Below are 57,671 nucleotides of genomic sequence, written 5' to 3'. Positions count from 1 at the left end.
CAGCTCGTCGAGGTCGTTGGTCTTCGCCGCGGCCGCCGCGTTCACGATGTCGTCGGCGAGCTGCTGGAACTCACCGTTCTTCGCGACGAAGTCGGTCTCGGAGTTGATCTCGATGAGCGCGCCGCCCTTGGCCGCGACCAGGCCCTCGGCCGTGGAGCGCTCGGCGCGCTTGCCCACGTCCTTGGCGCCCTTGATACGCAGCTCTTCGACGGCCTTGTCGAAATCGCCGTCGTTGTTGGCCAGCGCGTTCTTGCAGTCGAGCATTCCAGAGCCGGTGAGCTCACGGAGACGCTTCACATCAGCTGCGGTGTAGTTCGCCATCGTCGGCGAGCCTCCTTAGAGAAAGTGTTGGGACCGGACTGCGAGCAGTCGGGACTACTGAGCAGCCGGGGCGTCGGTCGCGGCGGCGTCGCCGGCCGGTGCCGCAGCCTGGGTCAGCAGTTCCTGCTCCCACTCTGCCAGCGGTTCGCCACTGCCGGCCTCGGGCTTGGCGTCGCCACTGGCGGCGCCGGCACGGGCCTGGACGCCCTCGGCCACGGCCGAGGCCACGACGCGGGTGAGCAGTGCTGCGCTGCGGATGGCGTCGTCGTTGCCCGGGATCGGGTAGTCGACGAGGTCGGGATCGCAGTTGGTGTCCAGGATCGCGATGACCGGGATGTTCAGCTTGCGCGCCTCGCCGACGGCGATGTGCTCCTTGTTGGTGTCGACGACCCACACGGCCGACGGAACCTTGGCCATGTCGCGGATACCGCCGAGGGTGCGCTCGAGCTTGTTCTTCTCACGCGTGAGCATGAGGATTTCCTTCTTGGTGCGTCCCTCGAAACCGCCGGTCTGCTCCATGGTCTCGAGCTCCTTCAGGCGCTGCAGGCGCTTATGGACGGTCGAGAAGTTGGTGAGCATGCCACCGAGCCAGCGCTGGTTGACGTACGGCATGCCGACACGGGTCGCCTCCGCGGCGATCGATTCCTGTGCCTGCTTCTTGGTGCCGACGAAGAGGATGGTGCCGCCGTGGGCGACGGTCTCCTTGACGAACTCGTACGCCTTGTCGATGTAGGTCAGCGTCTGCTGCAAATCGATGATGTAGATGCCGTTGCGGTCGGTGAAGATGAATCGCTTCATCTTCGGGTTCCAACGGCGGGTCTGGTGCCCGAAGTGTGCGCCGCTGTCCAGCAGCTGCTTCATGGTCACGACAGCCATGATCGTCCTTTTCTCGCAGTTGTCGTCGGTACCGTCGGTACCGACCCTGGCGCCTGCGGCCGAGTGCCACCCGAGACGGCATGGGCCGTTCCGGGACTGCTCACTTGGCGTGTGTTTCTCGACTGTGCTGGTCAGGGCGTCGAAGCCCGGAGCGTCACAGACCTGAGTGCAGGCGCGCGAAGTCACCTCATCAACGAGCGATGAGGTGCGTGGGAGAGTTTACGCCGCGGCGGATGGAACACCAAAACGCCTTCGCCCACGTCGGAGACGGTTGTGGTGATGCCGTCGGCGGTCGAATCGGCATCGACCGCGCGCCCGGCGGATCCCATCCGGCTCCCGCCGCGTCCAATCAGCGTGCCATCCCGATTACCGCGTGTCCTCGCCGCGCTCCTGCCGACCGTCCTCAGCGTCGTCGGTCCGGTCCCGACCGCCGCGTCCGTCGGTGTGTACGCGGCGCCGTTGTCGCCCCGGCCCACCGTGGTGACCGCCTACGACGAGCCCGAGAAGCGATGGCAGCCCGGCCACCGGGGCGTCGACCTCGCGGCCGGGCCCGGCCAGACCGTCCGCGCGGCGGGCGCCGGTCGCGTGCGCTTTGCGGGAACGGTCGCCGGCCGGCCGGTGGTCTCGGTGTCCCATCCCGACGGCGTGACCACGACGTACGAGCCGGTGGAGGCGAGTGTCGACGCGGGTGATCACGTCTCACGAGGTGAGGTCATCGGGACCGTGATGACAGGTCATCCGGGATGCCCGGTGCCCGCCTGCCTGCACTGGGGCGCCCGACGCGGTAGCGGCCGTGCGGCGGACTACCTGGACCCGCTCGGCCTGCTCGGGGCCGTGCGCGTCCGACTCAAACCGGTCGACTGACGGCGGTCACGCTCGCGGGTGCGCCTGTCGATGGACGGCCCGCAGACGTTCGACGCTCACATGCGTGTAGATCTGCGTCGTGGCGAGCGACGAGTGTCCGAGCAGTTCCTGGACGACGCGCAGGTCGGCACCACCCTCGAGCAGATGAGTGGCGGCGCTGTGCCGGAGTCCGTGTGGCCCGGTCGCCGGGCCTCCGCTCGCCTCGACCGCGCGTGACACGACCGAGCGCGCCATCCGCTGGTCGAGCCGTCCCCCGCGGGCACCCAGCAGCAAGGCTGGTCCGGACGCGTCGGTCACCAGGGCCGGGCGTCCGGAACGCAGCCAGGCGTCGATCGCGCGGGCGGCGGGCTCTCCGTAGGGGACCGACCGTTCCTTGTCGCCTTTGCCGATCACCCGCACCACCCGTCGCCCGGCGTCGACGTCGCCGACGTCCAGCCCGCACAACTCCCCCACTCGAACTCCGCTGGCGTACAACAACTCCAGGATGACCCGATCCCGCAGGGCGATCGGGTCGTCGGGGGCACGATCCACTCCGGTGGCCGCGATCGCGGCTTCTGCCTGGGCGGGGGCCAGTACGGCGGGCAGGGTCCGGTGCGCCTTGGGAGCCTTCAACCGCTGTGACGGGTCGGCCGCCAGGTAGCCCTCGCGGACCGCCCACGCGCAGAACGTCTTCGCCGCGGAGACCTGCCGGGCCACGGTCGTGCGCGCGGCGCCGCGCCGGGTCAGTTCCGCGAGCCAGGCCCGCAGCAGCGGGAGATCGATGTCGGCCACCGCGATTCCGCGGGCACCGGCGAACGAGACGAGGGCGCGAGCCCCACCGACATAGGCGCGGATCGTGTGCTCGCTGCGCCCTTTCTCCAGGCGCAGGTGATCGGCGAAGTCGTCGAGCATGGTCACGACCTCACCGCGTCGGACACCCGAGTGCAACCGCACACGCGGCGTTGTGGCCGAATCGGTGCGGTGTCCGGTCGGTGGGCCTCAGCCCTGGGCGCCGACGGCCTCCTCCTCGGCCCGCAGGTCGGCTTTCCACTGTCGGAAGCCCTCCTCGGTCCGGCCGCGCCGCCAGTACCCGGAGATCGAGGCGTTGGCCGCACTCACGCCGCGTTCCTTGCGGATGTAGGCCCGCAGGTTGTGCATGACCGCTTGCGCCTCGCCGTGGATGAACACGTGCGGTTCGCCCTCGAGCCATTCCGTCGCGCGCACGGCCGCGATCAGCGGGGCGTTGTCACCGGCGAGCGAATCGTCGACGTCCGCCGCGGGTCCGCCGCGGTGCACCCACGAGACCTGTGCCCCGGCGGGTGCGTCCAGGTCGAGTTCGTCGTCGGGGCCGGCGACCTCGATGAAGACCTTGGCGACGGCGTCGGCGGGAAGGGCTTCGAGTGCGGCGGCCACCGCGGGGAGACCCGCCTCGTCGCACGCCATGAGATGCCAGGGGGCATCGGATCGCGGACGGTAGCCACTACCCGGCCCGATGAAACGGATCGTCTCGCCTGGCTCCACCGAGGCCGCCCAGGGGCCGGCGATGCCCTCGGTGCCGTGCACGACGAAGTCGACGACGAGCTCGCGGGCCTCCGCGTCGACCCGGCGCACCGTGTAGGTACGCAAGACGGGTTGCCGCTCGGGCGCCTCGTTCGTACGGATCTCCTGGAGATCGAACGGTTCGGGATAGCTGACACCCGGCGGTGCGAAGACGAACTTCACATACATGTCGGTGTCGGGTTCCCCGGACTTGCCCAGAGCCGGTCGGAAGTCGTCGAACCCCTCCCCGCCCAGGTAAAGGCGTACGAAATGCGGGCTGATCCGCTCTCTTCGTAGCACCGTCATCGTGTTCACGCGTTTCGCCATCGAACCTCCCTTTCGGGTCAACCCTACGCCTACGAGATTAGGCCACCCTTAGCTTTAGAGCGGCGAACCACCCATCCGCGGTTGTAAGGTTTTCTATCGATCAAGCGATGTGAATTTGAGACTTTGCCATTCCTAAAGTCAGACGTCGCGAGACCCGACCAGAGGTGACTCCATGCCGGATCAGCCCGTGGACCAGTCCACCCCGCGCCGCGGCTCGCGGCTCAGTGTGGAGGACTGGCTGGAGGCCGCGACCCAGATCCTGGTCGACGACGGGATCGACGCCCTCAAGATCTCGCGCCTCAGTGCGCGCCTCGGTGTGACCAAGGGCAGCTTCTACTGGCACTTCACCGACATCGGGGCGCTGAAGACCGCGCTCGCCGAACACTGCCGACGGGCACAGTCGGCGGCGGCCGACCGGATCGAGGCACTGGAAGCCCTACCACCGGTCGAACGGGTCGAGGGGATGGCGCGCCTGCTGTCGGACCCTCGCCGCTGGGCGATGGAGTCCGCCCTGCGCCGCTGGGCCCAGACGGACGAGTCGATCGCGAACTCCGTCGATGCACTCGACTGCCGGATCTTCTCGATCGCGATCTCGGCCATGCGCGAACTCGGGTTCTCGGAGGCCGAGGCGCACGCACGCGCGACGACGCTCCTGTACGCGGGAATCGGTTATGTCCACGCTCATGGCCGTCTGAACGAGGCGACGGTCGAGGATCTGCATGTCATCATCGACGTCCTCACCCGCCGCTGAGGTCACGCCAGCCGCCATCGTCCGTCCACGTTCTGCACGTACCCCTTGATGTCGAGGTGCGCGAGCGCCGCGCGGACGGTTCCGATGTCGAGGCCGGCGGCGAACGCGATCTCGTCGATCCCCACTCCACCCCGGCCGGGAATGGCGTCGTGGACCCGTAGTTGCTCGGCGTCGAGCGCGTCGGTCGGTTTCGCGCGGCCGCGGCCGATGTCGCCCCCACCGTCGGGTCGTACCAGGTTGATCACCGACGCGACGTCGGACACCAGTACGGCGAGCTCGTCGGCGATCATCCGGTGACATCCGACCGAGGTCGCCGAGGTGACGGGACCTGGAACGGCTCCCAGCGGCCGGCCGAGCTTGCGCGCCCAGGCGGCGGTGTTCGCCGCGCCGGACCGTCGCCCTGCCTCGACCACGACGGTCGCGCCGCTCATCGCGGCGACCAATCGGTTCCGGGTGAGGAACCGATGTTTCGCCGCTGTCGTCCCGGGCGGGTACTCGCTGATCACCGCGCCCGTGCGCGCGATCGCGGTCAGCAGCGACGAGTGTGACGCCGGGTAGTCGCGGTCGATGCCACACGCCATCACCGCCGCGGTCACCCCGCCCGCCGCGACGACCGCGCGGTGAGCGGCGCCGTCGATGCCGAACGCCCCGCCGGACAGCACTGCGAAACCCTGGGCCGACAACCCCGAAGCGAGCGTCTGCGTGACGTGTTCGCCATACGACGACGCGGCACGGGACCCGATCAACGCGATCGACGCTGCGGCGAGGTCGTCGAGCCGGGCCGGACCGCGCACCCACAGGGCCAGCGGTTCGCCTCCGCGCGCGGCCGTGTCCGCCTGCCCCAGCGCCAGCAACGACCAGGCCGGCCACTCCGGATCGGCACGGGTCACCAGGCGCGCACCGACCCGCTCGGCGGCGTCCAGATCGTCGACCGCACAGTCTGATTCGCTCCGAGCCGCGGTGGCGGCGAGCACCGTCTCGTGGCCGCCGGGCACGGTGCGCCGACGGATCGCCGCAGCCGCCTCGACCGGACCGATGTCGTCGACGAGCGCGATGACCGCGGCGCACGGCGGTTCGGCAACCCGCGCCAGATAGGCCCAGGCGATGGATTCCGGCGACCGGGGTTCCGACGGATGGGCGGGGATCACCAGGTCGCTCCTCGGTCTCGGTACAGAAGCGCTTGTGCGACATCGTCTTCGACGGGACGCCCGGACCCGCTCAGATCGCTTAGGGTCCATGCCAGCCGCAGAGCGCGATCGGCACCGCGGGCCGTCACGCGGCCGTCTCGGAGGAACAGTTCGATGGGCCGCAGCACGTCGGGCGGCAGCCGGAACCGCTGCCGCAGCGCGGACCCGGGAACCTCGGCATTGGTGCGCCACCCGAATTCCGACCAACGCTCGATCGCAGTGGCACGCGCCGCGGTGACGCGGGCCCGGACGTCGGCACTCGACTCCCCGACACCGCTCATCAGCGCGGTGTTGCCCGGTGGGTCCATCCGCACGCGGATGTCCACACGGTCCAGCAGCGGTCCGGACAACTTGCCCAGATAGCGCCGCCGCACGACGGCCGTGCAGACGCAGTCGACGTCGTGGGCGGGCGCGCACGGACACGGGTTCGCCGCGAGGATCAGCTGAAAGCGCGCGGGATAGACCGCCATGCCGTCACGCCGGGGCACCCGGACCTCGCCGTCCTCGAGGGGTTCCCGCAGGGATTCGAGCGACTTGACACTCATCTCGGCGCACTCGTCGAGGAACAGCACTCCTCGATGCGCCTTGGACGCCGCGCCCGGCCGGGCGAATCCGGTACCGCCACCGAGCAGGGCTGTGATCGATGAGCTGTGGTGCGGGGCGACGAACGGCGGTTCGGTGATCAGCGGACGTCCGGGCGACAGCTCCCCCACCAGCGAATGGATCGCCGTCACCTCCAACGAGTCCTCGAGACCCAGCGGCGGCAGAATGCCCGGCAACCGCCGCGCGAGCATCGTCTTGCCGATCCCCGGCGATCCGGTCATCAGGACGTGATGAGCTCCCGCGGCGGCGATCTCGAGCGCATGCCGGGCCTCGTGCTGCCCGACCACGTCGGCCATGTCGGGGACCGGCGGCGCCTGCGTCGTCGCCGCCGCATGCACCGTGTCGAGCACGTGGTCACCGGCCAGCCACTGCGTCACCTCTTTCAGACTGCTCGCTCCACCGACGTCCATCCCCTCGACGAGCGCCGCCTCGGCAACGGTCTCGATCGGCACCACCGCCCGTCGATACCCCTCCTGCCGCGCCGCGATCACCGCCGGCAACACCCCGCGGATCGGCCGCACGGTGCCGTCCAGACCGAGCTCGCCCAGAAAAACCGTCGACGACAACTTCTCCGCCGACACCTGTTGCGTGGCAGCCAGAATGGACACGGCCATCGACAGATCGAACCCCGGACCGATCTTCGGCATATCGGCCGGCGACAACGCCACCGTCACCTTCAACTCGGGAAAACTGAACCCGGAGTTCTTGATCGCAGCCCGCACCCGGTCCCGCGCCTCCCGAACCGACGAATCCGGATTACCCGTCACCGCGAACCCCGGCAGACCCGAACTCACACTCGCCTGCACGTCGACGACCTGCGCGACAAAGGCATTGAGCCCCACCGCCTGTGTTTGCCCCAACATGGGCACAGTCTCACCGGAAACACACGTGGCGGGTGGCGCCGAACCACTCACACAGTCGATCTGTGGATGACCTCGCGGTTGTGCACGTCCTATACGAGCGCAGGTCGGCTCGTAACGTCAGTCGCGCCAAGCTACGTATCGGCGACCTTCCGATCTCCCACGAACACTTTCAACGTCCTCCCGTCGTCCTGGTAGCTCAACTCCGCCGACACGTCGTACTTCACGTAGGCGCGACCCTCACCACCGGTGGTGTGATCGATGACCTCGAAACGGGTGACAGTGCTCGAAGAGAGCGCAGATCGCGAGTCCTTCGGCGTAGCCGAGAGCCATTCCCTGAACTGGTCGGCTTCCTCCCACGCCACGCAGACACCGCAACGCGATGACCTGTTTTCAGTCTCGAGCTCCGGGAAATCTTCCAGGTCGGTGGTTTCGCAGCGCTCGCCCCACATGTCGGTGACGTACTGCTCGAACAATGAAAGCGCGTGTGCGCTGTGTGCGTCCATCTGTCCCTCCGGACGACGAAGAGATTCAGAGTCCTCCCAGTGACAAGGGTTGTCCAGTGATTTGCCATCGCCCATTCCGGCCACGCGTCGATCGACTCAGACCCAACAGCCCCACACCCGTGAGCGCCGTCGCTACGTGCATGAGGGACCCACTCCGTCCATGGAGGGCCCCGGACTACGCTCGACGACCGATGGACGACGGAACTTTCGACGATGCGTTCGTCGGCGATCTCGACCGACTACTCCGATGGCGTCGCGACGTCCGTCGCTTCCGCCGCGAACCACTTGAACCCCACGTGCTACCCGAGATCCTCGACGCTGCCGAACTGGCTCCGTCCGTGGGCAACAGCCAGCCGTGGCGCTGGGTCGAGGTGCGTTCCGCCGCAGCCCGGCAAACGGTGCGCGACAGCTTCACTCGCTGCAATGCCGACGCGCTGGACGGTTATACGGGCGAACAAGCACGGCTGTATTCGTCGCTCAAGCTCGCCGGTCTCGACGACGCTCCCGTCCACCTCGCCGTGTTCTGCGAGCCCGGTGTCGAGCAGGGCCGGGGACTCGGCCGACAGACAGTGCCCGAGACGCTGGAGTATTCGGTCGTCACCGCGATCTCCACACTCTGGCTGGCTGCGCGGGCCCGAGGCGTCGGGGTGGGGTGGGTGTCCATCATCGAACCCGAGGAGGTTTCCGAGGCACTTGCCGTACCGCCGGCCTGGAAGCTGGTCGCCTACCTGTGTATCGGCTACCCCGCGCACGACTCGGAGACACCGGAACTCGAACGAGTCGGCTGGCAGTCACGGACGTCCGCCGGGGAACGCTTCTTCGTGCGCTGACACCAGATCGTGACCCCGCGGAGCGCGCGATCCGCATGCAACTCAAGTAACAATAGTCACGTCAATCACTTCTGTCACAAGAGTAACTGGAGGACGCGCGTGTCGAGCCGTCTCACCACGAGTGTCCGACTGGCCCTCGCCGGGGTCATCGCCTTCAGCGGCACCGCGGTCGCGCTGACGACCGGTGCCGGTGTCGCGCACGCCGCGCCGTGCGGCAACGCGAGCACGGGCTCGAGCTTCCTGGGCTTCGGGTCCAGCGGTTCCAGCGGCTCGAGTGGCTCCAGCGGGTCGGAGGGCTCGTCGGGCAGCTCGAGCATCCCGAACCCGGGACCGCAGCGGCCGTTGATCCCCTATGTCGGTTCCAAATCACGCACCGTCGGATGGGTGACGGGCCCGCTCAGCGCCAACCGCACATTCAGCCGGTTCGGTATCGGCGGCACCGATCTCGGCGTCTCCTGGGACAACGGCCGCGGCCAGACGCTGATGGCCTTCGGAGACACCTTCGGCAACTGCAACGCGCCGGGACAGCAATGGCGGCACAACGTGCTGCTCCGCACCGACGACGACAACCTCGCCAACGGACTCTCCGTCCCGGCCGGTCGCGAAGGCGACGTGACGTCGGGTTCGGTGATCGCGCCCGGCCAACCGAACTACGCGCAGGAACTGATCCCGTCGCTCGGCATCTCCAATGTCGAGGTCACCACGATCCCGACGGCGGCCATCTCTCTCCCGCACGGCGACGGCTTCCGCCAGTACGTCAACTACATGTCGGTGCGCTCGTGGGGTTCGCCGGGCAACTGGGTCACCAACTTCTCGGCGATCGCCCATTCCGACGACAACGGCCAGACCTGGGTCACCGACCAGGACACGATCCTCATCAATGCTCCGGTCTCACTCCGACTGCCCGGCGAGTTCCGTCCGATCGAGTTCAACAACGGCAAGTTCCAGCAGAACGCCTACGTCCGCGGCCGGCCCGGGACACCCGAAGCCGAGTACGTCTACCAGTTCGGCACCCCGAACGGACGATTCGGCGCCGCCTTCCTCGCGCGGTTCAAACCCACGGACATCCTCGACCTCGACGCGTACGAGTACTGGGCCGGGAAGAGTCGCGGCTGGGTGGACGACATCGCCGCGATCCCCGACGACGGCTCGGCGGTCGTCGTCCGACAACCGGTCACCGAACTATCGGTCGCCTGGAGCCCGTACCTCGAGAAGTACGTCATGCTCGATGGCGACAACGACATCACGCTGCGCACCGCCGATCATCCCGAAGGTCCGTGGAGTGCGCCGAAGACCATCGTGCCCCGAGGTACGCTCGTCGTCTACGGACCGATGATGCTCCCCAACTCCCCCGCGCTGCAGGGTGATTCGAAGGAGCTCTACTTCAACGCGTCGCGGTGGAGCGATTACAACGTGATGCTGATCCGGACCGATCTGAGCAAGCTGTGACATCCGGGCTCACACGTGCACACCCTGGTGATGCCGCACCTGCGCACGAGCCAGATCGTCGGGAGCGGCCTGGTCGAGGCGCACGCTGACGACGTCGAACCGGATCTGCGACCATCGCCGGTCCTGCGCCGCCAGCCACATACCGGCGAGTCGGCGCATCCGGGCGAGCTTCGTCGGCGTGACCGCCATGACCGGATCGTCGTACGTGCGGCTCGCGCGGGTCTTGACCTCGACGATCACCAGGACCGACCCATCCGCGGCCACCAGATCCAGTTCGCCATAGCGGGTACGCCAATTGCGCTCCAGGACAGTCCAGCCCAGCGATATAGCGTAATCCGCGGCCACGTCCTCACCGAGCCGGCCGATATGACCGCGGCGATCGGGGCGAGGATGGTCGCGCGCTTGTGCACTCATGCCGATCAGATTCGCGCAGAACCGATTTCGTCGACCGTCCGAAAGCGAGCAACGCCCTGATCTGTGAACGATCAGGGCGTTGTCAACAGATTGCGCGTGGTCAGGGCTCGTCGGGCAGGCGGAGTTCCGACTTCTCGAGTTCCTCGATGTTGACGTCCTTGAACGTGATCACGCGGACCTGCTTGACGAACCGCGCCGGGCGGTACATGTCCCACACCCAGGCATCGCTCATGCGGAGTTCGAAGTAGACCTCGCCGTCGGTGTTGCGCGGGATCATCTCGACCGCGTTGGCGAGGTAGAAGCGCCGCTCGGTCTCCACCACGTAGGTGAACTGCCCGACGATGTCCTTGTACTCGCGGTACAGAGAGAGTTCCATCTCGGTTTCGTACTTCTCGAGATCCTCAGCACTCATCCTGTCAGCCTATCCCTGTTGTCGTTTGCGCTGGTGACCACACGTGCCGCGACATTACGGTACGACATGCGGTGTTGTGGTGAGGGGCCGGCGGCGTCGATGCGCGACATGTGCAACGCCGTGCTGTAGCCCTTGTGGATGGCGAAGTCGTACCCGGGCAGGTCGTCGTCCATGGCGACCATGATGCGGTCTCGGGTGACCTTGGCGATGATGCTGGCGGCGGCGATGCACGCGGCCGCCCCGTCTCCCCCGATCACCGGCAGGGACGGCGCCGTCAGTCCCGGCACCGCGAAACCGTCGGACAGCACGTACCCCGGTTTCACGTCGAGGGCGGCCACCGCCCGGCGCATGCCCTCGATGTTCGCGACGTGGATGCCGATGCGATCGATCTCGGCGGCTTCGATGATCACCGCACTCCAGCTCTGCGCGTAGCGCGTCACCGAGCGGTACAGCTCCTCGCGGGTGCGCTCGGTCAGACGTTTCGAGTCGTCGAGGTCGGCGAGGGAGACGAGCTGCGTCGGCTTCAAGACGCAGGCCGCCACGACCAGCGGGCCAGCGCACGCTCCGCGGCCGGCTTCGTCGACCCCCGCCACGGGCCCCAGACCCTGCCGGTGCAAGGCGAATTCGAACGTCCGCAGGCCCGCGGCACGGCGGACGGGTGAGCGGGGTGGCCATCGAGTCGTCACGGCTGTCTCACCCCTGCTGCGGATTGAACGAACCGACACCACCGATCCGCGAGAAGGGGTAGATGATGAACCGGACCTTGCCGCGGATGTCGCTGACCGGGACGGTGCCCTGGTACTGGTCCTCGACGTGGTAGCGCGAGTCCTGCGAGTTCAGTCGATTGTCACCCATGACCCACACGTTGCCCTCGGGCACGGTGATCGGACCGAAGTCCGGCCCGAGACACGGAGGTACCTGGTCACCCGGCCCGGCGACACCGGGCCCGAACGACGCGACCGTCTCCTCTTGGAGCTTCATGTCGATGTAGGGCTCGCGCAGCGGGCGACCGTTGACCTTCACACCGACGCCCTCGTCGTTGCGACATTCCACCGTCTGACCGCCGGTCGCGATGACCCGCTTCACGAGGTTGTTCTCGTCCGGCGGCGCGAACCCGAACCACGACAGCGCATCCTGCGCCTTGTGCATCACCGGGTTCGTCGATCGGGGCGACACCCAGGCGCCGTTCCACGACTCCGACGGGCCCTTGAAGACGACGACGTCGCCGGGTTGCGGATCACCGAACCGGTACGTGAGCTTGTCGATCACGATGCGGTCGTTGGTGCAGCCGTCGCACCCGATGAGGGTGGACTCCATCGACTCCGACGGGATGACGTACTGCCGACCGATGAAGGTCTGCAGCACCCAGGTGAGGAGAAGGACGCACCCCACGATGATGACGACTTCGCGCAGGAGCGAACCCGAGCCGGACTTGCGCTTGCCGCGCTCGTCGGCATCGGATTCGGCCGGGTCGGTCTTCAACCTCCACGGACGCTTGGCGTCGTCGGCGCGGTCGTCGTCGGGGGCATCGTGGGGTCGCTGTGTGTCGGCCACCTCGTCAGGTTAGACGCGTCAGCGCTTTTCCTTGATCTTGGCTGCCTTGCCGCGCAGATCGCGCAGGTAGTAGAGCTTGGCGCGACGGACGTCACCGCGGGTGAGGACGTCGATCTTGGCGATGTTCGGGCTGTGCACCGGGAAGGTGCGCTCGACGCCGACGCCGAAGGACACCTTGCGGACGGTGAAGGTCTCGCGCACGCCGCCGCCCTGACGACGGATGACGACGCCCTTGAACACCTGCACGCGCTCCTTGCTGCCCTCGATGACCTTGACGTGGACGTCGAGGGTGTCACCGGGGCCGAAGTCCGGCACGTCGTCGCGGAGGGACTGCTTGTCGAGGAAGTCGAGCGTGTTCATGTGTCGTGGTCCTTGTCTGGCGGAGAACGTTGAGCAGAGGAACCTGGCGGCCCGTGGGCTCGACCGGTTCGTGCTCCGAGTCGTTGGCGTCGCAGCCGGCGGTCTCGGAGAGACAGCCCCGGACACGGGGCATCGTCGGCAGGCAACCCGACTATTGTGCCAGAGACACCCCGGGCCGACGAAATCGCGGAGCCGCTACATTCGTGGCGCCACGATCACGACGTCGTCGGCCTGCAATGCCGAGATGGTGGCGGGCTCCATCGGCGTCGCCGCGGCGATCGCTCTCGGCGTCACACCGGCATGCACCATGTGGTCGCGGATCGCGAGTTCGGGCGCCCGGCCGTTGGCGGTGAGTGCCTCGTCGTCGGCGAGTTCCACCCCCGCCCGCTGATAGGGCTGCGGGTCGTTGGTCCCGACGACGACCACCCGGGCTCCCCGCGGACCGGTCCCGACACCCACTGCGGTCCGGAACCAACCGGCGATCGATGCCGGGACCATGGTCTGGAGTCGCTCGGCTCGCCCCCGCAACCAGGTCAGGTCGTTCGCGCCGATCCCGTCGCGGTCGGCGCGAACCCGCGCGCCGGCCAGACCCCCGAGACCGGCGGTCATCGCACCCGCCGCACCCAGTGCCCCGAGCGGCATCATCGGCATCATCCCGCTCGTCGCCGCGGGTGCAGCGGCGCTCTGCCCGGCCTCACCCGACCGTTCGGTGTGATCGTCCCCCGCCGCGGTGAGGGCCATCCGGCCGGTGCTCGCGGCCTCGACCCGCCACGTGTCGTCACCGATCGCGGCGTTCACCTCGGCACGCCGGATATCGCGGTCGGCGATCAGTGCGACCACCGACATCTGCTGCTGCGTGTCGATCACCGTCCGGGCATACGCGTCCAGCGACGTCCCGAGCGCGCGCAGCCGTTCCGCCGCTCCGGGCAGATCGGCACCGGCGATCTGTCCGAGCCCGTCGACGACGGCATCGTGGAACCCGCCCGCGGTCGAGTCCCCCGTCGCGTACGAGTGGGTCACCGACGCCACCGCCTCGGCGAGGCCGGCCACCCTCTCGGCGAGTGCCCGCACGCGCTGGGCCGAGTCGCTCAGTGCCGCCGCGTCGGCGGTCGGCCACACCCCCGGGGCCAGTTCCTCGGCGATCCGCTCGGCCTCGCCACGCGCCGTCATGCGTCGGCCCGGCCGATACGCGCCGACGCCTCGGCATCTCGGTCGAGGAGGTCGTCGATGCCGGCGACGAGGGCGCGGCGGCGTTGTCCGAGACGGTTCTCGACGTCGTGCAGACGATCCGTCGACGCCGCTGCCGCCGGCGAGAACCCCGCCCGGAACGCACCCGCCGATTTCCCGGTGCCTACTGCCATGTCGACGTCGATGAGCAGGGCGGCGAGCTCGGTCTGTATCGCCGTGAGTTCCGCCGCCGCTGCCTGCAGTCGCGTCGCCACGACAGCGGCGGCACCGGGGTCGGCGGCGACCCGGGGACCGGCGTCGGCGGCCGGCGAGAGGTCAGGGTCGGTCATCGGCGACCACACTGTCGAGGCGGGCGTCGGCGTAGTCGATCGGCAGATCCGGTGCGCCGGAGAGGATGTCGGCGGATCTGGTGCGCAGCGCGGTGTCCGCCTCGGCGATCAGCGTGGTCAGCAGAGCGGACAGTCGCTCCGCGCGGTATCGACGCAATGCGGAGGGTTCGATCATGATGTCCACCGCACGGCCGCGCGCGTCGACCGTCACCGCGACGAGCCGGTCGTGACTGGTCGCCCGGGAGGTCAGCTGCGACAACGACTTCCGGACCCGTTCGAGTTCGGTGCGTTGCCGGTCGAGTTCCTCGACCATGGCCGAATACCCCTGCATCGTCTGCTGGACCCCCGTCCGAGTCGAACCTCTGCCGAATCCTAGTCGGTATCGCCCGGATGGTCCGCGGAGGAGTCCACAGGGTCCGGGAGGAGATCAGGCCGGCGCGCGCGCGTCCGCTCGAGGGCCTGTTCGGTACGCCAGCGTGCCACCTTCGCATGGTCGCCACTGAGGAGTACGGGCGGGACGTCCAGACCGCGCCAGGACACCGGCCGCGTGTAACTCGGACCTTCGAGCAGCCCGTCGGAGAACGAATCCTCCTGATGCGAGCGGGGATTGCCGAGTACGCCGTCGAGCAGCCGGACGGTCGCCTCGATCATGGCCATGACCGCGACCTCTCCCCCGATGAGGACGAAGTCGCCGAGGGAGACCTCTTCGACGCGCACCCGTCGGGCCGCGTCGTCGAAGACACGCTGGTCGATACCCTCATACCGGCCGCAGGCGAACACCAGATGCGGCTCGGTGCTCCAGCGACGCGCGGTCTCCTGGGTGAACGGCACACCGGCGGGGGTCGGCACGATCAGCAGCGCGTCGTCGGGGCACACCTCATCGAGGCACGGCCCCCAGACGTCGGGTTTCATCACCATGCCGGGCCCGCCGCCGTACGGCGAGTCGTCCACGCTGCGATGGACGTCGTGCGTCCAGTTGCGTAGGTCGTGGACCGCCACGCTGATCCGTCCGGCGTCGATCGCCTTGCCCAGCAAAGCAACTCGGAGCGGATCGAGGTACTCGGGGAAGATCGACACGACGTCGAGACGCATCACGGCGCCTCGTCGAGCGAATCCGGATCCAGCAGCCCCTCCGGGGGGTCGATCACGATCAGCTCGCGACCGACGCTCGGCACGATCTCGCGCACGAACGGCACCAGCACCTCACGGTCGTCGGTGGTGCGTACCGACAGCAACTCGCCGCCGGGCAGATGCAGGACCGATTCGACGACGCCGACCGCGGAGCCGTCGGTGAGTTGAACGGGCACGCCCTCGAGTTCGTGGTCGTAGAACTCGTCCGGGTCGTCGGAGGGCTCCACCTGCGAACTGTCGATGAGGAACAGGGTGCCGCGCAGGGCGTCTGCGGAATCCCGGTCCGCGACGCCGGCCAGGGACACCAACAGCCGCCCGGAATGATCCCGGGCGGCTGTGACGGTGAAATCCCGTTCCCCGGCACCGCGCGGCAGACGGCCACGCAGCACCGAGTTCGGAGCGAAACGGCTCTCGGGCTCGTCGGTGCGGACGTCCACGACGACCTCACCACGGATTCCGTGTGACTTGACCACACGGCCGACGACGAGATCCACGATGCGCTCGGTGTTCGGGTTCTCGGTCAGCGGTCGGTGTCGACGATGTCGACGCGCATCCCGCGGCCGCCGATCCCGGAGACCAGGGTACGCAGCGCGGTGGCGGTGCGACCGTTGCGACCGATCACCTTGCCGAGGTCGTCGGGGTTCACGTGAACCTCGACGAGCCGGCCGCGACGGCCGGTGACGAGGTCGACCCGGACGTCATCGGGGTTGGAGACGATTCCGCGGACCAGGTGCTCGACCGCGTCGGCGACGACTGCGCTCACGCGTCACCCTCGGCGGCGGGAGCCTCGGCGGCCTCGTCGTCCTTCTTGGCGGCCTTCTTCTTGGGGGTGGTCGCGGCGGCGACCGGCTCGTTGTCGGCGGCGGCGAGCGCGGCGTTGAACAGGTCGAGCTTCGACGGCTTGGGCTCGGCGGTCTTCAGGGTGCCCTCGGCGCCCGGCAGGCCCTTGAACTTCTGCCAGTCACCGGTCACCTTGAGGATCGCGGCCACGGGCTCGGTCGGCTGCGCACCGACTCCCAGCCAGTACTGCGCGCGCTCGGAGTCGACCTCGATCAGCGAGGGCTCTTCCTTCGGGTGGTACTTGCCGATGGTCTCGATGACCCGGCCGTTGCGGCGGGTACGGGCGTCGGCGACGACGATGCGGTACTGCGGGTTGCGGATCTTGCCGAGCCGCGTGAGCTTGATCTTGACAGCCATCTCTACTTCTCTTTCGTGTGGTCACTGCGCAATTCAGCAATCCGCTCGGAGTGGCGGACCCGGTTTTGCGTCTGTAGTGGTGTGACCGTCGGGCGGCCGTGACCGGATCCGACGAACCAGCGAATCATTGTGCCAGACCGGGCGGTGAGTACCGAATCCGGTGATCGGCCTGCAGAAGGAACAGCCGATGGACCGGCATGTGGTCACCCACCCCGCGAGGACGACCACATGCCGAACGTCACTTCCGTCACTCTGTCGGTGTCGGCTCATCCGCGTCCAGATGCGCGACACCGCCGGAGCCTCCCTCGACCCCCGGCTCCGACGGGCCCGCGCTCTCGGATCCGGGCCGCGGATCCGAGGTGGACTGATCCGGTTCGTCCTGGCCGAACCGTTGCAACGCCGTTGCTACGTTACGCGGCGGTAAGAAAGGCAACCAGCCACTAACGTGCGGCTTTGCTCACACGAGGTGGCGACCAGACGACACCACTGCTACCGGGTGTCGCAACGTGCCCAGGTCGTCGCACGGGTTGTCCGCGTACACGACGAAGTCGGCGCGGTGACCGTCCTCCAGGAGGTCGGCGCCCAGCCAGGCGCGCGCATTCGTCGACGCCGCCGCAATCGCACCCGCCGGGCCCAGGCCCACGTCCGAGAGCGCCTCGATCTCGTCGACGATGCGTCCGTGCTCGACGAATCCGCCCGCGTCGGTCCCGGCGAAGATCGCGACGCCGGCCTCACGCGCGGCGGCGAACACCGCCGGGGCGCCCGCATGCAGGGCGCGCATGTGGGCGGCGTAGGTCGGGAAGCGTTCGGCGCCGTCGGCGATCCCGGGAAAGTTCTCGACCTGGATCATGGTGGGCACCAACGCGATCGAGCGGTCGACGAGCTGGTCGACGAGATCGGGAGTCAGCCCGGTGCCGTGCTCGATGCAATCGACTCCGGCCCCGATCAGGTCGACGAGAGCATCGGTTCCGAAGACGTGCGCGGTGATCCGGGCGCCGTGCTCGTGCGCCACCGCCACCGCCGCCTCTATCTGTGCACGGGTCCACAACGGGGCCAGGTCGCCGACCTCGCGGTCGATCCAGTCGCCCACGATCTTCACCCAGCCGTCGCCGGCCTGCGCCTGCCGGGCCACCTCGGCCGCGAGTTCGTCCGGATCGTCGAGGTCGACGCCGTAGTCGCGCAGATACCGCTTGGGCCGGGCGATGTGCTTGCCCGAGCGGATGAAGCGCGGGCAGGCGGGGTCGTCGTCGAGTGGGTGCGTGTCGAGCGGCGACCCGACCTCGCGGATCAGCAGGGTGCCGGCGCGCGCATCGGCGTAGGCGTACCCACGGGCCTGCTCGATGTCGACCCCGAGGCCCGGCGCGATCCCCGCGTGATTGTGGGCGTCGACGAGGCCCGGCAGAATCCAGCCACCGTCGACTGCCGTCTCGGCGTCGGGAACCGCGGTGAGGCTGATGGTGTCGTCGGACACCCAGAACTCGACCGGTTCGGACGTGAGCGGATCGGTGCCCCGGTAGTGGCGGGCCATTGCACCCTGTTCCGGGCCACCCACCGTCATTTCTTCTTCTTGGGCTGCTGGAACTGCGACACGTCGATGCCCTCGAGACCCGGGGGCAGCTGATCGAGACCGGCCGGCATGTTCGACAGGTCCGGGAACCCGGCCGGCATGCCTCCGGGCATACCCGGGAAGCCGCCGCGCGCCGCCTTCGGCGGGGTGGGGCCGCGACCCTTCCCCTTCTTGCCCTTCTTGCCCTTGCGGTTGGACTTGCGGTTCATCGCACCCATGCCCATGCGACCCGACATCTGCGCCATCATCTTGCGGGCCTCGAAGAACCGGTCGACGAGCTGGTTGACCTCGCTGACGGTCACACCCGACCCGTTGGCGATCCGGATCCGGCGAGAGGCGTTGATGATCTTCGGGTTGTCGCGCTCGGCGGGGGTCATGCCGCGGATGATCGCCTGCACGCGATCGAGCTGCTTGTCGTCGACCTGCGACAGCACGTCCTTCATCTGACCGGCGCCGGGCAGCATCCCCAGGATGTTGCCGATGGGACCCATCTTGCGGATCATCAGCATCTGCTCGAGGAAGTCCTCGAGGGTCAGCTCGCCCTGGGTGATCTTGGCGGCCGCGGCCTCGGCCTGCTGCGCATCCCAGTGCTGTTCGGCCTGCTCGATGAGCGACAACACGTCGCCCATGCCGAGGATGCGGCTGGCCATGCGGTCGGGATGGAAGACGTCGAAGTCCTCGAGCTTCTCGCCCGAGGACGCGAACATGATCGGTTGGCCGGTCACCTCGCGTACCGACAACGCCGCACCGCCGCGCGCATCGCCGTCGAGCTTGGTGAGCACGACGCCGGTGAATCCCACACCCTCCTGGAAGGCCTCGGCGGTGGTGACGGCGTCCTGACCGATCATCGCGTCGACGACGAACAGCACCTCGTCGGGCGAGGTGGCGTCGCGGATGTCCGACGCCTGCTTCATCAGTTCGGCGTCGATGCCGAGCCGGCCGGCGGTGTCGATGACCACCACGTCGTAGTGCTTGCTCCGCGCCTCGTCGACACCGGCCTGCGCGACCGAGACCGGATCGCCCGAGGTCACACCGAGCACACCCTCGCCGCCGACGCTCGTGCCCGGATGCGGCGCGAAGACCGGCACGCCGGCGCGCTCGCCGACGATCTGCAGCTGGGAGACCGCGCCCGGACGCTGCAGGTCACAGGCGACGAGCAGCGGCGTGTGACCCTGCTGCTTGAGCCAGTTGCCCAGCTTTCCGGCAAGTGTCGTCTTACCGGCACCCTGGAGACCGGCCAACATGATGACGGTCGGGGGGTTCTTGGCGAACCGCACCCGCCGCGTCTCCCCGCCGAGGATTCCGATGAGTTCCTCGTTGACGATCTTGACGACCGTCTGCGCCGGGTTGAGTGCCGCGGAGACCTCGGCACCCTTGGCGCGCTCCTTGATCCGGGCGATGAAGGACCGGACCACCGCGAGCGAGACGTCCGCCTCGAGCAGGGCGAGCCGGATCTCGCGGCAGGTGCGGTCGATGTCGGCGTCGGACAGCCGCCCCTTGCCACGCAGATCCTTCAGGGCACCGTTCAACCGGTCGGAGAGGGAATCGAACATGGGTCCCATCCTTCCATGCGGGTCCCGAGACGGAACATCTAGGAGATCGGCACTCCGGACCGTCCCGTCCCGCCGTAGGACTGCGGTCCGTCGCCGTCCTCCTCGCGCGCCGGCTGCGGCGGCGGGCAGACCGCGACGACGGCCTCGGCCAGCTTTGCCCGTGCGTCCTCGGTGTCGGTCGCCAGCCGCAGGCCGAAGATGTCGACCCCGGTGGCGCCCAGGGTCGCCACCTTGGCCCACCGGATGTCGGCGCCGTGGCGTTCCAGGATGGCACTGACCCGGCTGAGCAGGCCGATCCGGTCGTCGGAACGGACCTCCAGCACCGCTTCCCCCTCCGGGGCGTCCAGCCACGTCACCCGCGGTGGCGCCACGGCGAAGAGCGCGGGTACCGCGTTCTTCGGATGCCCGGCCCCGTCGACCTCGGGATCGGTGCTCCCGGCGCTGGCGCCGATGGTCACCACGGTGCCGGGAATCGTGGTGACGGTGCCGATCGTCGGGATCGGCGAGTCCCGCTCGCGCGCGTCGAGCCGCGCGAGGACGTCGATCTTGCCGTCGACGGCCGCGATCAGCTGCTGGCGCAACAGGCCGGCATCGGGCGGACTGCCGAACATCGGGACGACAAGGAACGAGTTGATCGCCTTGCCGTCGGCGCTCTGGGCACACGCCGAGTGGGACCGCAACCCGCCCAGGGCGAGGACCCCGGCCATCTTCGACAGCAGGCCGGGTTGATCAGGCGCCACCATGGTGACGCGGTACGTGTGTTGCCCGTCGGCCCGGACGAGCCGGACCGCGTAGTCCCCTTCCGCCGCCGTGGCCAGGTCCTCGGCCGTCAGCGGCTCGGGCGCGCTCGGCTCTTCGCCGTCGATGAGTCGCATCGACCGGCGGACGAGGTCGTGGATGAGCGAGGCCTTCCACTCCCCCCACACCCCCGGGCCGGTGGCCAGCGAATCCGCTTCGGCAAGTGCGGCAAGCAGTTCCAACAGCACCCGGTTGTGTCCCAGGGTGTCGGCGACCGACTCGGCGGTGGCCGGGTCGTCGAGGTCCCGGCGGGTGGCGACCTGCGGCAGCAGCAGGTGGTGTCGCACCATGTCGGAGAGGATCGCCACATCCTGCGGCCAGAGACCGAACCGGTTGCCGACCTGAACCGCCAGATCGGCGCCGACGATGCTGTGGTCGGCACCCCGACCCTTGCCGAGGTCGTGGATCAACGCACCGAGGACGAGCAGGTCGGGCCGGGACACCCGGGTCGTCATCGCACTCGCGTACGCCGCGGTTTCCACGAGATGCCGGTCGACGGTCCAGGTGTGGATGGCATCGCGCGGCGGGAGGTCGCGCACCGCACCCCATTCCGGCAGGAGCCGGCCCCACAGGCCGGTGCGGTCGAGCGCCTCGATCGGGTCGACCATGTGATGTCCCGAACTGAGCAGGACCAGCAGGTCGCTGAGCGCCTCGGCCGGCCACGGCTCACGCAGTTCCGGCGCGTAATCGGCCAGCCTGCTCAGCGTCGACGCGCTGATCGGCAGGCCGGTTCGGGCCGACGCGGCGGCGACCCGCAGGATGAGTCCCGGGTCTTTGCTCGGAATCGCGTTGCGCGCCAACACGATCTCTCCGCTGTGCTCGACGACGCCCTCGTCGAGCGGGCGGCGCAGCGGCGAACGCCGCAGCTTGGCCAGACCGCGACGCGGCAGGGCGTTGCCCGCGGTCCGCAGGCCGACGTCGATGGAGTAACTGATGGTGCGGGCCGAGTCGCTGATGACGCGGGCGAGATCGAACCGGTCCCCGATCCGGAGGGCCGCCCCGATCTCGTCGGCGTCCTGGGCCTGCACGTGCTCGCGGGGACGCCCGGCGATGCGGTGCAGTTCGGTACGGATGTCGAGGAGCCGCGTGTAGGCGACCTGCGGTCCGGCACCGGGCGAATCGGGTCGCAGGCTCGCCATCCCGCTGGTGAGCTGGGCGATCGCCAGCGCCCCCAGGAGCTGGACGTCACGCAGGCCTCCCCGGCCGCTCTTGAGGTCGGGTTCGGCGCGATGTGCGATGTCGCCGGCGCGCCGCCAGCGGTCCTGCGCGTGCGTGACCACCTCGGGGAACCGATTGCGGATGTCGTTGCGCCACTGCTGGCGGACCCCGCCGATCAGCAACGTGGACAGATCCTCGTCGCCGGCGATGTGGCGCGCCTCGAGGAGGCCGAGGGCCGCGGTGACGTCGTCGCCGGCGACCTGCAGCGCCTGCGGCACCGTCCGCACACTGTGGTCGAGCGGAATGTTGGCGTCCCACAACGGGTACCAGAGTCCGTCGGCGACCTCGGACACCCGCTCGGCGGGCATGTCGTCGTGCAGCAGGATCAGATCGAGGTCGGAATACGGGAGCATCTCACCGCGACCGAGTCCGCCCACGGCGACGATCGCGAACCCGCTGTGCGGCTTGATGCCGAGTTCGGCGCCCTTGCTGGTCAGCCAGAATTCGTGCAGGTCGACGAGCACCTGGCGCAGTGCCGGTGCGTCGAGTTTTCCCGATCGGCCGGATTCGGTGAGTTGCCGTCGGGTCTTGGCCAGGTCTGCGGCGCTTACGACTGCCTCCAAAGTGTGTGGGAGAGAAGGGAACACGAGGTGTGGAACTCCGACGGCCCCGCGCCCGACTGGTCGTCGGGCACGGGGCCGTTCACCGGGATTTCGTCGACGCCTCGGCGGGCTCGCTACAGTGCGTCGCCACCGCGCTCGCCGGTTCGGACGCGAACCACGGACTCGACCGGCGAGACCCACACCTTGCCGTCACCGATCTTGCCGGTCCGGGCGGCCTCGACGATCACGTCGACGACCTTGTCCACGGCGGCGTCGTCCACCACGACCTCGACGCGGACCTTGGGTACGAAGTCGACCGAGTACTCGGCGCCGCGATAGACCTCGGTGTGACCCTTCTGGCGGCCGTAGCCCTGGACCTCACTCACGGTCATGCCCAGGATGCCGGCCTGCTCCAACCCGGCTTTGACATCCTCGAGCGTGAACGGCTTGACGATTGCAGTGATCAGCTTCATTAGTTATCCCTCTCCACAGGATTCAGCGTAGTAGCGAATGGCTTCGAGCGTCATGCCAGCTCATAGGCCGTCTCGGCGTGTTCCGCCTCGTCGATGCCGCTCTTCTCGTCCTCGTCGCTGACGCGCCAACCCAGCGGCTTGAGCACCAGGGCGATGATCGCGGTGAGAACACCGGTGAACACGAGGGCGAACAAGGCGATCACGACCTGGACCACCAGCTGCTTGTAATCTCCGCCCCAGAAGAGGCCCACGTCCTCGCCGATCAGGCCGATGGCCACCGTGCCCCAGAGGCCGGCGACGAGGTGGACACCGACGACGTCGAGCGAGTCGTCGTAGCCGAACTTGTTCTTCAGGCCGATCGCGACGGCGGCGAGAGCACCCGCGATGACACCGAGGATGAGCGAGCCGACCGGGGTCAGCGAACCACACGCGGGGGTGATGGCGACCAGACCGGCGACCACACCCGAGGCGGCGCCGACGCTGGTGGCGTGCTTGTCACGGATGATCTCCACCGCGAGCCAGCCGAGGATCGCCGCGGCGGTGGCAGCGGTGGTGTTGACCCACACCTGACCGGCGAGCAGATCGGCGCCCAGCTCGGAGCCGACGTTGAACCCGAACCAGCCGAACCAGAGAAGTGCTGCGCCCAGCATCACGAACGGGATGTTGTGCGGACGGTAGGCGGTGCGGCCGAAGCCGACGCGCTTGCCGATGATGAGAACCAGGACCAGCGCCGCGATACCGGCGTTGATGTGCACGACCGTGCCACCGGCGAAGTCGATCGGCGCGACGTTGGCCGCACCTTCCTCGTCGGTCCCGAACATCTTGGCCGCCAGACCGTCCTCACCGCCGCCGAGGAGGCCGCCGCCACCGACGAGCCCGCCCCAAACCATGTGGGACAGCGGAAAGTACACGATCGTCGCCCACAGGACGGTGAAGACCATCCAGGTGGAGAACTTGACGCGTTCGGCGAGCGCACCGCTGATGAGGGCGACGGTGATGACCGCGAAGGTCAGCTGGAACCCCATGAAGACGATCGCCGGGATGGTCAGGCCGCCGGTGACGTACATCTCGGTGTCGCCCTCGCCGATGGTGCTCATCAGCTGGTCGGACCCGAAGAGCGCGAACGGGTTCGCGAAGATGCCGCCGATGTCGCTGCCGCCGGTGATCCCGTCGCTGAACGACATCGAGAAGCCCCACAGCACGTACACGACGCTGATCGACGCGAGTGCTCCGAAGGACATCATCATCATGTTCAGGACGGACTTGCCTCGCGCCAACCCCCCGTAGAAGAACGCGAGGCCTGGGGTCATCAGCAACACGAGCGCGGCCGACACGAGCATGAATGCCGTGTTACCCGTGTCGATCGGGCCAAACGATTCGTTTGGCAACTGAGCCAACTCCACTACGAAACCTCCTCAGGATGCGCCGACGGCTCGGCGCCTCCAAAGAGATTGTCGGCAGTCGGTTTCGGCCGTGGTGCCCTGACGTTTCGGGCGCGTAACCCCCTGGGCGGTTTGTATTTCGCCCATGTAACATCCCAGTTCGGCTCTGAGCTGTCTCTCAGACTCGGCGGCCGATGTCTGACCCGACATTTCCGATCACAGATCCCGACTTCACGGCAGCGTCCGCCGGCGTCAGAGGAGGGCGTCGACGAATGCGTCCGGTTCGAAGGGCGCGAGGTCGTCCGCGCCCTCCCCCAGTCCGACGAGCTTGACCGGCACGCCGAGTTCCTTCTGGACATGGAACACGATGCCGCCCTTGGCGGTGCCGTCCAGCTTGGTCAGCACCACGCCGGTGATGTTGACGACCTCGGCGAACACCCGGGCCTGCATCAGTCCGTTCTGTCCGACGGTCGCGTCGAGCACCAGCAGCACCTCGTCGACCGGCGCCTTCTTCTCCACGACGCGCTTGACCTTGCCCAGCTCGTCCATCAGGCCGGTCTTGGTGTGCAGCCGGCCGGCGGTGTCGATCATGACCACGTCGACGCCGCTCTCGATGCCCCGGTCGACGGCGTCGAATGCGACGGCGGCGGGATCGGCCTGTTCCTTGCCGCGCACGATCTCGGCGCCGACCCGCTCGCCCCACGTCTGCAGCTGGTCGGCGGCGGCCGCGCGGAACGTATCCGCCGCGCCGAGCAGGACACGACGCCCGTCGGCGACCAGGACGCGCGCCAGCTTGCCGGTCGTGGTGGTCTTGCCGGTGCCGTTGACGCCAACTACCAGGACGACGGCGGGACGACCCGCGTGTGGCAGCGCCCGGATCGACCGGTCGAGCGTCGGGTCGAGCTGCTCGACCAGGACCCGCTTGAGCAACGCCCGGGCCTCCCCCGCGGTGCGGACCGGGTTGGCCGCGAGCTCGGTGCGCAGCGTCTCGACGACGGTGGCCGTCGTGGACGCACCGAGATCGGCCATCACCAGCGTGTCCTCGATCTCCTCCCAGCTGTCCTCGTCGAGATCGCCGGCGCCCAGCAGGCCCAGCACACCCTTGCCGATCGCGCCCTGTGACCGGGACAGCCGGCCGCGCAGACGACCGATCCGGCCCGCCGTCGGCGCGATCTCGTCCAGCGGCGGCGCGGTGGTCGCCTCCGCGACATCGTCGGGTACCCGGGTCCCGGGCTCGGTCGTTGCCGGCTCGGCGGTGGCCGGTTCGGGTTCGGCGACCTCGGGCTCGGCGACCTCGGGTTGCGCGGGTGCGGCAGTAGCGGACGCGGGCTCGGCGACGTCGGGCTCCGCCGTCTCGGGCTCGACGGTTTCCGGCTCGACGGTTTCGGGGCGGGCGGTGGCAGGTTCTGCGGTCTCGGGTTCGGTGGTGTCCGGCTCGGGCAGCGACACCTCGGTGACGCCGCGCCGGATCGAATCCCGCGGCACCGCGGGGTCGTCACCGACGCCCGGCTGACCGTCGACATCGGTGCGCTCTCCGGGCGGCCGGACCACCTCGGGCGCCGGCGTCGCAGACTCCGGAGCCGGGGGTTCCGGCCTCCGTCGCGGCGGTTCCGCGAGGGCGGTGTCACCCGCGGCCTCCCCGCGACTGAAGCTGAACCCCGATCCGGCCTGGTAGCCCCCGGACCGGTCGACCTGGCGGGTCGTCCCGTCGACGATCTCCGGTTGCCGCTCGTCGGTCAGCGAGATGCGCCGGCGGCGCGACAGCACCAGCCCGAGCACGATCAGCGCGATCACGACGAGCACCGCGACGACGATGCCGATGATGATTCCGGTGTTCACTGGCTGGTGTCCTCCTGTTGACCGACGGGCATGTTCACTCCGCGCATGCGTTGCGAGATGACCGTCGTGATGCCGTCGCCGCGCATGCTGACTCCGTAGAGCGCATCCGCGACCTCCATCGTGGGCTTCTGGTGGGTGATGACGATGAGCTGCGACTTCTCGCGCAGTTGGGCGAACAACGTGATCAGTCGCCGCAGGTTGGTGTCGTCGAGCGCGGCCTCGACCTCGTCCATGACGTAGAACGGCGACGGTCGCGCGCGGAAGATCGCCACCAGCATCGCGACCGCCGTCAGGGACTTTTCCCCGCCCGACAACAGCGAGAGCCTCTTGACCTTCTTACCGGGCGGGCGGGCCTCGACCTCGATGCCCGTCGTGAGCATGTCGCCGGGTTCGGTCAGGACGAGCCGGCCCTCGCCGCCGGGGAACAGGGTCTGGAAGACCTGGCCGAACTCGCGTTCCACGTCGGCGTACGCCTCGGTGAACACCTGCAGAATCCGGGCGTCGACCTCTTCCACGACGTCGAGGAGGTCCTTGCGGGCCGCCTTGACGTCCTCGAGCTGCGACGACAGGAAGTTGTACCGCTCTTCGAGAGCGGCGAACTCCTCGAGCGCCAGCGGGTTCACCTTGCCGAGCGTGTTGAGATCCTTCTGCGCCTTCTTGGCGCGGGCCTCCTGCGTCGCCCGGTTGTAGGGCATCGGGGCCGGTGCGACGACCTGCTCGCCGCGTTCCCGGGCCTGCTCGTACTCGGCCATCTCCAACGCCGACGGGGGCATCGGCACGTCGGGACCGTATTCGGCGATCAGATCGTCGGGCGCCATCGCGAAGGTCTCGAGGACCTGTTCCTCGAGCTGTTCGATCCGCAGCGCGACCTGGGCCCGCGCCACCTCATCGCGGTGGACGGTGTCGCGCAGCGAATTGAGCGTGGTCGTCAGTTCGCCCGCCCGGACCCGGAGCGCGTCGAGGGTCGCGGTGCGGGCGGTCCGGATCTCCTCGAGTTCGTCGCGCCCGGCCTGCGCCGAGGCCACCGCCGCGGCGAGACGTTCACTGACCTGTGCACCGGCGCGTTCGACGGCTGCCGCCACGCCCGCGGCCTGGCGTCGGATCTCGTCCTGCCGACGAGCCCGCTCGCGTGCCTCGCGCTCGCGCTGTGCGGCCCGCCGCAGCGAGTCCGCCTTGCCCCGGACGGATGCCAGGCGTTCCTCGGCTGTCCGCAAGGTCAGGCGCGCCTCCATCTCGGCGCTGCGTGCCACGCCGACGGCGGTCGCGGCGTTCGCGCGGTCGGTGTCGTCGGCGGACATCTCGGTCCCCACCTCGGACTCATCGCGGGCGAGACGCAATCGCTCGGTGAGTTCCTGCAGGTTCTCGAGGGTTTCCTCGCGGCCCTTCTCGAGCAGGTTGCGCTGTCGGGTCAGCTTGTCGGCCTCGGCACGCGAGGCTCTGATCTCCTGGCCCAGCCGGGCCATCTGCTCATAAGCGGCGCCGACGCCGGCGTCGGACTCGTGCAGCGCCGCGAGCGCCTCCTCGGCCGCCTCCCGCCGATCGTGCTGCTCGGTGAGCGCACCGGCGAGCGCCGCCTCGAGTTCTTCGACGCGCCTGCGGGTCGAGGCGAGTTCGGCGGTCGCCGCATCGATCGCCGACTGGACCTCCAGCGTGGAGGGGCGGCGTGACGAACCGCCCTCGACCGACGCCGCCGAGATGCGGTCGCCGGCGGGCGTCACCGCGCGCACGCCGAGACGGCGGGCGAGTTCGAGCCCCTGCGCAGGGTCGTCGACGATGACGGTGTCGGCCAGGACGGTGTCGATCGCACCGCGGATCTCCGGGCGGGTGTCGACCACCGAGGCCGCCCACCTCGCCCCGTCGGGCAGCGCGACGTCGCTCGATCGGTCCGGGCCGGTGAGTCCGCCGCAAATCAGCGCGGCCCGTCCCCCGTCGCCCGACTTCAGGGCCGCCAGCGCCCGCACCGCGGCGATCCCGTCCACGGTGACGATGCCGTCCACGGCGGGTCCGAGCGCCCCGGCGATGGCCGTCTCGAAACCCGCTTCGACCGTGACCAGCTCCGACATCGGTCCGAGCAGGCCGTCGGGCGCGTTCTCCAGGAGCCATGCGCCGCCGTCGCCCCGCTCGAGTCCCATGGCGAGTGCGTCCACCCGGGCCGACAAGGAGGCGATGGCGTGCTCGGCGTCGCGGTGTGCGGCCTGCAAGGTGGCCACGCGCTCGTTGGACAGGTTCAGCGCGGCCACGCATCGTTCGTGGTGTTCGTCGAGCGCCTGTTCGGCGGCTTCCAGCTGTGCCAGCTCGCTTGCCGCCGAATCCTGTTGCGTGACTGCGACTTCGGCGCGTTCGGTGGCGGCCGAGATGGCCGCGGTGAGGCGCTGCGCCTCGGCGTCGACCGACTCCGAACGCGTCCGGAGGTTGTCCACCTGCCCTTCGAGGCGCGCCAGACCCTCGCGACGGTCGGCGATGGCCCGGACAGCCGCGAGGTGAGCCGCCTCCGCGGCCTCCGCGATCGACTCGCGTTCGCCGAGCACCTCGCGGGCGCTCTCGAGCTGTTCGGCGGCGATCTCGACACCCTCGGTCAGCTCGGCTTCGAGTTCGGCGGCCTCGAGGGCCTGCTCGTCGAGCTCCTCCGGGTCGGGCCCGGACGCCTCGCTCGACGGCTCGCTGAGGTACCGGCTGCGTTCGGCGGCCACCCGGCGGGTCGCGTCGACGCGCTCGGCGAGCGCCGACAACCGGAACCAGGCGCGGTTGGCCGCGGCCGCGGCGGGCGTGATCTCGGCGAGATGCTGTTCGTGTTCGGTCACTTCCGCGTTCGCACGGTCGAGTTCGGCGGCCACCTCGTCCTGCCGACGCCGGACCTCGTCCTCGACGGCGGCGTGTTCGGCCATCTCGGCGCGGCGGGTGACGAGGTCGTCGGCGGCCAGGCGCAACCGTGCGTCGCGGAGATCGGCCTGGACGGTCTGGGCCCGGCGGGCGACCTCGGCCTGGCGTCCCAGTGGTTTGAGCTGACGACGGAGTTCGGCCGTCAGATCGTTCAGACGCGCCAGGTTGGCCTGCATCGCGTCGAGCTTGCGGACCGCTTTTTCCTTGCGCTTGCGGTGTTTGAGGACCCCGGCCGCCTCTTCGATGAACGCGCGGCGGTCCTCGGGCCGGGACTCGAGGATCGCCGACAACCGCCCCTGGCCGACGATCACGTGCATCTCGCGACCGATACCGGAGTCCGACAGCAGCTCCTGCACGTCCATCAGGCGACAGGAACTGCCGTTGATCTCGTACTCGCCGGCGCCGTCGCGGAACATCCGGCGCGTGATGGACACCTCGGAGTACTCGATCGGCAGCGCACCGTCGGCGTTGTCGATGGTGAGGGTGACCTCGGCGCGGCCCAGCGGAGGACGGCCCGAGGTGCCGGCGAAGATGACGTCCTGCATCTTCCCGCCGCGCAGCGCTTTCGCTCCCTGCTCGCCCATCACCCAGGTCAGGGCGTCGACGACGTTCGACTTACCGGAGCCGTTGGGACCGACGACGCACGTGATACCCGGCTCGAAGCGCAGGGTCGTCGCCGAGGCGAACGACTTGAAGCCCTTCAGGGTCAGGCTTTTGAGGTGCACGACGGTACAGACTACTCACCATCGCGACGTGTTTCGGCTCTCCTCACCGTTCGACGAAGCCGTCGAGGTCCCCGCGCGGTTCATCCACACGCTCGACCACCAGGTCCACCCGTCCGGGCGTGGTTCCCGACCGGAGCGCGTCGAGCAGGGCGAGGGCCTTGTCCCGTGGCCCCTCGGCAACGACCAGCACCCGGCCGTCGGCCCGGTTCGACGCGTAACCGACGAGCCCTAGTTCGAGAGCACGCGCTCTGGTCCACCACCGGAAGCCCACGCCCTGCACGTGCCCGTGCACGTGCGCGGTGAGCCGGACGCGGTCGGTGCCGTCCTCGCTCATGCGGTCACTCCGTCTCGATCCGCAGATCCACCTCGGCGCCGGCCTTCACCGTGCGCCCGACCGTGCACACCGCGTCGATGGCGCGTTCGACGACGACGAGCAACCGGGCCGCGGCGTCGGGCTCGAGTTCGGACAGGTCGATCTCGAGGATCTCCTCGATGCGCGGGTACACCTCGTTCTCGCGGTCGGCGTCGCCGCTGACGCGGATCGTCGCGTCGTAGTCGTCACCGAGGCGTCGCGCCAGCGGCCGGTCCGACGACATGCCGGTGCAGGCGGCCAGCGCGATCTTGAGAAGTTCACCCGGGGTGAAGACGCCCTCGACGTCCTGCGAGCCAATCAGCACCTCCGCGCCGCGCGAGCTGCGACCGGTGTACCGGCGCGTGCCGGTTCGCTCGACCCACAGATCGGTGTGGGCCTGGTCGGCGGGAACCCCGGACGCGGGGGCAGTTGCTTCGGTGGTCATCGAAGACGGGTCCTCTCAAGATGTTGTCGGCCGGCGCCGCCGGCATCGCGACCAATAGTAAGAGCCCCGGCACGTCGATTGTTCCCGGCGCGGCTCCGCCTGCGCGTCAGCCCGGGTTCGCCTTCGGCGGCCGCTGGCACCGCGGACACGAGAACGAGCCACGGTTCATGAACTGCTCGCGGCGCATGATCGCGCCGCACCGACGACACGGCTCCCCCGCCCGCCCGTAGGCGTTCAGGGACCGCTCGAAGTAGCCGGACTGTCCGTTGACGTTCACGTAGAGCGCGTCGAACGAGGTACCGCCGACCTTCAGCGCATCCGCCATCACGTCGGTGACGGCATCGATGAGTTCGCGCAGTTTCTTGCGACTGATCGTCTCGGCGATCCGCGAGCCGTGCAGACGTGCGCGCCACAGCGCTTCGTCGGCGTAGATGTTGCCGACGCCGGAGATCACCGTCTGATCCAGCAGGACCCGTTTGATCTCGGAGTGTTTGGCGCGCATGCGATCCACCACGCGGACGGGATCGAAGGCCGGGTCGAACGGATCGGTTGCGATGTGCGCCACCGAGACCGGGATGTCGGCGGGCGACGGGTCGGTCGTGTCCGTACTCCCCGAGGGCGCGTACACGTCGGGTGTGTAGTCGTCGAGATGCCAACCCCCGAAGGTCCGCTGATCGACGAAGCGGAGTTCGTTCTCGTCGTCGAGGACCGCCCGGATCCGCAGGTGCGTGTGATCGGGGGTTCCGGTCCGGGCGATCAGCATCTGGCCGCTCATCCCGAGGTGGACGACGAGCGCCGCTCGGTCGGCGGAGTCGGCGACATCGATCCACAGGTACTTGCCGCGGCGCCGGACGCCGGTCACCTGCTTGCCGGCGAGCCGACCGATCAGATCCGGCTCACCGCCGGCGTGACGACGGACCGCGCGCGGATGAAGGACCTCGGTCGAGGCGACCACCCGACCGACGAGATGGGTCTCGAGGCCGATGCGGACGGTCTCGACCTCGGGGAGTTCAGGCATTGCGGATCGCGAAAAGCCGGCTGACAGAAGGGTTCACGACGCCGACGCACGCTCGGTCAGCACTTTCCAGGCGTGTGCGGCGGCCTGCTGCTCCGCCTCCTTCTTGGTCCGGCCGACACCCTCGCCGAGGCTCTCGCCGGCGACCAGCGCGGTCGCGGTGAACTCCTTGTTGTGGTCGGGACCGGTCGCGCTGATCTGATACTGCGGCGGACCGAACCCGCGCTCCGAACTCAACTCCTGCAGCGACGTCTTCCAGTCCAGCCCCGCGCCGAGGTTGCCGGCACGTTCGAGACGCTCGTCGAACAGGCGGAGGATGACGCGCTGCGAGGTCTCGAGTCCGTGAGTGAGGAAGACCGCGCCGAACAACGACTCCAGGCCATCGGCCAGGATCGAGTCCTTGTCGCGCCCGCCGGTCATCTCCTCGCCGCGGCCGAGGAACAGGTACTTGCCCAGACCGCCCTCGTCCCCGAGACCGCGCGCGACGTCGGCGAGCGCATGCATGTTGACGACGCTGGCCCGAATCTTCGCCAGCTCACCCTCGGGGCGGTCGGGATAACGCAGGTAGAGACGCTGGGTGATGACGACACCGAGCACCGAGTCCCCGAGGAACTCCAGGCGCTCGTTGGTCGGCAGACCGCCGTGTTCATACGCGTAGGAACGATGGGTCAGTGCCAGCGTCAGCAGGTCGTCGGGAATGTCGGTGTCCAGCGCGTCGAGCAGGGCCGCACGCGGACCGTCCGCACGCACGGCCTCAGTCACGATGTCGTTCCCGGTCGGGATCGGTTGCGGCACCGTCCGTCGGCGAATCGTCCTTCCCGAGGTCGGCGAACTTGTCGGCGAGCCCGGCCCAGCGCGGGTCGATGACCTCGTGGGAGTGACCCGGTTCGGCGATGGCCAGACGCACCCCGCAGGTCTGGCACAGACCCTCGCAGTCCGACGAACAGAGGGGCGACATCGGCAGTTCGAGTGCCACGGCGTCGATGATCGACTGTTCGAGGTCGATACGGTCGTCGGCGATGCGATGGATGTCGTCGGCGTCGGTGGTCTGCTCGGTCGCGCTGTCCGGGTAGGCGAACAACTCGGTGAGGAAGACCGTCACCGTGCCGTCGATCGGCTCGAGGCAGCGCGAGCACTGACCGACGGTTTCACCGCACACCGTCCCGGTCACCAGGATTCCCTCGGACACCGCCTCCAGACGGAGGTCGAGGTCGACATCGGAATCCGCTGGGATCCCGACCATCTCGACGCCCAACCGTTCGGGTGTCCGGACAGTACGGTGCACCTCCGACATCGTGCCCGGGCGGCGTCCCATCGAACGCACATCCAGCACGAAGGGCTCGCGCCTGGGAGTAGAACCGGGACCGTGCGACGGCTCTGATGTCACAGCATGATCAGCCACAAACGCCCACCATACGCTCGCACCCGGGAATGATCGACCGACGCCGGCGGCGTGTGGACAGCCGGGTCGACGAGCGTGTCACACCGCGAGCGGCGAACCGTGGTCGCGGTCGTAGGTGTGGCGGGCCGAGGTCTCGCGCGAGCGGGGATCGTCGCCGCGGGACTCGCGCGAACGCGCACCGTCGCCTCGCCCGGACTCGTCGACACCGCGGGGGTACTCGACATAGTCGTGCATGCCGGCGCCGGTCCGCAGCTGGTGCCGGCCCCGGTTCACCGATCGCAGCGTGCCGGTCAGGATCTCTTCGAACTGGGCGAGCTTCTCGTCCACGTAGACGTCGCAGTCACCACGCAGGCGGTCGGCCTCGGCGTGCGCGGCGTCGATGATCCGCTCGGCCTCGGACTTCGCCGCACCGACGACCTCGGTCTCGGAGACGAGGCGCTGCTGCTCGGCGATACCGTCGGCCACCGACTTGTCGTAGGAGTTGTTGGCGGCGTCGATGGTGCGCTGCGCCTCGGCCCGCGCCCGGCCGGTGACGGCCTCGAATTCGCGCGCCGCGCTGGTCTGCAGACGGTGTGCCTCCTCGGCGGCGTCCTCCACCAGCGAGCCCGAGTGCGCGCTCGCCTCGTCGACCATACGGTCGGCCTGCGCCTTCGCCTCGGAGAGGATCCGGTCGGCCTCGGCGCGAGCGTGCGCGAGGACCGCCTCGGACTCGGAATCCGCCTTGGACACCGTCGTCTCGGCGTGCTCGCGGGCATCCCCGATCAGCGTGTCACGCTGATCGAGGACGTCCTGCGCGTCGTCGAGTTCGCCGGGGATGGAGTCCTTGATGTCGTCGAGGAGTTCCAGCACGTCGCCGCGCGGCACGACGCACCCGGCGGTCATCGGCACACTCCGCGCCTCTTCGACGATCGCGACCAGCTCGTCGAGAGCCTCAAATACCCGGTACACAGCCACCCCAATCCGGCGCTTGCCTGGTTGCAACAGTTGGTGATTCTGTGACTATTGTGCCGAATGTTGCGCTTGTGACTCGTGAAGCGCGTGGGGTGTGTCGCGCCCGACCGATGGGTCAGGCCGAGAGCTCGCCGGACAACCGGCTCATCAGGCTCTTGTGGACATGTGCGGACAAGAAGGGCGTCACGTCTCCACCCAACTTCGCCACCTCCTTCACCAGCGAGCTCGAGACGTGGGCGAATCGTGGGTCGGTGAGCAGGAAGACCGTCTCCACATCGGCGAGCTCGCGGTTCATCTGCGCCATCGGCACCTCGTAGTCGAAGTCGACGGCGGAGCGCAGCCCCTTCACGATGGTGTGGATCGACTCCTGCCGCAGGTAGTCGACGAGCAGGCCCTCCCACCGGTCGACCCGCACATTCGCCAGGTCCGCACAGTCCTCTTCGATGAGTTCGATCCGCTCGTCCACACCGAACATGCCGCGCTTGTTGGGGTTGACCACCACGGTGATCACGACCTCGTCGAAACACGCCGCAGCGCGTTCCACCACGTATCGGTGACCGAGGGTGAAGGGATCGAAGGAACCGGGACACACTGCCGTCGTCATGGCCCGAACTTACCGGTCAGACCAGGCGGGCGATCTCCACCCGGGTGTCGCCATAGGACTTGTCGACGACCACCTCGTACTCAGATGGCCAGATGTCGCCGGTGGACCGCGTCGAGCGTTCGACGACGATCAGCGCGTCGTCGTCCAGGTGTGACCGCAGCAGCTCCAGGTCCGCGGTGATCCGGTCGGCCCGGAGGTCGTACGGCGGATCGGAGAAGACGAGGCCGAACCGCCGTTCCGCGGCGCCGGCGAGGTAGGCCGACACCGTGCGCGTATGTACGGTGGCGTTCGGGCCCACCCCACAGGCCCGCACGTTGGCGGCTATCGTGACGGCGGCCCGGCGCCCGGAGTCCACGAACGTCGCCCCCGCGGCACCACGCGAGATCGCCTCGAGACCCAGCGCCCCCGATCCCGCGTACAGGTCGAGGACCCAGAGTCCGTCCAGATCGGATCGGGCGGCCAATATGTTGAACACCGATTCGCGAACCCGGTCGGAAGTGGGCCGGGTACCCTCGCCCGGAACACGCAGTCGGCGCCCACCCAGCCGGCCGGCGATGATCCTCGTCATGGGGCCATTCTGCAACCCCGGAAGCCACCCGAACCAATCCGGAATCACGTCTTTGTGACCCGCTTCACATTGTATGCCTGAACAGGGACAAGGTAGGCGTTCCGCGGACCAATTTCCGCAGGTACATGACTTCTACGACACGCATTGTTAACGTCGAGTGCGTTATGAGCCCTTCCCAAACAAGAACGGCCCCGACAACAACCCTCACCGTCGATTACCGGGTTCCCACGGTCGACGACGGTATCCGCCTCTGGGAAATCGCTTCGGACTCACAGGTTCTCGACGTCAACTCGAGCTACTCCTATGTGCTGTGGTGCCACGATTTCGCCACCACCTCCATCGTCGCCGAAGTCGATGGTCGCGCAGTCGGTTTCGTCACCGGCTACCGGCGTCAGAGCGACCCCTCCACCCTGATGGTCTGGCAGGTCGCCGTCGACGACGAGGTGCGCGGACACGGCATCGCGGCGACCATGCTGCACGAGCTGTTCGACCGCGTCAACCGTCAGGGCATGGTCGCCATGCACACGACGATCAGCCCGGACAACGTCCCGTCCCAACGCCTGTTCGCCTCGGTGGCCAAGGCCCGCGGACTTCGTTTCGAACGTCGAGACCTGTTCGCGGCGAACACATTCCCCGACTCCCACGAGCCGGAAGATCTCTACATGCTCGAGCCGGAGATCCCCGAGCCCTGAGTCCGGCGCGACTCCGATCGTCGTCTTGGACCACCGGGCCGACGCCTCAGATGCGGCACGCGCGCGGCGTTTCCATCTTGCCGACCCGTAATCGGTTGTCCCGCATAACATCCCGACCAAAGGCCGACCCCAGCCCGTGGGGCTCAGCCGAACCCGGCGATCGCGATGACGCGACCCCGAGCCGGGCACATGAACCCCACGTTGTCACACCAGAAGGAAGCACACGACATGCCACTTCTCGACACCCACATGGACGATTCAGTCTTCACCGCCCACGAATCCGAGGTGCGCAGCTACTGCCGTAACTGGCCGGCTGTGTTCACCACCGCCAAGGGCTCCTACATCACCGATCAGGACGGCCGCGAATACCTCGACTTCTTCGCGGGCGCCGGGTCCTTGAACTACGGCCACAACAACCCGGTCCTGAAGAAGGCCCTCCTGGAGTACATCGAGTCCGACGGCATCACCCACGGTCTCGACATGGCGACCGTCGCCAAGGGGAACTTCATCGAGAAGTTCACCAGCCACATCCTCGAGCCGCGCGGACTCGACTACAAGATCCAGTTCCCCGGCCCGACGGGTACCAATGCCGTCGAGTCGGCACTCAAGCTGGCGCGCAAGGTGACCGGTCGCGAGTCGATCATCAGCTTCACCAACGCCTTCCATGGCATGACGCTCGGATCGCTGTCGGTGACCGGTAACTCGATGAAGCGTGCCGGCGCTGGTGTCCCGCTCGTCCACGCGACGCCCATGCCCTTCGACAACTACTTCGGCGGCGTCATGGAGGACTTCGCCTGGTTCGAGCGTGTGCTCGACGACTCCGGCAGCGGCCTGAACCGCCCGGCGGCGGTCATCGTCGAGACCGTCCAGGGCGAGGGCGGCGTGAACGTCGCTCGTGCCGAGTGGCTGCGGGCCCTCTCCGACCTGTGCCAGCGTCGCGACATCCTGCTGATCGTCGACGATGTCCAGATGGGCTGTGGCCGCACCGGCGAATTCTTCTCGTTCGAGGAAGCCGGCATCAAGCCCGACATCGTCACCCTGTCGAAGTCGATCAGTGGCTACGGACTGCCGTTCGCGCTGACCCTGTTCAAGCCCGAGCTCGACGTGTGGACCCCCGGCGAGCACAACGGCACCTTCCGCGGGAACAACCCGGCCTTCGTGACCGCCGCCAAGGCGATCGAAACCTACTGGGCCGACGACGCGCTGACCCGCGACATCCATGCCAAGGGCGAGCGGATCCACGAGGTCTTCACCGACCTGTGCAAGCGCTACGACGGCATCTCCACCCGTGGGCGTGGCATGGTGCGCGGACTCGCGTTCGAGGACCATACCGCCGCGGGCAAGGTCTGCGCGCAGGCCTTCGGCGCGGGACTCTTGGCCGAGACGTCGGGCCCGTCCGACGAGGTGGTGAAGCTGCTCCCGCCGCTGACCATCTCGCGCGAAGACCTCGACCGCGGCCTGTCCATCCTGTCCGATGCAGTCAAGGAGGTGATCGGATGATCGTCCGAACCACTGAAGAAATCACCGGGACCGACCGCGACGTCGCCGACCCCAAGGGCAACTGGGTCTCCAAGCGCATCATCCTCGGCGGCGACAATGTGGGCTTCTCGTTCCACGAGACCACGATCAAGGCGGGCTCGGTCAACGAGTTCCACTACGCCAACCATGTCGAGGCCGTCTGGCTCGTCGAAGGCACCGGCACGCTCCTCGACCGGGAGACCGGCGAGACCTATCCGCTCGCGCCGGGCACGATGTACCTGCTGAACGGCCACGAGCGGCACACCGTCACCGCCGACACCGAGATGCGCATGCTGTGCGTGTTCAACCCGCCTGTCGTGGGCACCGAAGTCCACGACGAGAACGGCGTGTATCCGCTGGTGACCGTGCCGCAGCCGGCCGGCAAGCACGCGGAGACGCCCGTCACCTGACGGCTCTCGCAGACATCTCCAGTACGCACCCTGCCTATCCTGGGCAGGGTGCGTACTCGTCTCCAGCTCGGCTCCGCCCCGGCCGAACACACCCCCCTCGACGATGACGTCGCGGACCGGATCGCACTGGCCGCCGACATCCTCGCCGGACGCCGTTTCGCGGTTCTGACCGGCGCCGGCATCTCCACCGACTCCGGCATCCCCGACTACCGGAGTCCCGGCTCCCCGCCGCGGACGCCGATGACCCTCGAGATGTTCCTGTCGTCGGCGGACTTCCGACGCCACTACTGGGCGCGCAACCACCTCGGCTGGCGGCACATGGACGCCGCGATCCCCAACCGAGCCCACCTGGCGCTCACCGAACTCCAGCAGCGCGGGTGGATGTCGCGGGTGCTCACCCAGAACGTCGACATGCTGCACACCAAGGCCGGCACCCGCGGGGTCATCGAACTCCACGGATGCTACGGCCGTGTCCGCTGTCTGAACTGCGACTGGCGTATCTCCCGTCACCGGCTCGCCGGACAACTCGAAGAGATCAACACCGAGTTCGCGCGTCGGGTCAGCGGCCGCGGTGCCATCGAAGTCGCGCCGGACGCCGACGCCACCCTGTCCGACACGTCCGACTTCATGATGATCGACTGCCCGAACTGCGGCGGCATCCTGAAGCCCGACATCGTCTACTTCGGCGAGACGGTCACGAAAGACGTTGTGGACGAGGCATATTCAGTGGTCGACGAGGCCGACGCACTGATGGTCGTCGGGTCGTCGCTCACCGTCATGTCCGGCCTGCGATTCGCGCGGCGCGCGCACCGCGCCGGCAAGCCGCTGATCATCGTGAACCGCGGGGTCACCCGTGCCGACGAGATCGCGACCCTGAAGATCGATCACGAGGCCGGGTTCGTGCTCCCGGCGCTGGCGACGTTCTGACCTCTGGTCAGCGGCCCACGACCACCAGATCGTCGGCGTGCACCACCGGGCGCTGTAGTTCGGGCGGAAGATCGCCGGTGGAGCGGCCGACCATCGACGCGATGTCGTCGACGCCGTAGGCCGCGACTCCCCTGGCCCGCACCGTGTCGTACTGGTCGACGAGTTCGACGACGTCGCCCTCGTAGAACCTGCCGGTGACCCCGACGATCCCCGCGGCGAGCAGTGAACGCCGCCTGCGCGACACCGCGTCCACGGCGCCGTCGTCGAGCACGATCCGACCCCGCGCGTCGGCGGCGTGACGCACCCAGAACCGACGCGCGGACAGCCGCTCGGGCCGCGCGGCGAACACCGTGCCCACCGAGGCGTCGGCCAGCGCCTGCGCCGCCGAGGAGGCGGCCGCCAGCAGTACGGGCACGCCGGCATCGGCCGACAAGCGGGCCGCGGCCAGCTTGGAGGCCATGCCACCCGTACCCAGCGCGCCGCCGGAGCCGGCGATCACCCCGTCGAGATCCTCAGGGCCGTTGACCTCGGGTATCAACCGGGCGCGACGGCCGTCGACGTCGACCCGGCGCGGATCACCGTCGTAGAGGCCGTCGACGTCGGAGAGCAGGATGAGCGCATCGGCACCCGACAGGTGGGCGACGAGCGCGGCCAGCCGGTCGTTGTCCCCGAAACGGATCTCGTTGGTGGCCACGGTGTCGTTCTCGTTCACCACCGCCACGGCGCCGAGTGAACGCAGACGGTCAAGTGTTCGTTGGGCATTCGCGTGGTGACCGCGGTTGGAGATGTCGTCGGCGGTGAGCAGTACCTGCCCCACCGTGCGGCCGTAGCGCGCGAACGACGTACCCCACGCATGCGCGAGGGCGAGCTGTCCGACGCTTGCCGCCGCCTGCTTGGTGGCGAGATCCGTGGGTCGCTTCTTGAGTCCGAGCGGGGCGATCCCGGCCCCGATGGCCCCCGAGGACACGACGATCACATCCGACCCGGCCCGCATCCGGGCCTCGAGGGCGTCGGCCAGTGCGTCGAGGCGGTTGCGGTCGAGTCCCTCGGTGAGGTCGGTGAGTGCCGACGACCCGATCTTCACGACCACGCTGCGCGCGTGCGCGATCCGGTCGCGTACCGACCCCTCGTGAACGCGGTCGGCGGAACCGGTGCTCACGGGAGGTCCCGCTCCCCGCCGTCCTCGTCCGGCAGCCCGCGCCGCAGACGACGAGCCTGTTTGCGTTCGGCGGCGCCGACGCGATCGGAGCGATCGAGCCGGATGTCGGTGCCGCGCCCGGTAATCGGGACGTCGTCGCCCATCGGCGTGGACGGTTCCCAGTCGAACGTGACCGCACCGATGGTGACGGGCGCGCCAGGCTGTGCACCGCGCTTCACCAGTTCGTCTTCGACGCCGAGCCGGTTGAGCCGATCGGCGAGGTAACCGACGGCCTCGTCGTTGTCGAACTGCGTCTGCGCGATCCACCGCTCCGGGCGGGAACCGCGGACGATGAAGCCGCCCTCGTTGTCCGGGTCGGTCTCGATCGTGAAGCCGGTGTCGTCGACGGCCTTGGGGCGGATGATCGCGCGCCGAGCGACCTTGGCGGGCTGGGTATCTCGGTATTCGCGCACCATCCGCGCCAGCGCGAAGGTGAGCTCGCGCAGACCTTCGTGGGCGACCGCCGAGATCCGGAACACGGGCCAACCACGTTCGGTCAGTTCGGGTTCGACGAGGTCGGCGAGCTCGGCGGCGTCGGGTACGTCCAGCTTGTTGAGGATCACCACGCGGGGGCGGGAGGCGAGGTCGCCGAGTCCGTGGTCGTCGTCGAGTGCCGGGACGTACGCGGCCAGTTCGGCTTCGAGAGCATCGATGTCGGAGATCGGGTCGCGCCCGGGTTCCAGTGTGGCGCAGTCGACGACGTGCGCGAGCACCGCGCAGCGCTCGAGGTGGCGGAGGAATTCGAGTCCGAGCCCGCGGCCGGTCGAGGCGCCCGGGATCAGACCGGGGACGTCGGCGATGGTGAACACGTCGCCCGCGGTCTGCACGACCCCGAGGTTCGGGACCAGCGTGGTGAACGGGTAGTCCGCGATCTTCGGCTTGGCGGCCGATAGCACCGACACCAGGGACGACTTGCCGGCCGACGGGAAACCGACGAGCCCGACGTCGGCGACCGACTTGAGTTCGAGGACGAGCGAACGCTGCTGCCCCTCTTCGCCCAGCAGGGCGAAGCCGGGGGCCTTGCGCGCCTTCGACGCGAGCGCCGCATTCCCCAGCCCGCCGCGGCCGCCCTGCGCGGCCTCGAAGACCGTCCCCTCGCCGACCAGATCGGCGAGGATCGTGCCGCGCTCGTCGAGGACGACCGTGCCGTCGGGAACCTTGAGGACGAGGTCGCCGCCGGTGGCGCCGTCGCGGTTGTCGCCGGCCCCGGGCTTGCCGTTGGAGGCCTTCGCGTGCGGGTGGAAGTGGAAGTCGAGGAGCGTGTGCACCTGGGGGTCGACGACGAGCCGCACGGACCCGCCGTTGCCGCCGTTGCCGCCGTCGGGTCCGCCGAGAGGCTTGAACTTCTCGCGATGGACCGACGCGCAGCCGTGGCCGCCGTTCCCCGCGGCGACGTGGATGGTCACGCGGTCGACGAACCGAGACATCGAAATCCTTCTTCCGTCAAAAAGAACAGGGCGGGCGGGGTACGCGATGACCCTGCCCGCCCTGTGTAAGAGCTTGTCGTGCCGGTTGCTCAGGTCAGACCGAAGCGGTTTCCGGGACGATGTTGACCGTCTTGCGGCCACGCTTGGAGCCGAACTCCACCGCGCCCGCGGCGAGCGCGAACAGGGTGTCGTCGCCACCGCGACCGACGTTGACGCCGGGATGGAACTTGGTGCCGCGCTGGCGGACCAGGATCTCACCTGCGCTCACCTGCTGGCCGCCGAAGCGCTTCACGCCGAGTCGCTGGGCGTTGGAATCGCGACCGTTGCGCGAGCTGGACGCGCCCTTCTTGTGTGCCATGTGTCAGTCCTCCTGAGGTCTTCTCGAAGCGGGTCGAACTACTTGATGCCGGTGACCTTGAGGACCGTCTGCTTCTGACGGTGACCCTGGCGCTTGTGGTAGCCGGTCTTGTTCTTGAACTTGTGGATGCGGATCTTGGGGCCCTTGACGTGGTCGACGACCTCGCCGGTGACCGAGATCTTGGCCAGCTTGTCGGCATCGGTGGTCAGGTTCGACCCGTCGACGACCAACGCGACCGGCAGGCTCACCGTGCTGCCGATCTCTCCGTCGATCTTCTCGACCTTCACAGTGTCGCCTTCAGCGACCTTGTACTGCTTACCGCCGGTCTTGACGATCGCGTACGTTGCCATCGAAGTATTCCTCTTACTCGTCTACTCGGACCCTGGGGGCGCGAGCGCTCCTGGGGCGTTTGTGTTGTGCGTGCCGGGGCGGGCCGCAGGGCACCCGGGCATGTGGCCGGGGAAGCTGCGGTTCGCACCAGAGGGCCTGCCGACGGACTACGCACCGTTGCTGTGCCGAAGCGGGCAGAACAGCGCAGACCCTCCGCGGGAGGCGACTTTCCAAGGTTACGGGAACGTCGGCGGTCGGGTCAAACTCGCCCGACCCGGGTCCGGCGCGGCCCGGTCACCCGGGTCAGTCGTCGGCCGGTGGCGGTCCCGCGGGACGGCCCGCGCTGCGCTTGCGCGGCCGGCGCCGTACAGCGACCGCCGCCTCCGAGTTCCCGGTGGAGACCGGACCCGAGGTCGTCACCGGCGTCTCCGCGGCGACATCCGCCGCGGTCATCACCACGGTGTCGGGCGGTGTGGTCGTCTGCGCCGGACGCCGGACGACCCGCCGACGACGCCGTGCGGCCGCCGGAGCCTGTCCGTCGGTGGCCGAGCCGGCCGGCTCGGGCTCCGTCTCGACCCCCGCAGGCTCGGATTCAGCCGATTCCGTCCCAGCCGAATCCATCTCAGCCGGTTCCGTCGCCACCGGATACGGCAGGGTCTCGGTCGGCTCGGCAACAGCGGTGTCCACCCGGCTGTCGGCCGTCTGCTGCGGCGACGAACCCTCGACGACGGGTTTCGGCGCATCCTCGACCCGACTCGTGGTGTCACCGTCGGTGGTCGCGCCGGACTCCTCGCCGTGTTCGTCGTCGTGCGCGTGCGCCGCCATCGCCCGGAACATCGGGTGTTCGGCCGGCTTGTGAGCGGGCGCGACGGCCGGGGCGACTGCCTCCGGTTGCGCGTCGGCCTTCTTCTTGCCTCGACGGGACCGCTTCGAGCCGGCACCGTCGCCACGCGAAGAGTCGTCGGTCTTCACCTCGACGGGATTCGCGTGCACGATGATGCCTCGACCGCTGCAGGCGGTGCAGGTGGTCGAGAACGCTTCCAGCAGACCGGTTCCCAGACGTTTACGTGTCATCTGGACGAGGCCCAGCGAGGTCACCTCGGACACCTGGTGACGGGTGCGATCACGAGCGAGCGCCTCGGTGAGCCTGCGGAGCACCAGATCCCGGTTCGACTCGAGCACCATGTCGATGAAGTCGACGATGATCATCCCGCCGATGTCGCGCAACCGCATCTGCCGCACGATCTCCTCGGCGGCTTCGAGGTTGTTGCGCGTCACCGTCTCCTCGAGGTTGCCACCCGAGCCGGTGAACTTGCCGGTGTTGACGTCGACGACGGTCATCGCCTCGGTGTGCTCGATGATCAGCGTGCCGCCGGAGGGCAGCCACACCTTGCGGTCGAGCGCCTTCGCAAGCTGCTCGTCGATGCGGTGCACGACGAACGAATCCGGCGCGTCGGCGTGCGGCTTGTCGAACTTCTCGACCCGCTCCATGAGATCCGAGGCCACCGAGCTGACGTAACCCTCGACCAGGTTCCAGGCCTTGTCACCTTCGACGACGAGCTTCTTGAAGTCCTCGTTGAACAGGTCACGGACGACGCGCACCAGTAGGTCGGGCTCCTCGTACAACGGCTTCGGGCTCGACGACCCGCCCTTCTTGGCCTGGGTCACCGCCTCGTCGATGGACTTCCACTGCGACTCGAGGCGGGCGATGTCGGCACCGAGTTCCTCGGCGCTGACGCCCTCCGACGCGGTGCGGATGATGACCCCGGCCTCGTCGGGGACGAGCTTCGCCAGGATCTGCTTGAGACGTTTGCGCTCGACGTCGGGCAGCTTGCGGCTGATCCCGGTCGACGAACCGCCGGGCACGTACACCAGGTAGCGGCCGGCGAGGGAGATCTGCGTGGTCAGACGAGCGCCCTTGTGACCCACCGGGTCCTTGCTGACCTGGACGAGCACGTTGTCGCCGGGCTTGAGCGCCTGCTCGATCTTGCGCGAACCGCCGTCGAGTCCGGCAGCGTCCCAGTTGACCTCACCGGCGTAGAGCACGCCGTTGCGTCCGCGACCGATGTCGACGAACGCGGCTTCCATACCCGGGAGGACGTTCTGGACGCGTCCGAGGTAGATGTTGCCGACCATCGACGACGACGTCGCGGTCGTCACGAAATGCTCGACGAGGACACCGTCCTCGAGGACCGCGACCTGCGTGTAGTCCTCGACCGCGGCGTGCTCGTGCCCGTCGTTACCAGAGATGCGGCTGTTCGCGCTGCGCTCTCGGACGACCATGACGCGGTCGACCGCCTCACGGCGCGCCAGGAACTCCGACTCGGTCAGGATCGGCGGACGACGCCGGCCGGCATCGCGCCCGTCGCGCCGGCGCTGACGCTTGGCCTCGAGTCGGGTCGACCCCGAGATGCCCTGCACCTCGTCGCGGGCGCGCTTGCTGCGCGGCTCGCGCTCGTGCACCACCGTGTTCGGCGGATCGTCGGGAGACGCCTCATCGGGTTCGCCGCCGCCTTTACGACGGCGACGGCGACGACGGCGGCGAGTCGACGAGGAGTCACCGGAGTCGTCGTCATCGGATGCGTCTTCGGCGTCGGTTGTGTCGGCATCGTCGCCGGACTCGTCGGCGCGGTCGCCCGCGGCGCCGGACGCCTCGGCGTCCTCCGCCTTGTCCGCACCCGAACGACGGCTGCGGCGGCGGGTGCGTTTGCCCGACGGACGGCCGTCCTCCGAGCGCGAGTCCTCGGCCGACTCGTCGGACGTGGTGTCCTCCGAGTCCGTGTCGGCATCGGTTGCCCCGTCGCCGGTCGACTCATCGGCATCGGACGCCTCGGCGTCGGACTCATCGGTGTCCGAATCAGAGTCGCCCCCCTGGTCTCCCCGACCGCGCCCGCGTCCACGACGTCCGCGTCGACGCCGGCGACTCCGACCCGACCCGGAATCATCAGCGTTGGAATCATCAGCGTTGGAATCTTCAGCGTTGGAATCATCGGCGTTGGAATCATCGGCGTCGTCGGCGCCGGAGTCGTCCCGGGTCGAGACGTCGGCGTCCCGGTCAACTGTGGTCGAATCATCGGCTCTCGACCTGTCCGAGCGGGCGGGCGCGTCCGCCGATGTCGAGGTCGCGGTCTCGGCAGCGGCGGACTCGTCTGCCGGGGTGTCCGCCGACTCGTCTTTCGCGCCCGTCTCGGCGCGGGTCTTCGCACGACCCGAGCGGGCGGCGCGGGGCTTGTCGGCCGGGGCCTGAGGCTGCAGGAACAGCGGCTGCGCGCCGGTCGAGGCGTCGGTCTCTGCGGCCGGGGTCGCCACCGGTGCGTCGTACTGGGCGGCCGAGAACAACGTCGGGGCCTCGGCCGCGGTCGATGCCGCGGGCGAGTGTTGGGCGGTGGTCTGTGCAGCGTCTTCGGTCGGTGCGACCTCGGCCGTCGGTGCGACTTCGGCCGTCGGTGCGTCGTCGGCGGGCGCCGCTTCGGCGGACACCGCCTTGGTTGGTGCGGCTTCGACCGATGCTGCCTCGGTGTGGGCTGCGTCCGTCGGCGTGGTGTCGGCAGGGGCCTCGGCCGGGGTCGTGTCGGCAGTGGCGTCAGGCCGAGCCGCGTCGTCGGCCGGGGCGGCCTGCGGCGGCGTCTCGCCGGTCTCGTCGACGCCAGAACGCACCCGTTCGGCCACGGCTTTCGCCAGGTCTCGATCGACGCTGGACTGCGGGCTGCGGGTCTGCACGCCGAGATTCGCCAGATGAGCCAGTACCTGTCGACTCGTCAAGCCCAGGAAGCGGGCCAGGGCGTGCACACGAAGTTTGCTGGGAAATTCTTCCGCCGATTCCGACGCTGCGTTCGCGTCAGCCGGCGACCCGTTGTCGGTCACTCAGTCTCCTCGAACCCCCGGGCGCGTCGGGCTGACGCGGCCACGCGAGGGTCTGCTCTGTGTCCCGGTCCTCGTCGGACCGGTGTTGTGTGGTCTGCGCGTCGTCGCGGCGGTCCGTCTCACGGATCGTCCGACGACGCTCTTGCTGTGTCGATGACCGCGTCCCTGATCGCTTTCCACGCCACCGGGCACAGGCGGAACCTGGGTGTTCGCCCGCTGGCAGCAGGGCGAACTCGGTGGGGTCAGCTGCGGTTCCGTGGCGTCGCGCTGCGTCAGTGCCGCACCGCGACGCGCCGGTACCGGGGCGCGTCATCCGGTCGTCGTCGACAAAGTGTGTCGGCGATAACTGTGCAAGTATCCCACACCGCGGTCGGATGACCGCAAAGGATGAGCGTTTGACGTTGCGCGTCGAGCCGAGGCGCTCGACTTCAGCCCTCGAGTCCGGGGAACCAGAGAGCGATCTCGCGTTGCGCCGATTCGGGCGAATCGGACCCGTGAACCAGGTTGTACTGGGTGTCGAGCGCGAAGTCGGCCCGGATCGTTCCGGGCACGGCCTTCTCGACCGGGTCGGTACCGCCGGCGATCTGGCGGAACGCGGCCACCGCGCGGGGCCCCTCGAGAACGGCCGCGACCAGCGGACCGGACGTGATGAACTCGAGCAGCGAGGGGTGGAACGGCTTGCCCTCGTGCTCGGCGTAGTGCCCGCGAGCGACCTCGTCGCTCGCGGTCTTGAGTTCGAGAGCCACCAGGGTCAGGCCCTTGCGCTCGATACGGCTGATGATGTCGCCGACGAGGTTGCGTTCGACGCCGTCCGGCTTGATGAGTACGAGAGTGCGTTCAGTCACGACTGACACCCTATCGACCGGCTACGGTCACGTACCGGTCAGGAGCAGTACTCACCGGCGACCGGGAAGAAGCCGTAGTCGAAGAGGCTGCCGGTGCGCGAGCGCGGATCGACGACCACCTGCAGACAGCCGCCGGGCGAGGCGAGCGCGCCGGCGAGCGCGAGATCGAACTGTTGCGCCAGACCGAGATTCGCGGGCCGGTACTGGGCGGGCACCGGGAGGCTGGCGATGGCCTCGGGCGCCTTCATGGTCGCGGCACGCTGGGTGATCTCGTGGGTGGCGACATAGCTGTACTCCCCCGGCCCGACGGGAACGGGCGCGTCCGCTGCGGGTATCCCCGTGAGGTTCGCGATCCCGATGGGTGCCCGGTCCTGCTCCGGTTCGGCAGCCGCCGTGGCCGGGACGGTCAGTGCGAGCGCCGCGCCCGCGAGGACGACGACGGGGAGCACGGGGCGTCGGGTTCGGGCGGAGGTGGTCCGGAAGAGCTGGAACTGCACGTATGTCCTCACATCGGGTGTCTCGGGAAGGGTTTCGACAAGCTGCGAGGATCGACTTGTCGCCCCCGCGGCATGGGCCATTGTTACAGCAAGCCCACCTGGCCGCCCGGGTTCGGCGATAACGGTCCGGCCACAGGTCTTGCGGCCACCAAACCCCGCCCTGAGCAACGAGAACACCGCTGGTGGGACAGCCGGCGGCGAGACGGTCGTGGCCGCCGGTCCGATTACTCGATCGGCTCCTGGCCGGGCAGCATCCCGCGTTCGACCCGTTTCTCGACGTCGGCCTTGATGTAGCGGATGTACAGCCAGACCGACCCGAAGACCACTCCCACCACCGCGATCGACCAGTGGAAGAGCCCCCCGATGATCAGGACGACCTGCAGGCCGAGATCGAGGTTGATCGCGTACGGCCGGCCCTGCATCCCGGCGGCCAGGATCATCGCGATGACGACGAGCGTGAGGTATCCGCCGGACAACCAGGTCAGCCCGTCCCCGAGGCGCCACACGATCGGGAACGCCAGGATCACGACGATGACCTCCAGGATCATCGTGCCGGCCATCACGCCGCGGAGCCCCTTCCACGGATCGTTCGTGGGTGGGGTGTACCGGGTCATGAGGGTTCCTTACCGAAGAGTGTTCGCGCGGCACCGGCGGTCACGACGGACCCGGTGATGACCACGCCCGCACCGGACACGCGCTCGCCGTCGGCTTCCTCGGCCAGCGCGATGGCCTCCTCGACGGCGTCGGGCAGGAAGGGTTTGACGACCACGCGGTCCTCGCCGAACACCTCCCGCGCGTACTCCGCGAGCGTCTCGGGATCCAGGGCCCGTGGCGACCCGTTGTCGGTGACGACGACGGCGTCGAGCACCGGCTCGAGGGCTTCGAGGACTCCGCGGGCGTCCTTGTCACCCAGCACGCCGATGACGCCGACGAGTCGACGGAAGTCGAACTCCTCGGCCAGCGCCTGCGCCAGCGCCGCGGCTCCGTGGGGATTGTGCGCCGCGTCGGCGAACACCGTCGGGGCGCTGCGCAGTCGCTCGAGCCGTCCGGGGTTGGCGACGGACGCGAAACCCGTACGCACCGCGTCGATGTCGAGCTGACGATCGGCGCCCGCACCGAAGAACGCCTCCACCGCCGCGAGGGCCAGCGCCGCGTTGGCCGCCTGATGTGCACCGTGCAGCGGCACGAAGATCTCGTCGTAGACACCGCCGAGCCCCTGGATGGTGAGCATCTGCCCACCGACGGCGATGACCGAATCGAGGACCGCGAACTCCGATCCCTGGCGGGCGACGATGGTGCCCGCATCGACGGCCGCGCGCAGCAGGACGTCCATCACCTCGGGGCTCTGTTCGGCGATCACCGTGACGGGATCGACGGTGCCGGCCGCGTCGGGTTCGGCGGGCTTGATGATGCCGGCCTTCTCCCCCGCGATGGCGGTCAGGGTGTCGCCGAGATAGTCCGCGTGGTCCATCGCGATCGGTGTGATGACCGAGACCGTGCCGTCGATGACGTTGGTCGCGTCCCATCGACCGCCCATGCCCGTCTCGACGACGGCGACGTCCACCGGCGCCTCGGCGAAGACCGCATACGCCATCGCGGTCAACACCTCGAACTTGCTCATCCGGGGTCCACCCGCCGCCGTCGACGAATCGTCGACCATGGTGATGTACGGCTCGAGTTCCCGATAGGTGTCGATGTAGGTGCGTGCCGGAATCGGCTTGCCGTCGACCGAGATCCGCTCGGTGACGCGCTGCAGGTGCGGACTCGTGATCCGGCCCGTGCGCCGGTGCAGCGCGGACAGCAGCGCGTCGACCATCCGGGTGACCGACGTCTTGCCGTTGGTCCCGGCGATGTGGATCGCGGGGTATCCGTGCTGGGGGGATCCGAGCAGATCCATGAGCGTCGCGATGCGGGTCAGCGACGGCTCGATCTTCGTCTCGGGCCACCGGGTGTCGAGCTCGGCCTCGACCTCGGCGAGTTCGGCGAGATCGTCGGCACTGTCGGTGACGCGCAACCAGGCCGGCTCGGCGTCCGGATCGGGCTCGTCCTCCCCCAGGATCGCCGACAGACCCAGGGGGTCGCCCGCCGCATCCATACCCAGGACGGCGGGGTCCTCTTCGGGGAAACCGGTGTCGTCGCTCACGCGCCGGCCAGACTCGCCAGCTTCGCGTTCAACCGTTCGACCTCTTCGGTCGCGATCCGCTGACGGTCCCGGATCTTGGCGACCACGTGGTCGGGCGCCTTGGACAGGAACTGTTCGTTGCCCAGTTTCGCCGAGGTCGTCGACAGTTCCTTCTCGGCCACCGCCAGGTCCTTGGCGAGCCGTTTGCGTTCGGCTTCGACATCGACGGTGCCCGAGGTGTCTATCGCGACGACCACGGTGGCCACGCTGAGGCGGACCTCGATGGTCGCGGTCGCGCCGAAGTCGGGACCGGCCGGGTCCAGGCGCGCGAGGGAGGTCACGTACGGCAGCAGCGGTTCGAGCCCGGCTTCGCCGAGTCCGTCGAACTGCACGGCGACGCGCTGGCCCGGGCGGAGACCCTGATCGCTGCGGAACCGCCGGACCTCGGTGATCAGTCGCTGCAGATCGTCCACACGGGCAGCCGAATCCGACGACCAGTCGCGTCCGGAAGTGGTCGGCCACGGTGCGACCACGAGCGACTCACCCCCGGTGAGCGCCTTCCACAGCACCTCGGTGACGAACGGCATCACCGGCGACAGCGCGCGCAGCAGCGGCTCGAGGACCGCGCCCAGCACGAGTGCCGTTGCGTCCGAACGCTTCTCGTCGTTCTCGGCGAACTGCACCTTCGCGAGTTCGAGGTACCAGTCGCAGACCTCGTCCCACGCGAAGTGGTAGAGCGCCTCGCACGCCTTCGAGAACTCGTAGGACTCGAATCCGGCGTCGATCTCGGCGAGCACCTCGTCGAGCCGGCCGAGGATCCACCGGTCGGCGTCGGTCAGCGTCTCGGCGTCCGGGAGCTCCCCGACCTTCGCGCCGTTCATCAGCGCGAACTTGGTCGCGTTGTAGAGCTTGGTGGCGAAGTTGCGCGACGACTGGGCGTGGTCCTCGCCGACCGAGATGTCCGAACCGGGGTTGGCACCGCGGGCGAGCGTGAAGCGCAGGGCGTCGGCACCGAAGCGCTCCACCCAGTCGAGCGGGTCGATGCCGTTGCCCTTCGACTTCGACATCTTGCGGCCGTGTTCGTCGCGCACCAGGCCGTGCAGGAACAGGTTGTGGAACGGGATCTCGTTGCCCGGACCCAGATCCTTGCCCACGTAGGTGCCGAACATCATCATGCGGGCCACCCAGAAGAACAGGATGTCGTACCCCGTGACGAGAACCGAGGTGGGATAGAACTTCTCGAGATCCGCGGTCTGCTCGGGCCAGCCCATCGTGGAGAACGGCCACAGCCCGGACGAGAACCAGGTGTCGAGGACGTCGGTCTCCTGGACGTAGCCCTCGGGGGCCTGCTCGTCGGGTCCGACGCACACCACCTCGCCGTCGGGTCCGTACCAGATCGGGATGCGGTGACCCCACCACAGCTGACGCGAGATACACCAGTCGTGCATGTCGTCGACCCAGCTGAACCAGCGCGGCTCCATCGACTTCGGGTGGATCACCGTGGACCCGTCCCGCACCGCGTCGCCGGCCGCCGCGGCCAGCGTGGAGACCGCCACCCACCACTGCATCGACAGGCGCGGTTCGATCGGCTCGCCGGTGCGCTCCGAATGCCCGACGCTGTGCAGGTACGGACGCACCTCTTTCACGATCCGGCCCTGTTCGGCCAGCGCCTCGCGCACCTTGACACGCGCCTCGAAGCGGTCCATGCCGTCGAATTCGGTTCCGGTGTCGGCGATCCGGGCGGATTCGTCCATGATCGTCGGCATCGGCAGGTTGTGCCGCTGCCCGAGCGCGAAGTCGTTGGGGTCGTGTGCCGGCGTGATCTTGACTGCGCCGCTGCCGAATTCGGGGTCGACGTAATCGTCGGCGACGATCGGGATCATCCGGTCGACAAAGGGGTGCGGCAGTGCGGTGCCGACCAGGTGGGCATAACGTTCGTCGTCGGGGTGCACCGCGATCGCGGTGTCGCCGAGCATCGTCTCGAGTCGGGTCGTCGCGACGACGATGTGAGGCTCGGTGTCGTCGAGTGACCCGTAGCGGAAGCTGACGAGCTCGCCCTCGACGTCGGCGTAACTCACCTCGATGTCGCTGACGGCGGTCTTGAGGACCGGCGACCAGTTGACGAGGCGCTCGGCCTGATAGATCAGCCCGTCGTCGAACATCTTCTTGAAGACCGTGTGCACCGCGCGCGACAGACCCTCGTCCATCGTGAAGCGTTCGCGCGACCAGTCGACACTGTCGCCGAGCCGGCGCATCTGCTCGCCGATGTTGCCGCTGATCTCGGCCTTCTCGGCCCACACCCGCTCGATGAACGCCTCCCGGCCGAGGTCGTCGCGCGTCTTGCCCTCGGCGGCGAGTTTTCGCTCGACCATCGTCTGCATCGCGATCGCCGCGTGGTCCATGCCGGGGAGCCACAGCACCTCGTAGCCCTGCATCCGACGACGACGCGAGAGCGCGTCCATCAGGACGTGCTCGTAGGCGTGGCCCATGTGCAGCGAGCCGTTGACATTGGGCGGCGGGATCACGATGGAGAACGGCGGCTTGTCGCTCGCCGCGTCCGCGGTGAAGTACCCGGCGTCCACCCAGCCCTGGTAGAGCGACGCCTCGTGCTCAGCGGGGTCCCAGGACTTCGGCAACCCGGTCTCGGGTACGGCAGTCCGGGGCGACGCTGTCTCGGGCAACGCGGATGTCTGGTCGGGTGATGTCACGGCCGCTATTCTATGTTTTCGCCGGGCCGGACCTCGCCGGCGGTCCTCCCTCATCGACGGCACCGAAGGACCCTGTGGCGACTCTCACCCTGGCCCGCGGTCAGAACACCGGCCTCCCCCAGACGGATCTCGTCACGGTTTCGGTCTCCCAGACCGGGCTCGATCTGCTCGCGTTCCAGCTCACAACCGGCAGCCGGGTCCGCGACGACCACGACTTCGTCTACTACAACCAGCCTTCATCGCCCGAGGGTGCGGTCCGACTCGCCGACGGCGGTGAGATCGAGATCCGGCTTCACGCCGTGCCCGAAGACGTCGAACGCATCGCGGTCGCCGTCGCATCGGATCGTCCGCTCGGCGCTTCGACTCTCACCGCTCAGATCCGGGCGGCCGACGTCGTGATCGATGCGCCCGCTGACGGCCTCACCACCGAGCACGCCGCCGTCCTTGTCGAGATCTACCGCCGGAACGGTTCGTGGAAGGCGCGCAGCGAATCTGCCGGCTGGGACGCCGGGTTTCCGGCGCTCGTCCGCTCGCTCGGGGTCACCGTCGACGACGATCCCGACATCTCCCCCGCCGAACAACCGGGAACGCCCGATCGGGATCCAATGATCCGAACGGTTCACGGTGAGGACAGGCTCTCTCTGGAGAAGCGCCAGGTTCTGGACCTACGCAAGAAAGCCGTGCACCGGGTTCTGCTGACCAAAGGGGTCGCGGGCCGCGACGCCCGGGTGATCATGGTCATCGACAAGACGCTCTCGATGAGCGCCTTGTACCGCCGCCGCACGGTGCACCGGGTCGTCGAGCGGATGATCCCCGTCGCCACCCAACTCGACAGCGACGGGAATCTCGAAACCTACCTCTACGCCCGCCGGTTCGCGAAGCTGCCCGATGTGACCGTCGCGAATGCCGAGCTGTGGATCGACACCTTCGTCCACCTCCGCGGACGACACGGGGCGCCGCTGTGCCCCGACATCGACTACGACGAACACATCGGCGGCGCCAACGAAGAACTGCCCATCATGCGGGCCATCCTCGACGATCTGCAGGGCGACCAGCCCGTGCTGGTCCTGTTCTTCACCGACGGCGGGTTCCATTCCAGGGTCGCCGCCATTCGAGCGCTGATCGCCGAAGCGGCGGCCCGGCCCGTGTTCTGGCAGTTCATCGGGTTGGGGGACAACAACTTCGGGACGCTCACGTCGCTGGACACGATGACCGGCAGGGTCGTCGACAACGCCGGCTTCTTTCAGGTCGAGGACATCGACGAGCGCTCGGACGACCAGCTGTACGCCGATGTCCTCGGTGAGTTCGGCGAGTGGATGACAGCCGCCGGAGAACTCGGGATCGTGGCCCGCAGCTAACCCGCCGACACCCGCAGCCGGTGCAGGTCCTCGGGCGCGTTGACGTTGACCAGCCAGTCCGGATCGGAGATCCCCACCCGATGGGTGTTGAGCGCCTCGATCGCGCCCAGCATGCGCCGTTCACCGCCGGCGACGACATCCGCGATCATCGCCGCGGCATCCGTGCGGTAGATCCCCGCCATCGGATGATCCCGCTGGGCGTCGTGGGCGATGACCGCCTGGGTCGAGTCGGTCAGCCCCAGCCGCAGCTCGTCGATCAGCTCCGGAGCGATCAGCGGCATGTCCGTGGCACAGACGAACGCGAACTCGGCACCCGCGGCAGCCGCTGCGGACAGGCCTGCGACGAGCCCGCCGAGCGGACCCGTCCCCTCCTGTTCGTCAGTCACCCAGTGGACCTTCGACGAATCGATCCCCGGCGCCGCCCGGTCGCGGATGTCGTCGACGCCGCGGAATGCCGCAGACGTCTCGCCCGCGACGACCAGCACCGGATCGCAGCGCTGGGACACCACCCGCACCACTCGCGCGAGCATGGGTTCACCGTCCCAGTCGAGCGCGGCCTTGTCGCTGCCCATCCGTCGCGAACGTCCGCCCGCCAGCACCAGGCCGGCGAGCACCGAGGTATCCGATCCGTGTTGAGTCACATCGCTCAGTGTGCTCGATGCGGCACCGCCGCGGGGCGAGATGGACAAGAGAAAGCCCCGCCCGGAGCGCCGGGCGGGGCTTCTCGTCGTCAGAGGATCGTGATCGTCAGGCGCTCTTGTCGCGACGCTCGTCGCTGGAAGCCTTGCGGGGCACGATCGTCGGGAGGACGTTGTCGCGGACTGTCTCCCCGGTCACGACGACCTTCTCGACGTCGTCGCGGCTCGGGATGTCGTACATCACCGGCAGCAGGACCTCTTCCATGATGGCCCGCAGGCCGCGGGCACCGGTGCCGCGGTGAATGGCCTGATCGGCGACCGCCTCGAGGGCGTCCTTGGTGAACTCCAGCTCGACATTGTCCATGTCGAACAGCCGGGTGTACTGCTTCACCAGCGCGTTCTTCGGCTCCGACAGGATGCTCACCAGCGAGTCCTTGTCCAGGTTCGTCACCGAGGCGACGACCGGCAGACGGCCGATGAACTCCGGGATCAGGCCGAACTTGATCAGGTCCTCCGGCATGACGTCGGCGAACTGATCCGAGGTGTCCACCTCGTCCTTGCTCGCCACTTCGTTGCCGAAGCCGAGACCGCGCTTGCCGATCCGCTCGGACACGATCTTCTCCAGACCGGCGAACGCGCCGGCCACGATGAACAGCACGTTCGTCGTGTCGATCTGGATGAACTCCTGATGCGGATGCTTGCGTCCACCCTGCGGCGGCACCGACGCCTGCGTGCCCTCGAGGATCTTCAGCAGCGCCTGCTGGACTCCCTCACCGGACACATCGCGCGTGATCGACGGGTTCTCGCTCTTGCGGGCGATCTTGTCGACCTCGTCGATGTAGATGATGCCGGTCTCGGCACGCTTGACGTCGTAATCGGCGGCCTGGATCAGCTTGAGCAGGATGTTCTCGACATCCTCGCCGACATATCCGGCCTCGGTGAGCGCGGTTGCGTCGGCGATCGCGAACGGCACGTTGAGCATCTTCGCGAGGGTCTGCGCCAGGTACGTCTTGCCGCATCCGGTGGGGCCGAGCATCAGGATGTTCGACTTCATCAGCTCGACGGTCTCACCCGTCCGGGCGTCCTTCTTCTCGCCCGCCTGGATGCGCTTGTAGTGGTTGTAGACCGCCACCGCGAGCGTCCGCTTCGCCGTGTCCTGGCCGATGACGTACTTCTCGAGGAAGTCACGGATCTCGGTCGGCTTCGGCAGCTCGTCGAGCTTGACGTCGCCGTTCTCGGCCAGTTCCTCTTCGATGATCTCGTTGCACAGGTCGATGCACTCATCGCAGATGTACACGCCGGGGCCGGCGATGAGCTTCTTCACCTGCTTCTGGCTCTTGCCGCAAAAAGAGCACTTGAGCAGGTCGCCGCCGTCTCCGATTCGTGCCATCTCGCGCTGTACCTACTTCCTCGTTGCCGGACTGTCGTGTCTGGTCCGTCGCGTCGCACGCAGCCGGGCATGGGTCATTTGATCGACACTCGAATGCCCAGTAACCCGACGGTACCCGCGTGCCGCTCGAACTTCGACCGATAAGGCCAAATGTCGCGGCAGAAAATCACCGGGACTTCTGCACTGCCACAACTACTTCTTGGCCAGGACTACTTCTTCATCGACTTCTTGCGGTACTCGAAGACCTCGTCGACGATGCCGTACTCCTTGGCCGCGGCCGCGGTCAGGATGTTGTCGCGGTCGGTGTCCTTGCGGATCTTCTCCTTGTCCTGACCGGTGTGGCTGGCCAGGATCTCGTCGAGGCGGTCGCGGATGCGCTCGATCTCGGCGGCCTGGATCTCGAGGTCGGAGACCTGACCCTGGTAGGCGCCACCGGTGCGCGGCTGGTGGATCAGGACCGTGGCGTTCGGCAACGCCGCACGCTTGCCCGGGGTTCCGCCGGCGAGGAGGATCGCCGCCGCCGAGGCCGCCTCACCGAGGCAGACGGTCACGATGTCGCAGTGCACGTACTGCATCGTGTCGTAGATGGCGAGCATGTCGGGCACGCTGCCACCGGGCGAGTTGATGTACATGGTGATGTCGCGGTCGGGGTCCTGCGATTCGAGGACGAGCAGCTGCGCCATGACGTCGTTGGACACGACCTGGTCGATCGGCGTGCCGACGAACACGATCCGCTCTTCGAACAGCTTCGCGTACGGGTCGTACTGTCGCTGGCCGTTCGGGGTGTGCTCGATGAACGACGGCAGGATGTACCGCGCTTCGATGTTCTTCAGCGCCAGGGCCGACGCGGGGATGCCGGCGGCGACCTCGGCGGGCATGCCGTCGAAGGAAAGGGAGTTGGTCATCTGTTGCTCCATTGGGTAGAGGTGGCTCGGCGGTGGGTACGGGAGCGGTCGTCGGACCGGGGTCTCACCGACCCGGGCGCGCGATCACCTTGTCGACGAAGCCGTACTCCTTGGCCTCTTCCGCGGTGAACCACTTGTCGCGGTCGGCGTCGGCCTCGATCTTCTCGAGCGGCTGACCGCTGAACTCGGCGTTGAGCCGGTTCATCTCCTTCTTGGTGAGCGCGAATTGCTCTGCCTGGATGGCGATGTCGGCCGCGGTACCGCCGATGCCGGCGGACGGCTGATGCATCATGATGCGCGCGTGCGGCAGTGCATGTCGCTTGCCCTTGGCGCCGGCGGCGAGGAGGAACTGCCCCATCGACGCCGCCATACCCATCGCGTACGTCGCGACGTCGCATTCCGCGAGCTGCATGGTGTCGAAGATCGCCATTCCGGCGGTCACCGACCCACCGGGCGAATTGATGTAGAGGTGGATGTCCTTCTGCGGGTCCTCGGCCGAGAGCAGCAGGATCTGCGCGCACAGCCGGTTCGCGATGTCGTCGTCGACCTGGGTGCCCAGGAAGATGATGCGCTCGCGCAGCAGACGCTCGAACACCGAATCGGTCAGGTTCAACCCAGCCACACCCGAACTCATCGTGGGTGTGTGGATGGTCGGCTCACTCACGGGTTCCTACCTTTGCCTTGTTGTCATGACCTGCGCGTCACCCGCGGGTGACGCGCACGCACATCGAATGCTTCTCTGATGACGTCCTCACCGACACTAACCAATCGACACCCGCGGACACTCCCGAGGACACGCCTCTTCGCTGAGAGCAGAACGGCCTTCGGCACTGTGAACGGCCCGTGCGTGATGGTGGACCGACGGCGATCGCCGGCCCTCGTACTTCGAGGACCGGCGATCGCGGAGAAAAGTGCGGCTGTGCTGGACCGCGGGAGCCCGATCAGTTGTCGGAGTCGGACTCGTCCGCAGCGGACTCGTCGGCGTCGTCATTGCCGCCGAAGTACTCGGCGGTGTCGACGGTGGCGCCCTTGGTGTCGGTGACGGTCACGTCGCCGACGATGCTCGCCAGCGACTTGCCGCGCCGGACGTCGGCGTAGACCGCACCGACCTGGTTGGCCTGCGTCAGCTGCTGGATGAACTCCTGCGGCTGCATGCCGTAGCGCTGGGCGGTGAAGATGATCTGCTGGGTCAGCTCGTCCTGGCTGACCTCGGTGCCCTGCTGATCGGCGATCGCGTCGAGCAGCAGCTGCTGCTTGACCGACTTCTCCGCCTCGGCACGGGACTCGGCATCCCACTCCTCGCGGGTCTTACCCTGCGCCTCGAGGAATTTGGCGACCTGCTCGTCGTCGTGTCCGAGCGCGTGGATGACCTGGTGCTGCTGACCCTCGACCTCTTCGTCGACGACCTTCTCCGGCAGCGGGATCTCGACGGTCTCGAGGAGCTTGTCGAGCACCGCGTCGCGGATCTTGTTGGCCTGCTCCAGCTTCGCGGA

At 68.4% G+C, this 57,671-nt stretch carries 58 protein-coding genes (2 of these 58 cut by a window edge); 9 read left to right on the top strand and 49 right to left on the bottom strand.

Annotation, left to right across the window (positions count from 1 at the left end; translation table 11 throughout):
- Together tsf and rpsB are read right to left on the bottom strand one after the other, a co-directional pair.
- Positions 1–321: the 5' end (the start) of a translation elongation factor Ts gene (gene tsf / locus AS181_RS02845; RefSeq protein WP_058250094.1), read on the bottom strand. Its footprint begins 504 nt before the window's first position; only the first 321 of its 825 coding nucleotides appear in the window; its start codon is at positions 319–321; its stop codon lies off the left edge, out of view.
- Between the two features lie 54 nt (positions 322–375).
- A complete protein-coding gene (gene rpsB / locus AS181_RS02840) occupies positions 376–1,197 on the bottom strand; it encodes a 30S ribosomal protein S2 (protein WP_058250093.1) in 822 nt (273 codons plus the stop codon).
- A 348-nt stretch (positions 1,198–1,545) separates the two neighbouring features.
- Here rpsB and AS181_RS02835 point away from each other — a divergent pair, with 348 nt between their 5' ends.
- Entirely contained in the window at positions 1,546–2,061 is a 516-nt protein-coding gene (locus tag AS181_RS02835) for a M23 family metallopeptidase (RefSeq protein WP_374100788.1), read from the top strand.
- Positions 2,062–2,067: 6 nt separating this feature from the next.
- Here the strand turns inward: AS181_RS02835 and AS181_RS02830 are convergent, their stop codons facing one another.
- Positions 2,068–2,952 (bottom strand): tyrosine recombinase XerC, encoded by an 885-nt coding sequence (locus AS181_RS02830; RefSeq protein WP_058250297.1) that lies wholly within the window; start codon positions 2,950–2,952, stop codon positions 2,068–2,070.
- A gap of 87 nt (positions 2,953–3,039) precedes the next feature.
- The gene (locus tag AS181_RS02825; RefSeq protein ID WP_058250092.1) at positions 3,040–3,906 is read right to left on the bottom strand and encodes a siderophore-interacting protein; all 867 of its coding nucleotides are present in this window, start codon (positions 3,904–3,906) and stop codon (positions 3,040–3,042) included.
- Between the two features lie 172 nt (positions 3,907–4,078).
- Here AS181_RS02825 and AS181_RS02820 point away from each other — a divergent pair, with 172 nt between their 5' ends.
- Positions 4,079–4,657 carry a TetR/AcrR family transcriptional regulator gene (locus AS181_RS02820; RefSeq protein ID WP_058250091.1) on the top strand — a complete coding sequence of 193 codons (579 nt, stop codon included), beginning with the start codon at positions 4,079–4,081 and terminating at the stop codon, positions 4,655–4,657.
- Between the two features lie 2 nt (positions 4,658–4,659).
- Here the strand turns inward: AS181_RS02820 and dprA are convergent, their stop codons facing one another.
- The 3 genes from dprA to AS181_RS02805 all read right to left on the bottom strand — a co-directional run bounded on the left by dprA (position 4,660) and on the right by AS181_RS02805 (position 7,813).
- The gene (dprA, locus tag AS181_RS02815) at positions 4,660–5,802 is read right to left on the bottom strand and encodes a DNA-processing protein DprA (protein WP_058250296.1); all 1,143 of its coding nucleotides are present in this window, start codon (positions 5,800–5,802) and stop codon (positions 4,660–4,662) included.
- Complete coding sequence (locus AS181_RS02810) at positions 5,802–7,310, bottom strand: YifB family Mg chelatase-like AAA ATPase (protein WP_058250090.1); 1,509 nt, start codon at positions 7,308–7,310, stop codon at positions 5,802–5,804. Before AS181_RS02810 ends, dprA begins: the two co-directional genes overlap by 1 nt.
- A 131-nt stretch (positions 7,311–7,441) precedes the next feature.
- Positions 7,442–7,813 carry a hypothetical protein gene (locus AS181_RS02805; RefSeq protein ID WP_058250089.1) on the bottom strand — a complete coding sequence of 124 codons (372 nt, stop codon included), beginning with the start codon at positions 7,811–7,813 and terminating at the stop codon, positions 7,442–7,444.
- Between the two features lie 191 nt (positions 7,814–8,004).
- On the opposite strand from AS181_RS02805, the gene bluB reads away from it, so the two are divergent.
- Complete coding sequence (gene bluB / locus AS181_RS02800) at positions 8,005–8,643, top strand: 5,6-dimethylbenzimidazole synthase (RefSeq protein WP_058250088.1); 639 nt, start codon at positions 8,005–8,007, stop codon at positions 8,641–8,643.
- 99 nt (positions 8,644–8,742) lie between these two features.
- On the top strand, positions 8,743–10,092 hold the full coding sequence (locus AS181_RS02795) for a DUF4185 domain-containing protein (RefSeq protein ID WP_058250087.1): 1,350 nt from the start codon (positions 8,743–8,745) through the stop codon (positions 10,090–10,092).
- 9 nt (positions 10,093–10,101) lie between these two features.
- Here the strand turns inward: AS181_RS02795 and AS181_RS02790 are convergent, their stop codons facing one another.
- The 27 genes from AS181_RS02790 to rsmD form a co-directional block, all read right to left on the bottom strand.
- The gene (locus AS181_RS02790; RefSeq protein WP_058250086.1) at positions 10,102–10,506 is read right to left on the bottom strand and encodes a YraN family protein; all 405 of its coding nucleotides are present in this window, start codon (positions 10,504–10,506) and stop codon (positions 10,102–10,104) included.
- Positions 10,507–10,606: 100 nt separating this feature from the next.
- The gene (locus AS181_RS02785) at positions 10,607–10,918 is read right to left on the bottom strand and encodes a DUF2469 domain-containing protein (RefSeq protein ID WP_004572292.1); all 312 of its coding nucleotides are present in this window, start codon (positions 10,916–10,918) and stop codon (positions 10,607–10,609) included.
- Entirely contained in the window at positions 10,915–11,604 is a 690-nt protein-coding gene (locus AS181_RS02780; RefSeq protein ID WP_058250085.1) for a ribonuclease HII, read from the bottom strand. Before AS181_RS02780 ends, AS181_RS02785 begins: the two co-directional genes overlap by 4 nt.
- Positions 11,605–11,611: 7 nt before the next feature.
- Positions 11,612–12,472, bottom strand: coding sequence for a signal peptidase I (gene lepB, locus AS181_RS02775; protein ID WP_058250084.1), 861 nt, complete (start codon positions 12,470–12,472; stop codon positions 11,612–11,614).
- Positions 12,473–12,490: 18 nt separating this feature from the next.
- Positions 12,491–12,832, bottom strand: coding sequence for a 50S ribosomal protein L19 (gene rplS, locus AS181_RS02770; RefSeq protein WP_004572295.1), 342 nt, complete (start codon positions 12,830–12,832; stop codon positions 12,491–12,493).
- A 195-nt stretch (positions 12,833–13,027) separates the two neighbouring features.
- A complete protein-coding gene (locus tag AS181_RS02765; RefSeq protein ID WP_058250083.1) occupies positions 13,028–14,002 on the bottom strand; it encodes a hypothetical protein in 975 nt (324 codons plus the stop codon).
- Positions 13,999–14,349, bottom strand: a complete 351-nt coding sequence (locus AS181_RS02760; protein WP_058250082.1) for a hypothetical protein — start codon at positions 14,347–14,349, stop codon at positions 13,999–14,001. Before AS181_RS02760 ends, AS181_RS02765 begins: the two co-directional genes overlap by 4 nt.
- Positions 14,336–14,680, bottom strand: coding sequence for a YbaB/EbfC family nucleoid-associated protein (locus AS181_RS02755; protein WP_058250081.1), 345 nt, complete (start codon positions 14,678–14,680; stop codon positions 14,336–14,338). Before AS181_RS02755 ends, AS181_RS02760 begins: the two co-directional genes overlap by 14 nt.
- Positions 14,681–14,721: 41 nt before the next feature.
- Positions 14,722–15,441, bottom strand: a complete 720-nt coding sequence (trmD, locus tag AS181_RS02750) for a tRNA (guanosine(37)-N1)-methyltransferase TrmD (RefSeq protein WP_058250080.1) — start codon at positions 15,439–15,441, stop codon at positions 14,722–14,724.
- Positions 15,441–15,974, bottom strand: coding sequence for a ribosome maturation factor RimM (gene rimM / locus AS181_RS02745; RefSeq protein ID WP_058250079.1), 534 nt, complete (start codon positions 15,972–15,974; stop codon positions 15,441–15,443). The genes trmD and rimM overlap by 1 nt, the downstream gene beginning before the upstream one ends.
- A gap of 26 nt (positions 15,975–16,000) precedes the next feature.
- On the bottom strand, positions 16,001–16,243 hold the full coding sequence (locus AS181_RS02740) for an RNA-binding protein (protein WP_004572301.1): 243 nt from the start codon (positions 16,241–16,243) through the stop codon (positions 16,001–16,003).
- The gene (gene rpsP / locus AS181_RS02735) at positions 16,240–16,677 is read right to left on the bottom strand and encodes a 30S ribosomal protein S16 (protein ID WP_058250078.1); all 438 of its coding nucleotides are present in this window, start codon (positions 16,675–16,677) and stop codon (positions 16,240–16,242) included. The genes AS181_RS02740 and rpsP overlap by 4 nt, the downstream gene beginning before the upstream one ends.
- Before the next feature lie 457 nt (positions 16,678–17,134).
- Positions 17,135–18,205, bottom strand: a complete 1,071-nt coding sequence (locus AS181_RS02730) for an amidohydrolase family protein (RefSeq protein ID WP_058250295.1) — start codon at positions 18,203–18,205, stop codon at positions 17,135–17,137.
- 26 nt (positions 18,206–18,231) lie between these two features.
- Positions 18,232–19,797, bottom strand: coding sequence for a signal recognition particle protein (gene ffh / locus AS181_RS02725; protein WP_058250077.1), 1,566 nt, complete (start codon positions 19,795–19,797; stop codon positions 18,232–18,234).
- Positions 19,798–19,835: 38 nt separating this feature from the next.
- Entirely contained in the window at positions 19,836–22,376 is a 2,541-nt protein-coding gene (locus tag AS181_RS02720; protein ID WP_058250076.1) for a [protein-PII] uridylyltransferase, read from the bottom strand.
- 113 nt (positions 22,377–22,489) lie between these two features.
- Positions 22,490–22,828, bottom strand: a complete 339-nt coding sequence (locus tag AS181_RS02715; protein WP_004572306.1) for a P-II family nitrogen regulator — start codon at positions 22,826–22,828, stop codon at positions 22,490–22,492.
- Between the two features lie 50 nt (positions 22,829–22,878).
- A complete protein-coding gene (locus AS181_RS02710; protein WP_175404251.1) occupies positions 22,879–24,231 on the bottom strand; it encodes an ammonium transporter in 1,353 nt (450 codons plus the stop codon).
- 231 nt (positions 24,232–24,462) lie between these two features.
- On the bottom strand, positions 24,463–26,049 hold the full coding sequence (ftsY, locus tag AS181_RS02705; RefSeq protein ID WP_058250074.1) for a signal recognition particle-docking protein FtsY: 1,587 nt from the start codon (positions 26,047–26,049) through the stop codon (positions 24,463–24,465).
- Complete coding sequence (smc, locus tag AS181_RS02700; protein WP_058250073.1) at positions 26,046–29,654, bottom strand: chromosome segregation protein SMC; 3,609 nt, start codon at positions 29,652–29,654, stop codon at positions 26,046–26,048. Before smc ends, ftsY begins: the two co-directional genes overlap by 4 nt.
- A 43-nt stretch (positions 29,655–29,697) precedes the next feature.
- The gene (locus AS181_RS02695) at positions 29,698–29,988 is read right to left on the bottom strand and encodes an acylphosphatase (protein WP_058250072.1); all 291 of its coding nucleotides are present in this window, start codon (positions 29,986–29,988) and stop codon (positions 29,698–29,700) included.
- 4 nt (positions 29,989–29,992) lie between these two features.
- Complete coding sequence (locus tag AS181_RS02690) at positions 29,993–30,451, bottom strand: OsmC family protein (protein WP_058250071.1); 459 nt, start codon at positions 30,449–30,451, stop codon at positions 29,993–29,995.
- 106 nt (positions 30,452–30,557) lie between these two features.
- Entirely contained in the window at positions 30,558–31,469 is a 912-nt protein-coding gene (gene mutM / locus AS181_RS02685; protein ID WP_058250070.1) for a bifunctional DNA-formamidopyrimidine glycosylase/DNA-(apurinic or apyrimidinic site) lyase, read from the bottom strand.
- 33 nt (positions 31,470–31,502) lie between these two features.
- Positions 31,503–32,228, bottom strand: coding sequence for a ribonuclease III (gene rnc, locus AS181_RS02680; protein ID WP_058250069.1), 726 nt, complete (start codon positions 32,226–32,228; stop codon positions 31,503–31,505).
- Complete coding sequence (locus AS181_RS02675; protein WP_175404265.1) at positions 32,221–32,853, bottom strand: YceD family protein; 633 nt, start codon at positions 32,851–32,853, stop codon at positions 32,221–32,223. The genes rnc and AS181_RS02675 overlap by 8 nt, the downstream gene beginning before the upstream one ends.
- A 93-nt stretch (positions 32,854–32,946) precedes the next feature.
- Positions 32,947–33,816, bottom strand: coding sequence for a DivIVA domain-containing protein (locus AS181_RS02670; protein WP_058250067.1), 870 nt, complete (start codon positions 33,814–33,816; stop codon positions 32,947–32,949).
- A 118-nt stretch (positions 33,817–33,934) separates the two neighbouring features.
- Positions 33,935–34,423, bottom strand: coding sequence for a pantetheine-phosphate adenylyltransferase (gene coaD / locus AS181_RS02665; protein WP_058250066.1), 489 nt, complete (start codon positions 34,421–34,423; stop codon positions 33,935–33,937).
- A gap of 16 nt (positions 34,424–34,439) precedes the next feature.
- Entirely contained in the window at positions 34,440–34,991 is a 552-nt protein-coding gene (gene rsmD, locus AS181_RS02660; protein ID WP_058250065.1) for a 16S rRNA (guanine(966)-N(2))-methyltransferase RsmD, read from the bottom strand.
- Positions 34,992–35,155: 164 nt separating this feature from the next.
- Between rsmD and ectA the strand changes: the two genes are divergently transcribed.
- From ectA to AS181_RS02640, 4 genes are all read left to right on the top strand, one after another.
- On the top strand, positions 35,156–35,683 hold the full coding sequence (ectA, locus tag AS181_RS02655; protein ID WP_058250064.1) for a diaminobutyrate acetyltransferase: 528 nt from the start codon (positions 35,156–35,158) through the stop codon (positions 35,681–35,683).
- A 228-nt stretch (positions 35,684–35,911) separates the two neighbouring features.
- Positions 35,912–37,183, top strand: a complete 1,272-nt coding sequence (gene ectB, locus AS181_RS02650) for a diaminobutyrate--2-oxoglutarate transaminase (RefSeq protein ID WP_058250294.1) — start codon at positions 35,912–35,914, stop codon at positions 37,181–37,183.
- The gene (locus AS181_RS02645) at positions 37,180–37,611 is read left to right on the top strand and encodes an ectoine synthase (RefSeq protein ID WP_058250063.1); all 432 of its coding nucleotides are present in this window, start codon (positions 37,180–37,182) and stop codon (positions 37,609–37,611) included. The genes ectB and AS181_RS02645 overlap by 4 nt, the downstream gene beginning before the upstream one ends.
- A 48-nt stretch (positions 37,612–37,659) precedes the next feature.
- Positions 37,660–38,538 (top strand): Sir2 family NAD-dependent protein deacetylase, encoded by an 879-nt coding sequence (locus AS181_RS02640; RefSeq protein WP_058250062.1) that lies wholly within the window; start codon positions 37,660–37,662, stop codon positions 38,536–38,538.
- Between the two features lie 7 nt (positions 38,539–38,545).
- Here AS181_RS02640 and proB read toward each other — a convergent pair whose 3' ends face one another.
- The 10 genes from proB to AS181_RS02590 all read right to left on the bottom strand — a co-directional run bounded on the left by proB (position 38,546) and on the right by AS181_RS02590 (position 51,941).
- The gene (gene proB, locus AS181_RS02635; protein ID WP_058250061.1) at positions 38,546–39,697 is read right to left on the bottom strand and encodes a glutamate 5-kinase; all 1,152 of its coding nucleotides are present in this window, start codon (positions 39,695–39,697) and stop codon (positions 38,546–38,548) included.
- Complete coding sequence (gene obgE / locus AS181_RS02630) at positions 39,694–41,163, bottom strand: GTPase ObgE (RefSeq protein WP_058250060.1); 1,470 nt, start codon at positions 41,161–41,163, stop codon at positions 39,694–39,696. Before obgE ends, proB begins: the two co-directional genes overlap by 4 nt.
- A 94-nt stretch (positions 41,164–41,257) precedes the next feature.
- Positions 41,258–41,521 (bottom strand): 50S ribosomal protein L27, encoded by a 264-nt coding sequence (rpmA, locus tag AS181_RS02625; protein WP_004019626.1) that lies wholly within the window; start codon positions 41,519–41,521, stop codon positions 41,258–41,260.
- 38 nt (positions 41,522–41,559) lie between these two features.
- Entirely contained in the window at positions 41,560–41,871 is a 312-nt protein-coding gene (gene rplU / locus AS181_RS02620) for a 50S ribosomal protein L21 (RefSeq protein ID WP_058250059.1), read from the bottom strand.
- Between the two features lie 283 nt (positions 41,872–42,154).
- Positions 42,155–45,715, bottom strand: a complete 3,561-nt coding sequence (locus AS181_RS02615; protein ID WP_058250058.1) for a translation initiation factor IF-2 N-terminal domain-containing protein — start codon at positions 45,713–45,715, stop codon at positions 42,155–42,157.
- Positions 45,716–46,143: 428 nt separating this feature from the next.
- Positions 46,144–46,560 (bottom strand): nucleoside-diphosphate kinase, encoded by a 417-nt coding sequence (ndk, locus tag AS181_RS02610; protein WP_058250057.1) that lies wholly within the window; start codon positions 46,558–46,560, stop codon positions 46,144–46,146.
- A 38-nt stretch (positions 46,561–46,598) separates the two neighbouring features.
- Positions 46,599–47,057: a hypothetical protein gene (locus AS181_RS02605; protein WP_058250056.1), complete on the bottom strand. Its 459-nt coding sequence runs from the start codon at positions 47,055–47,057 to the stop codon at positions 46,599–46,601.
- A 224-nt stretch (positions 47,058–47,281) separates the two neighbouring features.
- Entirely contained in the window at positions 47,282–47,671 is a 390-nt protein-coding gene (locus AS181_RS02600) for a DUF4233 domain-containing protein (RefSeq protein ID WP_058250055.1), read from the bottom strand.
- The gene (gene folC, locus AS181_RS02595; RefSeq protein ID WP_058250054.1) at positions 47,668–49,200 is read right to left on the bottom strand and encodes a bifunctional tetrahydrofolate synthase/dihydrofolate synthase; all 1,533 of its coding nucleotides are present in this window, start codon (positions 49,198–49,200) and stop codon (positions 47,668–47,670) included. Before folC ends, AS181_RS02600 begins: the two co-directional genes overlap by 4 nt.
- Entirely contained in the window at positions 49,197–51,941 is a 2,745-nt protein-coding gene (locus tag AS181_RS02590; RefSeq protein ID WP_442902765.1) for a valine--tRNA ligase, read from the bottom strand. Before AS181_RS02590 ends, folC begins: the two co-directional genes overlap by 4 nt.
- Positions 51,942–51,961: 20 nt before the next feature.
- Here AS181_RS02590 and AS181_RS02585 point away from each other — a divergent pair, with 20 nt between their 5' ends.
- Positions 51,962–53,245 carry a VWA domain-containing protein gene (locus tag AS181_RS02585; protein WP_058250052.1) on the top strand — a complete coding sequence of 428 codons (1,284 nt, stop codon included), beginning with the start codon at positions 51,962–51,964 and terminating at the stop codon, positions 53,243–53,245.
- On the opposite strand, the gene mobA is transcribed toward AS181_RS02585, so the two are convergent.
- From mobA to tig, 5 genes are all read right to left on the bottom strand, one after another.
- Positions 53,242–53,817, bottom strand: a complete 576-nt coding sequence (mobA, locus tag AS181_RS02580; RefSeq protein WP_058250293.1) for a molybdenum cofactor guanylyltransferase — start codon at positions 53,815–53,817, stop codon at positions 53,242–53,244. The genes AS181_RS02585 and mobA overlap by 4 nt on opposite strands.
- A gap of 175 nt (positions 53,818–53,992) precedes the next feature.
- Positions 53,993–55,273 (bottom strand): ATP-dependent Clp protease ATP-binding subunit ClpX, encoded by a 1,281-nt coding sequence (gene clpX / locus AS181_RS02575; RefSeq protein ID WP_058250051.1) that lies wholly within the window; start codon positions 55,271–55,273, stop codon positions 53,993–53,995.
- A gap of 209 nt (positions 55,274–55,482) precedes the next feature.
- Positions 55,483–56,178 carry an ATP-dependent Clp protease proteolytic subunit gene (locus AS181_RS02570; protein ID WP_058250292.1) on the bottom strand — a complete coding sequence of 232 codons (696 nt, stop codon included), beginning with the start codon at positions 56,176–56,178 and terminating at the stop codon, positions 55,483–55,485.
- Between the two features lie 64 nt (positions 56,179–56,242).
- The gene (locus AS181_RS02565; RefSeq protein ID WP_078113597.1) at positions 56,243–56,842 is read right to left on the bottom strand and encodes an ATP-dependent Clp protease proteolytic subunit; all 600 of its coding nucleotides are present in this window, start codon (positions 56,840–56,842) and stop codon (positions 56,243–56,245) included.
- A gap of 277 nt (positions 56,843–57,119) precedes the next feature.
- Positions 57,120–57,671, bottom strand: the 3' portion of a protein-coding gene (tig, locus tag AS181_RS02560) for a trigger factor (protein ID WP_058250049.1). Its footprint extends 816 nt past the window's final position; only the last 552 of its 1,368 coding nucleotides appear in the window; its start codon lies beyond the right edge, outside the window; its stop codon occupies positions 57,120–57,122.

This window comes from Gordonia sp. SGD-V-85 (genome assembly GCF_001456905.1).
Classification (GTDB): Bacteria; Actinomycetota; Actinomycetes; order Mycobacteriales; family Mycobacteriaceae; genus Gordonia; species Gordonia hongkongensis.
Note: the sequence above shows the minus strand (reverse complement) of the source record. Positions and strands in the feature narration are given on the sequence as shown.

Coding starts and splice junctions, on each gene's coding strand:
- AS181_RS02755 (WP_058250081.1), bottom strand. CDS start 14,680: ATGCAGGGGTATTCGGCCATGGTCGAGGAACTCGACCGGCAACGCACC.
- AS181_RS02830 (WP_058250297.1), bottom strand. CDS start 2,952: ATGCTCGACGACTTCGCCGATCACCTGCGCCTGGAGAAAGGGCGCAGC.
- rpsP (WP_058250078.1), bottom strand. CDS start 16,677: ATGGCTGTCAAGATCAAGCTCACGCGGCTCGGCAAGATCCGCAACCCG.
- mutM (WP_058250070.1), bottom strand. CDS start 31,469: ATGCCTGAACTCCCCGAGGTCGAGACCGTCCGCATCGGCCTCGAGACC.
- obgE (WP_058250060.1), bottom strand. CDS start 41,163: ATGTCTCGGTTCGTCGACCGCGTGACCATCCACGTCGCCGCGGGGAAC.
- rsmD (WP_058250065.1), bottom strand. CDS start 34,991: ATGACGAGGATCATCGCCGGCCGGCTGGGTGGGCGCCGACTGCGTGTT.
- ectA (WP_058250064.1), top strand. CDS start 35,156: ATGAGCCCTTCCCAAACAAGAACGGCCCCGACAACAACCCTCACCGTC.
- AS181_RS02825 (WP_058250092.1), bottom strand. CDS start 3,906: ATGGCGAAACGCGTGAACACGATGACGGTGCTACGAAGAGAGCGGATC.
- AS181_RS02715 (WP_004572306.1), bottom strand. CDS start 22,828: ATGAAGCTGATCACTGCAATCGTCAAGCCGTTCACGCTCGAGGATGTC.
- AS181_RS02570 (WP_058250292.1), bottom strand. CDS start 56,178: ATGACCAACTCCCTTTCCTTCGACGGCATGCCCGCCGAGGTCGCCGCC.
- AS181_RS02690 (WP_058250071.1), bottom strand. CDS start 30,451: ATGACCACCGAAGCAACTGCCCCCGCGTCCGGGGTTCCCGCCGACCAG.
- rpmA (WP_004019626.1), bottom strand. CDS start 41,521: ATGGCACACAAGAAGGGCGCGTCCAGCTCGCGCAACGGTCGCGATTCC.
- bluB (WP_058250088.1), top strand. CDS start 8,005: ATGGACGACGGAACTTTCGACGATGCGTTCGTCGGCGATCTCGACCGA.
- AS181_RS02760 (WP_058250082.1), bottom strand. CDS start 14,349: ATGACCGACCCTGACCTCTCGCCGGCCGCCGACGCCGGTCCCCGGGTC.
- AS181_RS02790 (WP_058250086.1), bottom strand. CDS start 10,506: ATGAGTGCACAAGCGCGCGACCATCCTCGCCCCGATCGCCGCGGTCAT.
- rplU (WP_058250059.1), bottom strand. CDS start 41,871: ATGGCAACGTACGCGATCGTCAAGACCGGCGGTAAGCAGTACAAGGTC.
- AS181_RS02730 (WP_058250295.1), bottom strand. CDS start 18,205: ATGGCCCGCCACTACCGGGGCACCGATCCGCTCACGTCCGAACCGGTC.
- AS181_RS02590 (WP_442902765.1), bottom strand. CDS start 51,941: ATGAGGGAGGACCGCCGGCGAGGTCCGGCCCGGCGAAAACATAGAATA.
- rpsB (WP_058250093.1), bottom strand. CDS start 1,197: ATGGCTGTCGTGACCATGAAGCAGCTGCTGGACAGCGGCGCACACTTC.
- AS181_RS02765 (WP_058250083.1), bottom strand. CDS start 14,002: ATGACGGCGCGTGGCGAGGCCGAGCGGATCGCCGAGGAACTGGCCCCG.
- AS181_RS02600 (WP_058250055.1), bottom strand. CDS start 47,671: ATGACCCGGTACACCCCACCCACGAACGATCCGTGGAAGGGGCTCCGC.
- rplS (WP_004572295.1), bottom strand. CDS start 12,832: ATGAACACGCTCGACTTCCTCGACAAGCAGTCCCTCCGCGACGACGTG.
- AS181_RS02805 (WP_058250089.1), bottom strand. CDS start 7,813: ATGGACGCACACAGCGCACACGCGCTTTCATTGTTCGAGCAGTACGTC.
- AS181_RS02695 (WP_058250072.1), bottom strand. CDS start 29,988: ATGAGCGAGGACGGCACCGACCGCGTCCGGCTCACCGCGCACGTGCAC.
- AS181_RS02645 (WP_058250063.1), top strand. CDS start 37,180: ATGATCGTCCGAACCACTGAAGAAATCACCGGGACCGACCGCGACGTC.
- clpX (WP_058250051.1), bottom strand. CDS start 55,273: ATGGCACGAATCGGAGACGGCGGCGACCTGCTCAAGTGCTCTTTTTGC.
- mobA (WP_058250293.1), bottom strand. CDS start 53,817: ATGGGCAGCGACAAGGCCGCGCTCGACTGGGACGGTGAACCCATGCTC.
- AS181_RS02785 (WP_004572292.1), bottom strand. CDS start 10,918: ATGAGTGCTGAGGATCTCGAGAAGTACGAAACCGAGATGGAACTCTCT.
- coaD (WP_058250066.1), bottom strand. CDS start 34,423: ATGACGACGGCAGTGTGTCCCGGTTCCTTCGATCCCTTCACCCTCGGT.
- trmD (WP_058250080.1), bottom strand. CDS start 15,441: ATGCGTCTCGACGTCGTGTCGATCTTCCCCGAGTACCTCGATCCGCTC.
- AS181_RS02810 (WP_058250090.1), bottom strand. CDS start 7,310: ATGTTGGGGCAAACACAGGCGGTGGGGCTCAATGCCTTTGTCGCGCAG.
- ffh (WP_058250077.1), bottom strand. CDS start 19,797: ATGTTCGATTCCCTCTCCGACCGGTTGAACGGTGCCCTGAAGGATCTG.
- AS181_RS02820 (WP_058250091.1), top strand. CDS start 4,079: ATGCCGGATCAGCCCGTGGACCAGTCCACCCCGCGCCGCGGCTCGCGG.
- ectB (WP_058250294.1), top strand. CDS start 35,912: ATGCCACTTCTCGACACCCACATGGACGATTCAGTCTTCACCGCCCAC.